The organism is Microbacterium esteraromaticum (assembly GCF_014084045.1).
Taxonomy (GTDB): Bacteria; Actinomycetota; Actinomycetes; order Actinomycetales; family Microbacteriaceae; genus Microbacterium; species Microbacterium esteraromaticum_D.
This window is the reverse complement of record NZ_CP043732.1, coordinates 1,301,215-1,357,595: the sequence shown is the minus strand read 5'-3', so window position 1 is coordinate 1,357,595 and position 56,381 is coordinate 1,301,215. Positions and strand designations below refer to the sequence as shown.

Sequence of the window (56,381 nt, the reverse complement as noted above, 5' to 3'; positions counted from 1 at the left end):
CTCGCCCAGTCGGGCTCGGACCGCGCGCAGCTCACCCCCGTGCTCGGCCTGCCCCTGCAGCAGCTCGTCGTCATGAGCCAGGGCGCCATGCCGCAGTCCGTCGTCGACGACCTGGTACGCGCAGCGAACGGCGGCGAGATCCCCACCGACGGTGAGAGCGCCGGCTGGACCGAGACCATCACCCCCGGCCGCTTCTGCGGCAAGACCGTGATCGTCACGGGCGCAGCATCCGGCATCGGCCGCGCCACGGCATCCCGCATCGCCCGCGAGGGCGGCCGCGTCATCGCCGCCGACATCTCCGCCGACAAGCTCGACGCCCTCACGGCCGACCTCTCCGGCCACGACGTCGTCGCCGTCGCGGGAGACCTCACCCAGCAGGCATCCATCGACGCCGTCATCGCCGCCGCCGGCGACCGCATCGACGCCCTCGCCAACGTCGCGGGCATCAACGACGACTTCTCTCCCGCAGGCGAGACCACCGACGCCGTCTGGGACCGCGTCATCGCCATCAACCTCACCGCTCCCTTCAAGCTCATGCGAGCGGTGCTGCCGATCATGGAGGCGGCCGGCCGCGGCGCCGTCGTCAACGTCTCGAGCGAAGCCGGCCTGCGCGGCAACGCATCCGGCAACGCCTACACAGCCAGCAAGCACGGCATCATCGGCGTCACGAAGTCGGCCGCGTTCATGTACGGACCGAAGGGCATCCGGGTCAACTCCGTGGCTCCCGGCGGCGTCGCCACGGGCATCCCGATGCCGCCGAACATGTCGGAGTACGGCTCGCGCCGCCTGGGACCGTTCCAGCAGGCGATCCCCACGGTCGCGACGGCGGAGCACCTCGCCGCGTCGATCACCTTCCTGCTCAGCGATGACGCCGTCAACATCAACGGCGCCATCCTCGCCTCTGACGGCGGATGGGCGGTGCAGTAGGCCCGCACCCGAACGTGACGACCGCAGCGGAGGGCTGCGCCTACTCCCGTCCGGCAGGGGACGGTCGTCTCCATATCTGGAAGACGATCGTCCCCACCACCGCGCTCACCGCCGCGACCACCACCGGCAGCACCTCCACCCCGAGCGCCATCGGGAACACCTGCCCCGCCGCCTGCGCCATCTCGCGCAGGTCGCCGTCGAGCACCCGCATCCCGAGCGCGTAGCTCACGGCCGTGAACACGGCCGGCAGCACCCAGAGCGCCAGCAGGCCGACCACCCATACGACGAGCCGCGACAGCGGACGCACTCCGCACCAGATCAGCGCGGCCGCGACGGTCACCGCAGGCACCCAGCGCAGCACCATCCCGACCTCCTGCGGGTAGCCGGTGATCGGGTTGAACGATGCGATCGCGAAGCCGATCCAGCTGCCCACAGGCACCGCCGACAGGGCTGCGGCGAGCGCGGGCAGCGCCACGGTACGGCGCGATGCCATCCAGCATCCGACCTGCGCCAGCAGCATCCCGACCAGCACACCGCCGAGCATCCCTCCGAAATAGAGCACCTCGCGCGCCCCGGCTGAGCCGTCGGCGATGCCCAGACCATTCCCCAGCACCGCGAAGCTCTGCACCGTCACGATCACCTGCACGAGCAGTACGCCGAGCGCCGCCGGCCAGGGGCGCGCCCGCAGCACCCGCACGACGAATCCGGCGACCACCCCGCCGAGCAGGAGCATGACGAAGATGCTCAACGCGTAGTACTGGCTCAGCGGCAGCAGCGAGAAGGGCATGTCCTCCGGCATCGTCCGCTCGTGCCACAGGTTCTGCAGCGGCAGTCGGCCGCCTCCGACCCACGAGGGAAAGAGGAGGACCACGGATGCCACCGTGCCGACGACCAGAGAGATCCGGGCCGGCCTCGGTGCCGCAGCGGTATCGACTTCAATGTCGGAATGCATGGGGGCAGTCAACCACCCGAGCCACGCTCAGGGCCTCGTCACGCCCGGGCGCTGCGAGAACGGAGCCTGGCCGATGAACCGGCCGACCGCACCCGGGTCGACGAACTCGCCCTCGTCGACCGACAGGTGCCCGCCGCTCACGACGTAGCGCGGCCAGCCGGCCAGCTCCATGCCGTCGAAGGGCGAGAAGTCGCTGTCCTGGTGAAGCTCAGCGGCGTTCACGACGCGTCGCTCCTCGGGGTCGAACAGCACGATGTCGGCGTCATTGCCGGCGACGACGGCACCCTTGCCGTGCAGGCCGTTCACTCGCGCGGGGTTCGCGGCGAACAGCGCCACGAAGTGCTCGAGGGGAGCCCCGCCCTCGACCACCATCGCGGTGTAGCTCGCGGGCATCCGCGTCTGCACGCCCGGCAGCCCGTGCGGCATGAAACGCACGTCGTCGCTGTGCTCACGCTTCTGCGCGAGGTCGTAGGCCGTGTGATCGCTCGACAGGGTGTCGACGAGCCCGCGCCGCACGCGTTCGCGCAGCCCCGCCATGTCGTCGGCGGTGCGGAACGGAGGACAGCAGGCGAACTTCTCGGGGGTGCGTCCCGAGTACACCGACTCGTCGTGCAGGAGGTAGTGAGGGCACACCTCTGAGAACGCATCCAGACCGCGCGTGCGCGCCTCGCGCACGGCATCCACCGCCGCCGGCGTCGACTGGTGCACGAAGTAGACCGGCGCGCCGGTGTACTCGGCGATCGCGATGATCTCACGCACCGAGGCATCTTCCGAGATCGCCGGGCGCGACTCGTGCAGGTGCTCGATGCCGATCTCTCCGCGCCCGGCGCAGCTGGTCGTGCGATCGTGGATGATGCCGTCGTGCTCGGAGTGGATGTACGCCAGGCCGTCGAGCCGCTTCAGCTCGTGCATGACCCGCACGATGGTGTCATCGTCGCTCATGGTCGAGCCGCGGTTGGTGGTGTACATCTTCACCGAGTGCACGCCGAGCTCGGCCATCTTCTCGAGCTGGGCAGAGGTGGTGTCGTCCCACGTGATGACAGATCCGTGCAGCGCCACATCGCACCGCGCACCGTTCTCGGCCACCAGGCGGATCTTGCGCTCGAGCGCGTCGATCGGCGTCTGGCTCGGATCTGACGGGATGCCGAAGTCGATGATCGTCGTCGTGCCGCCTCGCAGCGCCGCCGATGTCGTCGACGCGTAGGTATCGAGTGACAGGTACTTGCCGGTGAGCTGCTCGGCGTGGCAGTGCCCGTCGACGCCGCCCGGGATGGCGAGGAGTCCGCTCGCGTCGATCGTGCGCGCGGCGTCGGGCAGTGACGCATCGGGGGCGAGCAGGGCTTCGATGATGCCACCGCGGATGCCGATGGATGCTCGCACTGCACCGTCGGCATTCACGATCGTGGCGTTGGCGATGAGGAGGTCGAAGGTCATGGTGACTCCGTCGGTCTAGGTCTCCCGAGTCGTTCCTGATCGACCCTGATCAGGAGTTGGGATCCCAAGTGACGCTAGTCGACGCTGCCGCCCTCGTCAACACGTGCATCTTCGCCGAACAGGAGCTTCATCGTGTGTGCCCGGTAGGCGAGAACGTGCGCCTTCGCGAGCGCTGACGCCCACTCCGCATCGCCGGCGATCACGGCATCGGCGATCCTCGCATGGTCGTCGACGACGTACGACACATCGGCCACCTGCCGGAAGAGCCAGTGCAGTCGGCCGAGAACCGGGGCGAGCATCTGCTCGAGCGATGCGTTGCCGGAGAGCGCGACGAGCTCGTCGTGGAAGCGCGCATTGGCCTCGTGAGCGGCCTCGATGTCGCCGGCGTCGACGGCGGCGCGCGCCTCGGCGATCGTCTCGGCGAGCGTGCTGGGCGCGCCGGCGGCGATGCGCTTGGCTGCTTCACGAGTGGCGAGCGACTCGAGCGCCTCGCGGATCGCATACAGGTCTATGACCTGCTGGCGATTCAGCGCACTGACCACGAGCCCGCGCGAGCGGAGCGAATCGACGAGTCCCTCGCGTTGCAGCACGCGCAGCGCTTCCCGCACCGGATGCCGTGACACCCCGAACTGCTCGGCGAGCTCGCGCTCGACGAGCCGCTCCCCCTCACCCAGCCTGCCGTCGAAGATCTGCGCGCGGATCTCCTCCGCGACGATGTCGCGCATCGGCCGATCGTTCTGGTACAGCCGAGTGGACGCGTTCTTCACCACGAGCAAGACCCCCTGTCTGCCTCCAGGCTAACGGCTCGACGTCGTGCGCAGATCGTTGACAGGAATTTGGGATCCCGTTACTCTGCCGTCTACGGGATCCCAAATCAGCCTCCCGTCACCCGCACCGCTGCGGCACCACCCCTCCGCGTCGCGACGGAGCCCTATCCGATGCAAAGGATGGACGATGACGTCTAAGCCTTCCCCCCTCGTCAACGACCCCGAGCGCTCGCCCGAGGCGCCGGGTCACCGGTACAGCCCGCGCCTCTACAACGAAGACATCGCCCCGCGTGGCGACGAAGGGCACTGGCGCACCCTGAACCTGTTCGCCTGGTGGATGTCGGCCTGGCACAGCCTGGGCAACTACACCGCCGCCGTCGGCCTGCTCGTGCTCGGCCTGATGGGCTGGCAGCTGGCCGTGGGCCTGTGTCTGGGTGTGTACTTCATCTACGTCGCCAGCAACATCATGGGCGTCGCCGGTCAGAAGATCGGCGTGCCCTTCCCGGTCTTCGCCCGCGCCAGCTTCGGCGTCTTCGGCGCCAACCTGCCCGCTCTGCTGCGCGCGATCGTGGCAGTCGCCTGGTACGGCATCCAGACCTACCTCGCATCCGTCGTCGTGATGGTGCTCGTGCTGAAGATCTGGCCCGACGCCGAAGCGCTCACCGAGGGCGGGTTCCTCGGGCTCTCGCCCCTCGGCTGGTACTGCTTCCTGGGCATGTGGCTCGTGCAGCTCGCCGTGCTCTACAAGGGCATGGAGACCGTGCGCAGGCTCTCGGACTTCGCCGGTCCGACGATCTGGATCGGCATGTTCGCCCTGGCCATCTGGACCCTGCAGCGCGCCGACTGGCAGCTGAACTGGAACTACCACGTCGGCGACGCACCCCTCGAGTTCTGGCCCGCGGTCGGTGCCATCCTCGCGGCCGCGTTCCTGCTCACCTCCAACCTCAGCGGCCCGATCCTCAACTTCGCCGACTTCACCCGCCTCGCACCCAGCCGCAAGACGGTGATCAACGGCAACCGTCTCGGCCTGCTTGTCAACGGCATCGCCTTCTGCCTCGTCTCGGTCGTGATCGGCCTGGCGGCGCTCGAGGTCTACGGCAAGGCCATCGAAGACCCGACCGACCTGCTCGCCGACATCGACAACGTGACGCTGCTGCTGCTCTCGATCGTGCTCGTGGCGATCGCCACCGCCGGCGCGAACGTCGTGCTCAACTTCGTCTCGCCCGCATACGACTTCTGCAACATCGCACCGCACCGCATCAGCTTCCGCACCGGCGGCCTGATCACCGCGGTGCTGGCGGTCGTGATCACCCCATGGAACCTGTACTCGTCGCCCGCCGTCGTCAACCTGTTCCTCGGTGGCATCGGAGCGCTCATGGGACCGCTCGCCGGCATCATCGCCGCGGACTTCTACCTGATCCGCAAGAAGATGATCGACGCTGACGCCCTGTACAGCGACGACCCGAACGGCAAGTACTTCTACGGCCGGGGCACGAACATGAACTCGATCATCGCGTTCGCGATCTCGGGCGGCATCGCGATCTGCATCGCGCTGGTGCCGGAGTTCTCGGCGATCGCCCCGTTCGCGTGGCCCATCGGCGCCGCCCTCGGCGTCGCCAGCTGCCTCCTCGTGAACCGCCTGCGCCCGAACCTCGCCGCTCGGGTCGACGATCTGCGCACCGGCGCCTGAGACCACCGGGCGCCTGAAGCTGAGAAGAGGAAGACTCATGAAGGTTCGGATGTTCGTGAACGGACAGGCCATGTCGGGCGGATCCCTCAATGACGCCCTCGCCGAGGCATCCCTCGTCGGGCGGTTCAAGACCGCACCCCGGTATCGCTTCTTCAACGTCCGCGACGAGTTCCCCGGGCTGTACCCGGTCGACGAGGGCGGGTCGCACGTGCACGGCGAGGTCTACGAAGTCGACTACGCCGTGCTGCGGGAGAAGCTGCTGCCTCGTGAACCGAGAGAGCTCGAGCTGACCGTGATCGAGCTCGAAGACGGGAGCGGATCGCTGTGCATGAAGATGCGTGAGGAGTACCTGGACCACCCCGAGCACATCGACATCACCTCGCACGGAGACTGGCGGCTGGTGCAGCCGAACTGACTCCCCCCGCACCCAGGGGGCCTCGCAGTCGCACCCCACGACGGCGAGGCCCTCGTCGTATCTCCCGCGAGCGGATGCCCGATCGGGCCCCTCACGTCGCGCGGGGCCATCCGTTCCGTAACGCCGAGGAGCGCCCCACCCGGGCATCCGGTCGGCAGACTGGACACATGACCTCCCCGCGCATCGCCCTTCTGCACGTGTCCGATCGCCCCGAAGACATCTCCCGCGCGATCGGCATCGCGCACACCCTGCACGAGGCGCGGCCGGGGTACGGCATCCGGATCATCGTCAACGGACCCGCGGTGCGCGGCGCGACTCTCGATGCCGATCCGCTCGAGGTTCCCGGCTTCGCCTCGATCGAGATCTGCGAAGGAGGGCTCCGCGCGCGCGACATCCCCGTCGACGCGCTGCAGTCGGGCGTGACGACCACGGCATCCGCGGCCGTCGCACTCGCCGATGCGCAGTTCGACGGAGCCGCCTACAACCGCGTCTGAGCGCCCGCGCCCGTTGGGATGCAGAGGCCCAGGGTTTCGCGATCCAAATCGATTTGGTAATCTGGGATGCACCACTTCCGTGAGGAGCCCCATGCCTGATCTGACGTCGCTGCACCACCGCAAGACCCTCCTCCGGCCGGAGCGCATCCTGCTTCCGGCCGGTCCCGTGCGCGACCACGCCGTGCTGGTCGAGAACGGCGTCATCGCCGACGTCGGCCCCGTCGAGCAGTTCGTCGCATGGCAGGGCCCGACCGTCGATCTTCCTGGTCGAATGATCATTCCCGGCTTCATCGACGCGCATCATCACGTCACCCAGACCTTCGGGAAGGCGCTCGTGTTCGGCGAGCCGTCCGAGATCTTCCGTCGCGTGTGGGTTCCGATGGAGAGTCACATGGATGCCGACGCCATCGACGTCGCGACCCGCCTCGCCGCATGGGAATCCCTGCGCGGTGGCTTCACCACCGTCGCGGATGCCGGCACCCGCGCCACCGGCGACCTCGCCGTCGTGGCGGACGCCGTCTCGAGCATGGGCCTGCGCTGCGTGCTCGGCGCCATCTGCAACGACCTGCAGGGCGACACGCGCATCCCCCTCGACCGGATCGAAGCCGGCGCGCGCGAGCACCTCGCCCGCTGGGACGACGACGATCTGATCCACCCATCGCTCGCGATCTCGATCCCCGAGGCGGCGACCGATGACGCACTCGTCGCCGTGGCGCAGCTCTCCCGCGAGGCGGGGGTGCCGTTGCAGATGCACGTCAACGAGCACCTCGCCGCGATCGAGCGTTCGCTCGTCGCCACCGGCAAGCGCCCCATGGAGCGCTTGGCGAGCATCGGCGCACTCGGCCCCGAGCTGCTCGCCGCACATGCCACCATGCTCACCCCGCGGGAGATCCGCCTGCTGCGCGACGCCGGCGGCGCCATCAGCTACAACCCCGTCGCGAGCTCGTGGAAGGGCAACGCGGTCGCTCCGGCTCTGCTGATGCACGAGCTCGGCGTTCGCATGGGCCTCGGCACCGACGGCACCCGCAGCGACGCCTTCCGCCTGCTCGATGCTGCCGAGACCGCCCAGCGTCTCACCCACGCCCTCGCCACAGGCGACTCCTCCGCCGGCGGCGGCTGGACCTGGCTCGAGACCGGCCTGCAGGGCGGCGCCGACGCCGTCGGCCTGGCGGGCCGCGTCGGCGTGATCGCCCCCGGCGCCTACGCCGACCTGCTCGTGCTCGACCTGCGCGTGCCCGAGCTCGTCCCCTCGTGGGATCCGATGTGGGAGCTGGTGCGCCTCGGCAACCGCGACCTCATCGAATCGGTCATCGTGCACGGGCGCCTTCGCGTGCAGAAGGGTCAGCTCGTCGACGCCGACGGCGACGCCCTCCTCGACCGCGCCCGCGAGACCGCAGAGCGGGTGGTGCGCTCGTCTCCGATCGTGACCGTCGACGCTCGCGCCGCCGAGCACCGCGCGGCAGAGCACCGCGCGGCTCGAACGGGCGCCCGGGCATGACGCTCACCGCATTCATCATCATCGGCATCACCATCCTGGTGTGCGCGTTCATCCAGGGCGCCACCGGGATGGGCTTCGCGATGATCGCCGCCCCCGTCGTGACGCTGCTCGATCCGTCACTCATCCCCGTCGCCATCCTGCTGCTGATGATCCCCCTCAACGGCTACATCGGCTTCCGAGAACGCACGGCCATCGACTGGCGCGGCGTCAAATGGGTCAGCATAGGCAGATTCGCGGGCACCTTCCTCGGCCTGTGGATCCTGTTCGTCGTGAACCTGCAGCAGCTGTCGCTGCTGATCGGCTGGTCGACCGTTCTCGCCGCGGCCGTCGCGCTGGTGGCCCCTGCGTTCGACCCGAACCGCACCGGCCTGGTCGCCGTCGGCCTGATCACCGGGATCACCGAGACCTCCACGGGTGTCGGCGGCCCGCCGCTCGCTCTCGCGTTCCAGCACAAGGCGGCTCCCGTGCTGCGCTCGACCGTGGCCCTCTGCTTTCTCGTGGGCGAGGTCATCTCGGTGATCGTGCTCGCCGTGAGCGGCAAGTTCACCCTCGGCACCCTGATCGCGACAGCGGCTCTGCTGCCGTTCCTCGCCGTGGGCTCGTGGGCGAGCCGGTTCGTGCACCACCGCCTCGACGGCCCGCTGCTGCGCTACATCGTGCTCGGCTTCGCCGTGGTCTCGGGCGTCGTGGTCATCATCCAGGCGTGGTAGACGGCAGACTGGAGCCGTGACCGACACCCCACCGAGCCAGACCCCGTCTGCGCGCATCACGATCGCGGATGTCGCTCGCGAAGCGGGAGTGTCGCGAACCACCGTCTCGCACTCGTTCAGCGGCCTCGGACACGTCAACGACGAGACCCGCTCGCGAGTGCTCGAGACCGCAAAGCGGCTCGGCTACCGCCCCAGCGTGCGCGCACAGCGCCTGCGCTCCGGCAGGTCGCAGGCGATCGCCATCCTCTCGTCGATGCCCTCCGCCGTCTCGGCGGGCGTGTCGCGGCTCGGGTTCTTCACCGAGCTCGCCGTCGGCTGCGCCGAGACCGCGCTCGTCAACGGCTACACCCTGGTGCTGACCCCGCCCGATCAGGAGAACGTCCTCGATCGTCTCGACATCGACGGCGCCATCCTGCTCGAGCCGGTCGACTCCGACCAGCTGGCATCCGAACTCACCGCGAGGGGAATCCCGTTCGTCACGATCGGCGCCGCACTCGGCCCCGACAACGTCGATCTGCACCACGAAGACACGGCCCGGCTGCTGTTCGAGCACTTCGCGGAGCGGGGCGCCCGCGCCCCCGGCATCCTGATCGGCGCCAGCGGACGAGAATCGCAGCGCGTCTTCCACGAGCACTACCTCGCGCTCGCCGCCCGAGAGGGCTTCCCCCCTGTCGTCGCGATGGTCGATGAGCGCGACGGCGAGAGCGCCGGCGCCGCGGCCACGGAGCGAATGCTGGCCGAGCACCCCGAGATCGATGCCATCGGAGTTCCCGTCGACGCGTTCGCGACCGGCGCGGTGCATGCGGCACAGGCATCCGGCCGCATCGTCGGCGACGACCTTCTCATCGCGACCCGCTACGACGGCGTTCGCGCGCAGACGAGCGCGCCGCCGCTGACCGCCTTCGACCTGCACCTGAACCAGGTCTCGGCGGCCGCGGTGTCGCTGCTGCTGCAGAGGCTCGGCGCGGTTCCCCACGCCGAGCCTGCAGTCCCGCCGCTGCCGATGCTCCGCCCGCGGGCATCCACCGCGGGCTGAGCGCCGAACAGCTCAGATCCGGTAGTCGCCCGGGCGACGCTTGACCGTCTTGATGATGCGGGTGTTGACGCCGGGCTTGGGCTCGCCCGCGACCTCGGCCTTCGCGTCCTCCGACTCGTCGCGGCGACCCGTGTGGTTGAACAGCAGGTTCAGCATGACGCCGACCGCCGCGCTCATCGCGACGCCGCTGCCGAGCAGCGAGGCGACGGGCCCGGGCAGCTGCGCGTACATGCCGGGGATCAGCACGGGCAGCATCCCGATGCCGATCGCGAGGGTCGCGGTGATCAGATTGCCGTTCTGGTGGAAGTCGACCCGCGCGAGCATCTGGATGCCGAGTACGGCGATGATCGCGAAGACCACAACAGCGGTGCCGCCGACGACGGGAGCCGGGATGCCGCCGAGCAGGCGCGCCAGGGGGCTGAAGCCCATCACGATCAGGAGCACGCCGGCGATCGCCGTGACGTAGCGGCTGCGCACACCGCTGGCGCGCACGATGCCGACGTTCTCGCCACTGGTGACCATGGCGGGCGTGCCGAACAGGCCGCCGAACATGGTGACCACGCCATCGGCGCGGATGACGCGCGGCACGTCGCGCACGGGACGCACCTCGCGACCGACGATCTCGGAGTTGATGACCGTCTGTCCGGTCGCCTCCGCCATCGAGGCGAGGCTCCACACCAGCATCGGGATGGCGGCGACGAGGTTGAACTCGGGTGGGCCGAACGGCATCAGCGTCGGCACGGAGAACGCGGGGCCCTCGACGTGGTCGGCGAACGTCGTCATGCCGAAGAAGGCGGCGAAGATCGTGCCTCCGATCAGCCCGATGGCGACCGAGAGCTGCCGCAGGATGCCGGGGAGGAAGCGGTACCCGAGCACGGTCAGCACGATGGTGACGAGCGCGAGCAGCAGATTCATCGGGTCGCCGAAGTCGGGCTGACCGGGGCGTCCGGTGATCAGGGTGCCGGTGACGCCGATCAGGTTGATGCCGATGACGACGACCATGCTGCCGATGACGAGCGGCGGGAAGTACTTCAGCACCTTCACGAACACCGTCACCGCGAGGATGTAGAAGACACCGGTGAGGATGACCGCACCGACCGCGGTCTGCAGGTTCGTGCCCTGCGCGGTGGAGATGAACAGGATCGTCGCGGCGCCGCCGGGCAGCATGACGAACGGCAGCCGCACGCCGATGCCCCAGAGCCCGAGCGACTGCAGCAGCGAGCCGAGGCCGCTGAAGACGAACACCGCGGTGAGGATCGCCGCGGTGACCTCGTCGGACAGGTTCAGCGACTTGCCGATCAGGAAGACCGACGAGATCGGGGTCGCGATCATCACGAGGATGTGCTGGATGGCGAAGGGGATGAGCCTGCCCACCGGCCTGAACTCATCGACCGGGTGCACGGCACCCTCCACGACCTGCTCGGTCGCAGCCTCAGAACTCTCTGCCATTGCCCGCCTCCTCCTTGAAGCATCCAAATCGATTTGGTAAATCTGTCACGAGTCGGGCTCCGTGTCAACCCTCACTGCGGGGTAGACGACCCGCGTCGCGCCCTCAACCCCCTGTGCGGATGCCGAGGTCTGCGGAATCGTGGGGCATTCGCAGAGGAAGGTGCCACGCCATGACCCATACAGATGAGCACGAGAAGGTCGCCGAGCTGATCAAGGACTTCCGGTTCGCGATGTTCGTCACGCAGGACCCCGACAACGGCAAGCTGGTCGCGCACCCGCTCACCGTGCAGGAGGCCGAGTTCGACGGCGACCTGTGGTTCCTCGTCTCGAAGGTGGCGGGTCCCGTGGCGGATCTGGTCCCGGATGCCCCGGTGAACGTCTCGTTCAGCGGCGACTCGTCGTGGGTGTCGCTCTCGGGCACCGCCCGGCTGGTGGAGGACAGGCAGAGGATCCGCGACCTCTGGAACCCCATGGTCGAGGCGTGGTTCCCCGAAGGGCCCGACGACCCGGCCGTCGGCGTGCTGAGGTTCAGCGCCGAGTCAGCAGAGTACTGGGACAGCCCCGGCGGGAAGATCGCCACTGCGTTCAGCTTCGTGAAGTCTCGGTTGACGGGCGAGCGATACGACGGCGGCGAGAACGCCACGGTGGAGCTGTAGGGGTTCTGTGCTGTCGGCCGGCTTACTGGGGCAAGCGAACACGCTTCGCTCGGTGGGCAGTGCCGGTGTTCGGCTCAGCGCCGCAGCACCGCGCGAACGAGCTCCGCGTTGCCCGCCGCGGTGGCGCCGTCGAGCAGCGTGAACGTGTCTTCCAGACCGATCCGCGCGTGGAATTCGCGCGCGCTCGCGAGATCGAACGCTGGCCACGTCGAGCGCTCCTCGCCATGCAGCAGGATCGACACCTCCGGTTCGACTGCTCGTACCGGAGGTGTCGATCAGGGCATCCGCTCGATCGACGACCTGCTCTGCATACGTTCCACGTCAGGCGAGGGATAGCCGTTCGAAAGTTGACACGGGTTGCTTCGTTACACGTTCGTGATCCGGTCAGGCTCCCGATCGCCTCGAATACAGATTCGAATGTCGGTGGCCTTCTCGATACTGGAAGCATGACGTTCGCGACCGAGATCACCGACAGCGCAGCCGCGCTGATCGCGCTTCTCGGCGAGGTCGTCGAGCCGTGCGATCTCGCTTCGCATGTATCGCAGTTGAGCGACGCCGAGGCCGTCGCGGTGGCCGAGGCATCGGCGACGCTGATCCGCGAGGCCGAGCTCGCGCAGGTCGCAGCGGCGGGAGTCATCGCGACGCGCTCTGCACGGGATGCGGGGCAGTCTGGCCTCGCGCAGTCGCGCGGGCACCGCACCGCCGCATCCCTGCTGCAGGATCTCACCGGCTCGACCAAAGCCGATGCCGCCCGAAAGGTGCGGGTCGGCGAATCGCTGCTGACACCGCCTCTGCCGACGACAGATCAGCCGGATGCCGAGCGCCCGACTCCCGCGTGGGATGCACCGCTCACCTCAGCGCTGGTCGCAGGGCAGATCACCGCGGTGCAGCAGGACGCGATCCGGCTGGGGCTGGGGGATCCGCCGGTGGAGTCCGACGCGGTTCGGGATGCATGGGCGGAGGCCGCTGAGCAGCTGATCGCCGAGTGCTCGGCACGCTCGCTGGAGGAGCTGCGGAACTCGGCGCGGGCCATCCGCGACCGGCTCGACCCCGACGGAGCGCATCGACGGTTCCTCGAGAGGCACGAACGCCGCAGCTTCCGACTGTGGACGGACGCCGACGGCAACCGGCGCGGATCCTTCCTGTTCGACGACGAGGGCGGGCTGCTCGCCGAGACCGTGCTGGCCAGCGCGCTTCGACCGCGACGGGGCGGTCCTCGCTTCGTCGACTCGTCCGAGCGTGAGCGCGCCGACGAGCTGAGCCGCGACGAGCGCACCAACGACCAACTCGCCTACGACCTGTTCGTCGATGTGCTGCGCGCCGGAGCGCTCGCCGACGCCGAGACCGTGTTCGGGACTCGTCAGGCCGGGGTGCGACTGGTGCAGGTGGTGGACGGCGCGGGCACTGCCGCTGGTGCGGCGCACAGCGAAGACGGACTCGTCGCCCTACCGGCCGAGGCAGCCGATCAGCGCATCTGCGACAACGGATACGTGCCGGTCGCCGTCGACGCGTGCGGCAACCCTCTCGACGTCGGACGCGAGCACCGCCTTTTCACGCCGCGGCAGCGGATCGCCCTCGCCGTGCGCGACGGCGGATGCCGCTGGCCGGGATGCGACAGGCCGCCGTCGTACTGCGAAGCCCACCACATCGATCAGTGGCACCGTGACCAGGGCCGCACCGACATCGACCGCGGGATTCTTCTGTGCCGGTTCCACCACATGAACCTGCACCACCACGGCTGGCGACTGAGCAGGGCGGGCAAGGACGACTTCGTACTGCATCCGCCGGGCACGAGACCAGGGCGAGGTCCCACCCGGCTTCGACCTCGGGCGGCGCTCACAGCGGCGTGGACCGGGATCGACCCTCCGCCGCCGAGATTCCGCCCGACCGGGTGACGGTGCGGCCGACGGGATGACGGGCGACCGAAGGGACGACGGGCGACCGACGGGATGACGGTGCCGGCGATGAGTCGACGGTGCGGCCCGGACAGCAGGTGAGACGCCGACCGCTCACTCACTCCTGCGTCGCGGAGGCGCAATCCATCGTCAATGGCGACCTGGCGGCGGGCGACAGGCTTCGCGACGGAACCCCACGGCTCGCCGAGAAGGCACGAAGTCGCCCTCATCCCCCTCCGGCGTCCAGCGCCAGCCGAGACCTGTACTCCTACCTCCGCCAACGCGGGCAACCCGTTCCAGCGCACGCACATGCGCGACATGGAGTACGCATTCGAGCGCAATCTCAGCGAGGCCGCCGCCTGCCGACCCGGCTACACGGCATCCCCACCCACTGATCAGCGCAGCTGCGCCTTGATCACCGCCTTCGCCGAGCCGGCGGCGTAGTGAACGTCGCCCTCATACATGACAGTGATCTCGTTGTCACCCTGGGAGAGTCCATCGATCCTCACCGGAACCCACGCCTCGGCGGCCTCGATGCTCAACGTCCGCGAGCCGACCGACACCTTGACAGCTCCCGTCGCCGCGCGTTCGGCCACGCCGGCCACCCGCACCTCGATCGTCGTGCTCGAGGCGTCAACCTTCTTGGCTGCCTTCACCGAGACCTTCGGCGTCGCCTTCGACACGGTGAGCTCGAGCGTCGTAGCCGACGGTGCCGTCTTGCGATCGCCCTCGTACGTGACACCGAGCAGGTGCTCGCCCGGCGTCAGCGTGACGTTCTTGAGCTTCACGGTCGCCTTGCCGTTGCCGGCGTTCGCCCAACCGAGCAGCTCGCCGCCGAGGCGCACCTCGATCCGCCCATGCGCGGCCGGAGTGACCTTCACATCGATGCTGGCGTCGTCACCGAAGACGACCTCGTCAGCCGAGGCCGAGACGGTACTCGGGGCGCGGGAGTCGGGCGCGGGCGCCGCGGGCACGATCACCGTCAGGCGGCGCACCTCCTCCTGGTTGCCGGCGAAGTCGGTCGAGCGGTACTCGACCACGTGCTCGCCGGCACCGGCGACCGCGATCGGCGCCGTGTAGGCCGCCCACTCGCCGTCGTCGACGCGCACCGAGGTGCCGGCGACCCGAGAGGCCGCATCGTCGGCATCCACCGAGACACGCATCGCATCGCCGACGACCTCCGCCGAGGCGGTCGAGGTCGGCGCGACTGAGTCCACCCGGACGGTGGTCGAGCGGATCTCCTCGGCATTGCCGGCCGTGTCTGTGGTCCGGTACTGCACGACCGCCTCACCCTGGGCATCCACCGTCACCGGCTTGACGTAGTCGAGCCAGCGCCCACCGCCGATGCGGTACTGCACCGCGCCGACTCCACTGCCGCCTACATCGGTCGCGCTCAGCGTGAATGACGGCTTCGAGACGTACCAGCCGTGCTCGCCGTCGGGCTCGGCCGGCGTCCAACTGAGCGTCGTGGTGGGAGGGGTGGCGTCGCCGCTCTGCAGCTCGGCGACCGACACCGGAGCGCTCCAGTGCCACCAGCCCTTCTGCAGCCAGATCGGACCGAGCTTCTCGTTCCAGCGGATCAGCGCCCAGTGGCGGGTGTTCTCCGCGACCTGCACGGTGGCCGTCTCGATGGGGCCGCGCTCCTCGACATACTCCGTCGGAGCGTCCTTCACGAGGAACGGCTGCGATTCGCGCGGGGCGGCTCCGACCACGAACTGGAACCCGTCGATGCGCGGCGCGTACCGGTTGCTGAGCTCCATGGTGATCGGGCGCTCGGCCTCGTACGCGCCATCGCTCTGCGGCGTCGCGCTCAGTGTCACCCAGAAGTCCTGTGTGATCGAGATCGCCGTCGGATCGCACGCCGCCGCGCTCGCGACCTGGTGGGTCGCCAGCACCTGACCATACTCGTCGATGACACTCACCTCGGTCACCCCGGCGACGTTCCACGTCTGCGACGCCTCGCCGGTCGGGACGAACAGGTGCGCATCGATGCGACGCGAGTCGCAGGTGCGGTACTGCACGGTCACCGCGGGTGCGTAGTACCCGTTGTTGGTCAGGGTCACGTCGACCGTGCTCGCGCCGTCCGCAGACGGCTCGATCACGACCGAGCCCGGTTCCCAGGTGTCCGGTGTCGCCGACGTGGTCGTGAACGTCGGGCCGTCCACGCCCTCGGCGATCACCGGTGTGAGCTCGGCGTGCATCTCGACCGCCGCGGTGGGCACGGTCGGAGTGTTGGCGGCGAAGGCCGGCCCCGCGACCGACGTCACGCCTTCGGCCAGCACCTCGCCGGTCTCCGTCGCGATGAAGCGGTAACGCACATCGCCGTGCCCGGTGAAGAAGATCAGCGCCGTGGTGAACACCTGCGCGTTCAGTGCCGTGCGGGTATCGACATGGGCCTCCGAGATCGCCACGGGTGTGACGCGGAATGCGGCGCTGAGGTCCGCTCCCTCGCCGCGGACGTGCACGACGGCGTCGCCGAGCGGCACTTCATCGGTGATGACGAGAGTCCAGTCGATCGCGCCGGAGGCTCCTGCGCGCCCGGAGCGGACGACATCGCCGTCGCCGAACGACACCGAGTAGGTCGCTCCCGGAATGAGGCCGGCAGCGGTCAGCCGCAGGTCGGCGCCGCGCGCGACCCACTCGTCGGCTCCCGGGTCGACGGTCAGGGTCGGGATCCCCGGCTCCGCCGGCACGTCCTCACCGGCATCCACCTCGATCAGCGTCTGCCGTCCGGTGTCGCCGAACGAGACGACGCCCACGTACTGGCCGGGCGCGAGGTCGCTCCACGATGCGGTGACGGTCGGGCTGTCGCCCACGGCGCCCGCCACCGGGTTCGGGGTGACCTGCAGGCCGCCGTCAGTGGTCTCGGGGGACACGACATAGCTGGTCAGCTCGTAGTCGACGCCGGCGGACTGGCCGGGGCGGTACAGCTGCACGATCGCGACGTAGGTGCCGGGCTCGAGGTAGGTGAGATCCACGCGCTCGTCGGGCGAATCGGTGGCCGAGTATCCCGCGATCGAGGTCAGGTCGCCGTTGGCCTCGCGGCGCCACACCTGCAGGTCGAGGTCGCCGGTCTCGTCGAGCGTGTCGAGGTCGAACCGTGCGAACGACGCGCCCTCGGGGATGTCCACCGCATAGCGCTGGGTGCCCTCGGCCTCGGTGATCGTGCCCTCGGCGCGGTCGCCACGGGCGAGACCCGCGGTGGCGACCGGAATCGAGGCGTCCTCGCCGAGGCTCACCTGGAACTCGGCCGACCCGGTCGTGCCGATGCCCGCGGCCGATTCCGGCGCGTCGAACGCCGAAGGGCGCACGGCGAGCGCGCTGCGCACGCTCGACTCCCCGTCGCTCCACGTGAGCGTGCCGGTGCTGAACTGCTCGAGCGCGGCGTCGGTGCGCAGGAAGCTCACCGTGAACGTGCGCTGCTCGCCGGCCTCGGCGAAGGTGAGGGTCGACGGCTCGACGGTCGCAGTGACACCGGGCAGGCCGGTGACCGACGCGGTGAACGTGCCCGCGTGCGTTGCGGTGACGGTGCGGGTGATCGTCTGGCGGCCAGGCATGCTGCCGATGCCGATCGAGGGGAGATTCAGGTCGGAGCCGTCGATCGCCACGGCCGGTGCCGAGGTCGGCTGGCCGATTCCGGCGAGGTAGCCGTTCCAGTCGTCCACGTCGCTCAGGTACACCAGGCCGGGGTCGAGGAACCCCTTCGGCACGACCTGGCCGTTGCCCTGCGCGAACGGGTCGGCGACCGGGTCGCCCGCCGCGTCGACCGTGTCGGTCGCGGAGGTCATGATCGCCGACTTGATCTCAGCCGGCGTCGCGGCCGGCAGGGTGCCCTGGTAGAGCGCCGCGAGACCGGCGACGTGGGGGGATGCCATGGACGTGCCCGACATGTACCCCCACTTCGGCGTCGCGCCGTCGGCGTTCGCGTACGCCGCGAGGACGTTGACGCCCGGAGCCGCGATGTCGGGCTTGATGAGGTCGGAGCCGTCGACCTCGATCGGACCGCGCGACGAGAACCCTGCGATCTGCGGAGCCGGCGACACGGGGAGCTGCTCGGGGTTGCCGGCACGCAGGGTGACCGTTGCTCCCGTGGTCTGCGCGTAGGTGTGCAGCAGGTCTGCGGAGTCAGCGTCGACGTGAACGGTCGGCACGCTGTGCGCGTCGAAGTCGGTGGAGTCGGGGCTCGTGTTGACGAGCACCATGCCGATGCCGCCGGCGCGCTTCACCTCGGCCGACTTCGCCACGCGGTCGACGGTGCCGCGGTCGCAGAGCACGATCTTTCCTACGGCCTTGGCCGGGTCGAGCGTGTTCGGTCCGCACAGGCGCGGCGAAGAGGCGCCGGCCACGGCGAGGGAGGCCGCCTCGACGAAGGGGCCGGTGATCCCGGCATCCGGAACCGTGATCGAGGCGCCGAGCATGTTCTCGCCGCTGCCGAGCGAGACGGTCGCGACCGGCGTGGGGAAGGTGGACGCCGCGACCGTGGTGATCCACGGCGAGGCGTTCGACAGAGTCGTGGCGTCGGGCCCGTCGTTGCCGGCAGCGGCCGCGACGAACACGCCGGCGGATGCCGCGGCCATGAACGCCTGGTCGGTGACCTCGTTCGTCGAGGCGGCGCTGCCACCGCCGATCGAGTAATTGATCACGTCGACGCCGTCAGCGACGGCGGCGTCGATAGCAGACAGGAGGTCGGTGAAGGCGCATCCGTCGTCTCGGTCGGTCGTGGCATCCTCGCCCGACCAGCACACCTTGTACACAGCGATCTTGGCCGCCGGCGCGACGCCCGAGATGTGCGCCTGTCCGGCGTCGACGTCGAACGCACCCGCCGCCGTGCTCGCGGTGTGCGAGCCGTGCGAGCCGCCGTCGCGCGGCGACAGGTACTCGCCGATGCTCTCGTCTCCGATGCTGTCGGCGCCGAAACCGTCGACGAACCAGCGCGCGCCGATGATCTTGGTCGAGCACTCGTCGGCGCCGAACTGCGAGCCGGTCTGGCACACGCCGCGGAACTGCGATCCGTCGCTCTTGTCGAACACGATCGCGTCGCCGTCGCGGTAGGGCTCGGCGCCGGCGTCGGTGCCGAGCGGAGCCCCGGCGAACGACGGGTTCTCGGGGGCGATGCCGGTGTCGAGCACGCCGACGACGACGCCGGCGCCCGCGTTCTGCTCTCCGCCGATCCCCTGCCACACGCCGTCGGCACCCTCGAGACCGAGATACCCGGTCGATGTCGTGGCGTCCTGCACCTTCAGGAGCTCGCTCTTGACCACCCGCTGGACGCGCGGGTCGTTCGCGAGCGCGTTCGCCTGCTTGGCCGACAGGCGAGCGGCGAAGCCGTTGGTGGTGAGCTGGTACGTCGCGAACGGCTTCACGCCCGCGTCGTTCGCGACCGAACGCTGCGCGCCCTTGAGGTGATCGACGTACTTGCGCACGGCCGTGCTCTTCGGCGAGAACGGCTTCCGCCGCTCGGCCGACGCCTTCAGACCGGGGATGCCGCCGGTGTAGCGCGCCGCCGCCGGATCGCGCAGCACGACGACGTATTCGCCGGCCTTCAAGCCGTGCTTGGGCGCACCGGCTCCCTGCGACTTCTCGGCGCGCAGGCCGGATTCGTCTGGCGCCGCCACGGCGGGAGCTGCGACCGACGTCACCGCCGCGGACAGGACGAGGGATGCGGTCAGCAGCCAGGTGGACAGGACGCGTCGGCGACGACGCGCGGAGGACGGCTCGGCCATGAGGGTTCCTTCGGGCTCTCCGGCACGGGTGGAGCCGGTACCGGATGACGATATAGCCCGCGGCGCGGCATCCGGCGGTCAGTGGCCGCAGCCGGTCAGTGCACGGCGATGCCACCCCGTCGGCGCGCAGATGCGGACGCGGCGGCGACCGGGATCAGACCCAGCCTCGTCGCGCGGCTTCGACTCCCAGCTGGAACCTGTTCTGCACCCCGAGGTCAGCCATCAGCTCACTGCTGCGGCGGCGCAGTGAGCGCACCGAGAAGCCGAGCTGCGACGCGATGGCGTCGTCGGTCAGGCCCGCGCCGATCAGCGCGAGGATCGCCTGCTGCTCAGGCGTCGGACGCGATGCCCCGCCATCGGCTGCCGTGACCGTCGCGACGGCTGCGCCGAGCGCCTCGGCGATGTCGTCCGCGCCGGCGACCTCCTCCTGCGGCACCGCTCCGAGCGGGAGCGCGCGATCCCAGTACCGCTCGAAGGTCTCGGCAAGCAGCCCGATCAGCAGCGGCGACTCGGTGACCAGCGCCTCTACCCGGCTGCCGTGCAGATTGAGCCCGACGAGCGCGATCTCGCGATCGGCGATGACGAGTTTGATGGGAAGAGATGCGGCTATACGGGCGTGCTCACCGCGCCCCGCCAGCCGAACGGCCTCAGCCCATGCGCTCTCCCTCGCGAAGCTCTCGGGGGCGTACACCACCCGCCAGGTGACGCCCCTCGAGATCGTCGACACCTCGAGCGGCTCCATGCCCAGCGACACGTACGGCGGGCGATCGAAGGTGAGCAGCTCGCGGCCGGCCTGATGCTGCAGGCGCACGTACCAGTGCGCGATCTCGGTCGCGTCGGTGATCACCAGGGTGCGCGGCTCCGCGGGCGCCTTGCTGATCGAGCGCTGATACTGCTCGCTCAAGTCGGGAATCTGGCGCCGCAGATCGGCGACCTGGTCGCTGAGGCGATCCGCGACGGCACCGAGCGCGACCTGCGGGTCGACCGGGAGGTAGGCCCCGTCGCCGATCTCCGACAGCACGATCAGCCCTATGTCGTGCAGCGCGTCGAGGGCATCCGCCGCCCGCGTCTCGGCGATGCCGAGCGCGTCGGAGACGTCGGCCGGCTGCGTCGGACCGCGGTGCACGACGAAGACGTACACGCGCTCGAGTTCGGCCGACAGGCCGGGCACACCGAGCGAGGGCGAGTGCTCAGGCATCGCTCTGCGCCTCGAAGGTCATCTCTCCACTGTGCACCACCGTGCACCGGCTGCCAACCGATGCGCGACGACGTGTTCTTCCGGAGTTGTGCAGGTCGGGCGGTGGGGCACCGTGCGACTAAACTGGTGCTGCCCGCCGGCCCCCTTCTCTTGGAGTGCGCGTGACCACCCCGAACACCACCACCCACGTTCCCGACTCGGTCGAGAACGCCATCGCAACCCCTGAGAAGGAGCAGCCGTACGGCGCCCTCGGGCTCAAGGACGATGAGTACGCCCGCATCAAGGAGATCCTGGGCCGACGGCCCACCTCCGGCGAGCTCGCCATGTACTCGGTGATGTGGTCTGAGCACTGCTCCTACAAGTCCTCGAAGAACTACCTGCGCCGCTTCGGCCAGAAGGTCTCCGACGAGATGCGCGAGCGCCTCATGGTCGGCATGGGCCAGAACGCCGGCGTCGTCGACGTGGGCGAGGGCTGGGCCGTGACATTCAAGGCCGAGTCTCACAACCACCCCAGCTTCATCGAGCCCTTCCAGGGCGCCGCCACCGGCGTCGGCGGCATCGTCCGCGACATCATCTCGATGGGCGCCCGCCCTGTCGCGGTGATGGACGCCCTTCGCTTCGGCGCCATCGACCACCCCGACACCCCGCGCGTCGTGCACGGCGTCACCAGCGGCATCAGCTTCTACGGCAACTGCCTCGGCCTGCCCAACATCGGCGGCGAGACGGTCTTCGACTCCGTCTACCAGGCCAACCCGCTCGTCAACGCCCTCGCCGTCGGCGTGCTCCGCCACGAAGACCTCAAGCTCGCCAACGCGACGGGCGTCGGCAACAAGGTCGTCCTGTTCGGCGCCCGCACGGGCGGCGACGGCATCGGCGGCGCCAGCATCCTGGCATCCGACTCCTTCGACCAGGCCGGCCCGACCAAGCGACCCGCCGTGCAGGTGGGCGACCCGTTCGCCGAGAAGGTGCTCATCGAGTGCTGCCTCGAGCTGTACAAGCTCGAGCTCGTCGAGGCGATTCAAGACCTGGGCGCCGCCGGCATCTCGTGCGCGACGAGCGAGCTCGCCGCCAACGGCGACAGCGGCATGCACGTGTCGCTCGACAACGTGCTGCTGCGCGACCCGTCGCTCACCGCCGAAGAGATCCTGATGAGCGAGTCGCAGGAGCGCATGATGGCGATCGTCTCGCCTGCGAAGCTCGATGCCTTCCTCGAGGTCGTCGGCAAGTGGGAGGTCGAGACCAGCGTGCTCGGCGAGGTCACCGGCGACGGCCGCCTCGTCATCGACTGGCAGGGCGAGCGCATCGTCGACGTCGACCCCTCGACCGTCGCGGTCGACGGCCCCGTCTACGACCGCCCCGTCGCATACCCGGCGTGGATCGACGCACTCCAGGCGGATGCCGCCGAGAACCTCCCCCGGGCGAACGACGCCGACGTGCTGCGGGCGCAGTTCCTCGCCATGCTCGGCTCGCCGAACCTCGCCGACACCAGCTGGATCACCAACCAGTACGACTTCTACGTCGGCGGCAACACGGCACTCGCCTTCCCCGACGACGCCGGAATGGTGCGCGTCGACGAGGAGTCCGGCCTCGGCTTCGCCGTCTCGACCGACGCCAACGGCCGCTACTGCCAGCTCGACCCGTACGCCGGCGCTCAGCTCGCTCTCGCCGAGGCGTACCGCAACGTCGCCGTCACCGGCGCCACCCCGACGGCGATCACCGACTGCCTCAACTTCGGATCCCCCGAGAACCCCGAGGTCATGTGGCAGTTCGGGCAGACCGTCGACGGTCTGGCCGACGGATGCTACGAGCTGGGCACCCCCGTCACCGGCGGCAACGTGTCTTTCTACAACCAGACAGGCGACGTGCCGATCCACCCGACGCCCCTGGTCGGCGTGCTCGGCATCATCGACGACGTCTCGCGCCGCATCCCGTCGGGCTGGCAGGACGCCGGCGACAACATCTACCTCCTCGGCGTCACCTCGACCGAGCTGTCGGGATCGGCCTGGGCCGACGTCGTGCACGACCACCTCGGCGGCCTGCCGCCGAAGGTCGACCTCGCCGCCGAGCGTCGCCTGGCGGGCCTGCTCGGAGCAGCCCGCGAGGAATGGCTGATCTCGTCGGCACACGACCTCTCGGAGGGCGGCCTGGGCCAGGCCCTCGCCGAGGCCGTCATGCGCTTCGGCGTCGGCGCGCGCGTCTGGCTGACCGAGCTGATGGAGCGGGACGGGGTGGATGCCGCGACCGCGCTCTTCTCGGAGTCGACCGGCCGCGTGATCGTGACCGTGCCGCGCGAGGAGGACGTGAAGTTCCGCGGCCTCTGCGAGGGACGCGACTACCCGGTGCTGCGCATCGGGGTCACCGATACCGAACCCACCCTCGAGGTGCAGGACGTCTTCAGCGTCTCGGTCGACGAACTGCGCGAGACCTCGCGCGGCACGCTGCCCGCCGTCTTCGGACCGACCGTCACAGAGCCCGTCGCATGACCAAGGCCGACGAGGACTACGGCGATCTCGGTGAGCGCCGCAGCCGCCGCATCCGGATCGTCGCGTGGATCACGATCGGCGCGCTGATCCTGGGCGGCGGCACCGTCACCACCCTGACGCTGCTGTTCGGCTGATCTCTGCCCGGCTGACGTCGTGCCCGGCTGACGTCCTGCCCTGGACCTCTGCCCGGATGTGCTCTGTCCTGCTGGTCTCCTGTTCGGCTGATCTCCTGCCCGGCTGACGTCCTGCCCTGCTCATCTCTGCCCGGCTGCCCTCCGCCCGGCTGCCCTCCACCCGGCTGCCCTCTGCCCGGCTGCCCTCTGCCCGGCTGAGTTCTGCCCGGCTGCCGGCTGACCTCCCGCTCGGTCGAGGCCGAGCGCACCTCGACGACAGGCCAATATCGCAGTGCTGCACATTCCTACGACGATAAAACGCCTGATCACGCTCTCAGGTTAAGCAGAACGTGAAGTTGAGTTGCGAAAACGAACTTCACACTTATGTCGTCCATCGAGATAATCGTTCACGAAGGGTCCACCCAGACCTGACGCCCCCCGACGAGCGACGGAGCCGTCGCTGACGACGCTCCGTTTTCGTGACATCTCGAGCGATGGTGCCCCGCACCATGGAAGGACTTCGTCATGCCTGCTTCACAGCATCCCCGCCGGCACGAGAGCACCACCTCATACCGTTGGATCGGAGCCGTCGCATTCGGCGCCGCATCCGTCCTCGTCCTCGCCGGCTGCAGCGCCGCCGGTGACACGGCGGCCGAGGACGGCACTCAGACCCTCGTCTTCGGACTCTCCGCCGAGCCCGCCACCCCCATCACCGGGATGCAGCAAGGCGGCGCGGTCAACCAGCTGCTCACCATGGTGCATCGAGGTCTGATGACCTACGACGAGACCGGCGCGGTCGTGCCCGGCGTCGCCGAGTCCGTCGACACCAGCGACCCCACGAAGTACATCTTCACGCTGCGCCCCGACCTGACGTTCCACGACGACAGCCCGCTCACGGCTGAGAACGTGAAGAACTCCCTCGACTACTACCGCGACCCGGCCAACGGATCGCAGCTGGCCGCAGGGCTGAAGGACATCACCGACATCGCAGCCGACGGCGACACCGTGACCATCACCCTGGCGCAGCCGAACACGGCCTTCCTGCAGTACCTGGCGCTGCCCTTCGCCGCGATCGTGCCCGACGCGTCGCTCAACGCCGACACCCCGAACTGGGTCGGCGCCGGTCCTTTCGAGATGACGAACCTCGACCAGGGCATCGGCCTCACCGTCGAGAAGAACGACGACTACTACGAGGCCGACGAGGTGTCGCTCGACACCATCGAGGTGAAGTTCTACCCCGACGGCGAAGCGCGCACGAACGCACTGCTCAGCGGGGACGTCGACATGATCGAGTACGTGCCGTGGGAGAACTTCCAGCGCGTCTCGGATGCCGGCCTCACGGTCGATGCTCAGCAGGGCCCCTTCCAGTACGTCCAGTTCAATGTGACGGACGGACCGTTCTCCGACCCGAAGGTTCGACAGGCCGTCGCCTACGCCCTGAACCGCGAGAACGCGGTGACCGCGGCGTTCCAGAGCAACGGCGCCCCGCTCGACGGCATCGTGATCCCCGAAGACGACCCCGCATACGACCCGAAGGCGGCCGAGCTGTGGAGCTACGACCCGGAGAAGGCCAAGGAGCTGCTCGCCGACGCGGGCTACCCCGACGGCTTCTCGGCGACGTTGCTGTCGACCTCGCAGTACACCTTCCTGCAGGACAACGCGCTGTCGGTGCAGGAGGACCTCCGCGCGGTCGGCATCGACGTCACCCTCGACGCCCCCGACTGGTCGACGCGCGTCAGCAAGGGCAACGCCGGCGAGTACGACCTCGCCGTGTCGGGTGACGCCGGTGTGATCACCGACCCGTCGTACCTGCTCAACTGGGTGGTCGACAGCCGCAACTTCAATGTCGGCTGGGGCTACTCGAACGAGACGCTGCGCGGGCTGATCGAAGACGGGCTCCGCGCCGCCGACGATGACGCCGCCAAGAAGGAGATCTACGAGCAGATCGCCGACATCTGGGCCGAAGACGTGCCGTTCGCGTCGATCAACACCCGCGAGCAGGCCTACGCCTACAACGACAAGGTGAAGGGCTTCGAGACGCTGCCAGGGTTCCTGGTGTTCTACAGCTCGCTCAACCTGGCACACGCCTCGGTGGAGTGACTGCGCCGTGATCCTCTTCATCGCGAAGCGGCTGGGGATGGGGGTGGGACTGGTGCTGCTGGTCCTCACCCTCATCTTCTCCGCACTGCAACTCGTCCCCGGCGACCCCGCCGTGCTGCTGCTCAGCACAGGAGACGGCGGGGCGCCCAGCCCGGAGGCCGTCGCGGCCCTCCGCGAGCAGCTCGGCCTCAACCAGCCGCTGATCTCCCAGTACCTCTCGTTCCTCTCCGGTGTGTTCACCGGAGACCTGGGCGAATCCTTCCGCACCTCGCAGCCCGTGCTCGAGGCCATCGGCGCCCGACTGCCCCGCACGCTGCTGCTGGTCGCCTACGCCACCATCCTGTCGATCGTTATCGGCGTCACGATGGGCGCTCTCGCGGCGCGGCGCGGCGGATGGGTCGACACGCTGGTCACGGCGCTCAGCTCGATCGGCGTCGCGCTCCCCGTCTTCGTGTTCGGCGCCGTGCTGATCCTCGTCTTCTCGATCACGCTCGGCCTCTTCCCGGCGGGCGGCTACGTGGATCCGTCCAAGGACTTCCTCGGAGCCCTGAAGACACTCACGCTCCCCGCCATCTCGCTGGCGGTGGGCTTCGCGGCTCAGATCGCACGGATGACGAGGTCGGCCGTGCTCGAGGTGCAGACGCAGGACTGGGTTCGCACCGCGAAGTCGATCGGCCTCGCCCCGATGACGGTGTTCCGCCGGCACGTGCTGCGCAACTCCCTGACGCCGGTGGTCACGGTCGTCGGCATCGGGTTCGGCACGCTGCTCGGGTCGACCGTGCTCGTCGAGCGCGTCTTCAACTACCCCGGCCTGTCGAGCCTGCTCGTCGACGGCGTGACGACCCGCGACTACCCGGTCGTGCAGGGCGTCGTCATCGTGATCGCCATGCTCTTCATCGCGATCAACATCGTCGTCGACATCACCTACGGAATCCTCGACCCGCGAGTGAGGCGAGCATGAAACTCAGTCCCCGCCTGCGTCAGGCGATCACCCCGCTGCGCGCCGTGATGGTCGTGTACCTCGTCATCATCATCGTGCTCATGGCGTTCGCACCACTGCTCGCGCCGTACGACCCGATCGCGCAGAACGTGGCGATCCGCCTGCAGCCGATGTTCAGCCCCGGCCACCTGCTCGGAACCGATGAGCTCGGCCGCGACATCCTCTCGCGCATCATGTTCGGCGCCCAGGTGGAGCTGTTCATCGCCCTCGGCGCGACCGTGCTCGCCACCGTGCTCGGCACCCTGCTCGGCCTCCTCGGCGCCTACTTCAACGGCCTGACGGAGGTCGTCACGATGCGCCTCATCGTCGATGTCATCCTCGCCTTCCCGCCGATCGTGCTCGCACTGCTCGCGGTGACGCTGTACGGCCCCGGCCCCGTGACGCTCATCATCGCGATGGGTGTGCTGTTCGCCCCGATCTTCGCTCGCATCACCTATGGACAGGTGCTGTCGACGAAGCGCGAGGAGTATGTCGACGCGGCGCGCACCTTCGGGGCCCCGACCGTCGTCATCCTGTTCCGCACCGTGCTGGCGAACGTGTCGGCGCCGATCATCGTGCAGTTCTCACTCACGATGGCCGCAGCGATCCTCATGGAGTCCGGGCTCAGCTACCTCGGCCTCGGCGTGGTGCCGCCCACGCCGTCCTGGGGCTCGATGGTCGCGCAGGGCCAGCGGTACCTCACGACCGACCCGCACGTGCTGCTCGTGCCCGGTGCGGTCATCGTGCTGACGATCCTCGCGTTCGGCATCCTCGGCGACGCCCTGCGAGACCTCCTCGACCCGAAAGCGAAGAAGCGCTCATGAACGAACCTCTGCTGCAGGTCGACGGCCTGTCCGTCGAGTTCCAGACGCCGGACGGCTGGCGCCAGGTGACCTACGACGTGTCGTTCAGCGTCGACCGTCGCAAGACGCTCGCGCTCGTGGGCGAGTCGGGCTCGGGCAAGTCGGTCACCGCGATGTCGATCCTCGACCTCCTCCCGCCGAACGCGCGCCGCACCGGACGCATCCTCTTCGACGGCACCGACCTCGTGCCGCTCCGCGACAAGGGTCTGAGGCCTCTGAGGGGCTCGCGCATCGCGACCATCTTCCAGGAGCCGATGACCGCCCTGAACCCGGTCTACACGATCGGGCACCAGCTGATCGAGGCCCTGACGAGCCACCACGACATGGATCGCAAGGCAGCCCGCGAACGTGCCGTGCAGCTGCTGCGCGATGTGCACATGCCCGCGCCCGAGGAGAAGGTCGATCATTACCCGCACCAGCTCTCGGGTGGTCAGCGACAGCGCGCGATGATCGCGATGGCGATCTCGTCCGAGCCCGACCTGCTCATCGCCGACGAGCCGACCACCGCGCTCGACGTCACGGTGCAGGCCGAGATCCTCGATCTGATCGCCGAGCTCCAGGAGCGGATGGGCATGGCGGTGCTCATCATCACCCACGACATGGGCGTGGTCGCCGACGTCGCCGACGAGGTGGTCGTCATGAAGGACGGCCGTGTCGTGGAGGAGGCTGCGTCCGCGCAGCTGTTCACGAGCCCGCAGGAGCCGTACACGCAGGCGCTGCTGGCCGCCGTGCCGCACCTCGGCAAGGCGGATGACTTCCTCTCCGCCGCCCGCAACAAGCTGCGCATCGACGGCGTCACGGCCACAACGCCGCTGCCGGAGACCGTGCTGCGCTTGGAGGAGGCTGTGATCCGCTACCCGGGGCGCTGGCGGCGTCCTGGTTTCCAGGCGATCAACGGCATCGACCTCGAGGTCCAGCGCGGCGAGATCGTCGGGCTGGTCGGCGAATCAGGATCGGGCAAGTCGACGATCGGCAAAGCCGCGATCGGCCTGCTCCCGGTGACCGAGGGCACGCTCGAGGTGCGCGGCGAGCGCATCACCGGTCGCCCTGGTCGCGCGCTGCGCCAGCTGCGACGCCACGTCACGATGGTGTTCCAGGACCCTGCTTCCTCACTCAATCCGCGCCGCACGATCGGTCAGGCGATCTCGGACCCGCTCCTGTGGCAGGGAATCGTCCGCGATCCACGCGCGAGACGAGCACGGGCCAAGGAGCTGCTCGAGCGGGTGCAGCTGAACCCCGACTGGTCGGATCGCTACCCGCACGAGCTCTCGGGCGGACAGCGTCAGCGCATCGGGATCGCGCGCGCGATCGCGACGAATCCGGTGCTGATGATCGCCGACGAACCGACCTCGGCGCTCGACGTGTCGGTGCAGGCGCAGGTGCTCGACCTGTTCCTGGCCCTGCAGCGCGAGCTCGGGTTCTCGTGCCTGTTCATCAGCCACGACCTGTCGGTCGTCGAGACCCTGTCGAACCGGGTGGTCGTGCTCAGACACGGCGACGTCGTCGAGACGGGCCCGACGGAGGAGGTGCTGCATCACCCGCGCGACGAGTACACGCAGCGTCTGATCGCCGCCGCCCCTGTGCCCGACCCGCAGATCCAGCGCGTGCGGCGTGCAGAGCGCCTCGCCCTGAGGAGGGGCTAGGCATGGAGACACGGCGACTGGAGCTGTTCGTGACGCTGGTGGATGCCGGCGGGTTCAAGCAGGCCGCGGACAGCCTCTTCATCACGGCGCCCGCGCTCTCGCAGCAGATCTCGCGGCTCGAGAAGGACGTCGGCGTCGCGCTGGTGGACCGCACGACTCGACCCATCACTCCGACCGATGCCGGACGCGAGTTCTACTACCGATGCCGCCGAGTGCTCGAGGCGATGCAGCACATCACCCAGCTGCTCGACGACCAGCGCAGCCACGAGTTCGGCCGCGTGCGGGTGGGCATCGTGCCCGCCATGATGTTCAGCACGCCGGCACGCGCCGTGCGGCAGTTCATCCGCACGCATCCGACTGCGACGGTGCAGGTGCGCAGCATCCCGACCTCGCTGCTCATCGACGAACTCGAGCAGGGGTCGGTCGACGTCGCCATCCTGCTCACCGAACCCGACCTGAAGGATCTCTCGTCGACTGCGCTGTTCGCCGAGGAGTACCTCGTCGCGCTGCCCGATGACCATCCGCTCGCCGGCGTCGACGAGGTGGACTTCGCCATGCTGCGCAACGAGCGCATCCTGCAGGGTCCGCGCACGGCCAACCCGCGAGGGTACGACGCGGTCGTGACCGCCTGCATGCGCGCGGGTTTCTCGCCGCGCTCTCTCGAAGTCATGGGCTCGTACCTCGACCAGGCGGCGATGGTGTCTGCGGGCATGGGCGTGTGCTTCATCCCCGAGTCCCTGTCGGACATCCCGCAGCACGACGTCGTGTACCGCACGCTCGTGAACCCCTCGGTGGGACTCACCACCTCGATCTCCTGGTTCGACCGTCGTCTCGACGCTGTCGGACGGGCGTTCGTGCAGCACTGCATCACCGAGCTCTCCGTTCCGGAGAGCCTCACAACGAAAGAAGGAGCATCATGAAGTTCGCGATCGGCCAGATGGTCTCGGGCGCCGACAAGGCCGCCAACCTGGCGGAGATCACTCGCCTGACCGAGGAGGCGGCGGCTGCCGGCGCTCGCCTCGCGGTCTTCCCCGAGTTCGCCATGTTCGACGTCCCGACGCTCGACGCGGAGTTCGTCAAGCAGGGCGAGCCGCTCGACGGACCGTTCGTCACCGGCCTCGCCCAGCTCGCCCGCCGCACCGGCGTCTCCATCGTCGCCGGGATGCTCGAGGCGATCGACGGCGAGGACCGAGGGTACAACACGCTTGTGCTCGTCACCCCCGACGAGGGCCTCTCGCGCGTCTATCACAAGCTCCACCTGTACGACGCGTTCGGCTTCCTGGAATCGGATCACATCCGCCCTGGCGACATCGCCGGACCGGTGACCTTCACCGTCGACGACGTCACCGTCGGGATGCTCACCTGCTACGACCTGCGCTTCCCCGAGGCCGCTCGCGAGCATGCCGACGCCGGAGTGGACCTGCTCCTGTACCCCGCCGCGTGGATGCCGGGAGCCCGCAAGGAGGACCACTGGAACACCCTCGCGCGGGCCCGCGCGATCGAGAACACCCTCTACGTCGCCGCGGTGTCGCAGGGACCGTCCGTCGGCACCGGTGGCAGCATCATCGTCGATCCGATGGGCATCACCCTCGGCGAGATCGGCGAGAGCACGGGGATCGCCGTCGCGGACGCCCGCCCGGATCGAGTCGCGCAGGTGCGCGCCCTGAACCCGTCGCTGGCCAACCGTCGCTTCTCCGTCGTCGCATCCGCCTGACGCCGGCCACTCCAGAACACCGAAAGGAACATCATGACCCACACACTCAAGCAGGGCGCCTGGCTCTCGGACGGAAGCAGCGCGATCGGCGAGATCGTCGCGGGCCTTGGTTACGATTTCGTCGTGCTCGACATCGAGCACGGCTCATTCGATCTCGCCACCCTCGAGCGCTTCATCCCCCTGCTCAAGGGCCTCGGTCTCGAGGTGCTGTCGAAGGTGCTCGTCCCTGAGCGCGGCGCGATCCAGCAGGCCCTCGACTTCGGCTCCGACGGCGTGATCATCCCGCACATCGAAGGGCTCGAGCACGCCAAGCGCATCACCGACTTCGCGAAGTTCCCGCCTCTGGGCTCTCGCAGCCTCGCAGGCGGACGGACCATGAGCTACCGCGGCTACTCAGACGAATGGATCGCGGCTCAGGATCGCGACATCAAGGTCTTCCCGATGGTCGAGGACCCGCGCGCGCTTCGTGACATCGACGAGATCGCGGCGCTGCCCACGGTCGACGGCATCTTCATCGGCCCGGGGGATCTCGCGGCGATGAGCGGCCGCGGCGCGTACCGCCAGACCGAGGCGGACTTCGACGACTTCCGGAAGGTGATCGCCGCGGCGCGTGCGAACGGCAAGCCGTGGGTTCTGCCGGCATGGACCACCGTCGAGAAGGAGTTCGCGATCGCCGAGAACGCCGACTACGTGCTCCTGACAATGCAGCACGCTGCGATCTCGGAGGGGTACGGCAACGCACGCGACCTCATGGATCGCCTCCTCGCCGGCGCCTCGGTGCCGGCCTGACATCTGCCGAGCGCATCGACCGCAGGGCTCGCCTTCCCGAGGAGGGCCCTGCGGTCGATCGCGTCGCCGCGACGCACCCGGATGCGATCGCACCGGCCTCATGAACCGCTGGCCGGCGAGTGTGTCAACCCTCTCGACCCTCCCGCGAACCGGCACGATCGTGGACTCCCACCGAACCGAGGAGTCAGCATGAGCGACAGCACGCCACAGAACCAGCCGGCCGAGAACGAGAACGAGCCCACCGGGCAGGAGCTGCTCGCGAACGGCCTCGACGACGGCACCGGCGACCCGAACGACGACCGCGCCTACCTCATGGACACGGCGCCGGCGCAGGTCGACGACGAGGCCGTGCGCGAGCACGCCGCCGAGGAGGACGCTGCTGACGAGAGGGACGCCGGGGAGTAGCATCCCGGGCATGACCATCCGCTTCGAGAACGTCGGCATCGCCGTGCGCGACCTCGACGAGGCCATCTCGTTCTTCACCGCTCTCGGCCTCACCCTCGTCGGGCGCGACGAGGTCAGCGGCGACTGGGCCGACACGGCAGTCGGGCTCGACGGCAACCACGCGAGGATCGCGATGCTGCAGACGCCGGAGGGCGACGGCCGGATCGAGCTGTTCGAGTACGTGCATCCGGACGCGATCGAGACCGACCCCACCCTGCCGAACGAGATAGGCATGCACCGGGTCGCGTTCTCGGTCGACGATCTCGACCAGGCGCTGGCGATCGCCGCGCAGCACGGATGCCACCCGCTGCGCGGCGTCGCCGAGTACCAGGGGGTCTACCGGCTCACCTATCTGCGTGGACCGAGCGGCATCCTCGTGATGCTGGCCGAAGACCTCACCCGCACCAGGGAGGCATCATGAGCGTCCGCGTCGCCGACGTCGGCCCCGACGAGAACCTCGAGGGGTACCTGATCGGGTCGCCGGTCAGCATCATCCGCGAGTTCGACTCCCGCCCGGGGTCGGGGCCGCGCCTGCACAGGCATCCGTACGCCGAGACCTTCGTCATCCACCGCGGACGGGCGCTGTTCACCGTGGGTGACGAACAGCTGGTCGGCGTCGGCGGGCAGATCCTCGTCGTGCCGGCCCTCGTCTGGCACCGCTTCGAGGTGCTCGAGGGCGGCACCTACGAGGCGACGCATGTCCACGCCAACGACCGGTTCGTCACCGAGTGGGCCGAGTCGTAGACATCCGCCGATCCGCTCACCGGACACACGTCGGCAGGAAACACGGATGTCGGTCGAGAGTGGAGCTATCGACCGACATCCGTCTTCTGCGCCGACATGTGTGCGTGCTGACGGATCCCTGACGCTCGCGCGCTCTCAGGACGCCGTGTCCGACTGGCCGCTGTCGCTCGACTCCGACTTGCGGCCACCGGCCTCGAGGACGTCACCGGCGGGCAGCTCCTTGTGGCCGCCGAACTGCAGTCGCATAGCCGAGAGCACCTGGTTGGCGAACTTGTCCTCATCGCGCGACGCGAACCGCTCGAACAGCGACGCGGCGAGCACGGGCACCGGCACACCGACGTCGACCGCGGCCTTGACCGTCCAGCGGCCCTCGCCCGAGTCCGAGACGCGACCGGCCAGACCGTCGAGCGTGGGGTTCTCGTTCAGCGCGGTCGCGGTCAGGTCGAGCAGCCACGACGAGATCACCGATCCGCGGCGCCACAGCTCGGTGACCTTCGCGGTGTCGATCGGGAACTGGTAGAACTCCGGCTCTTCGAGCGGGGCGACCTCGGCCGAGTGCTCGGCCTCGCGCACGCCGGCATCTGCGTTCTCGATCAGGTTGAGGCCCTCGGCGATCGCGGCCATGATGCCGTACTCGATGCCGTTGTGCACCATCTTCACGAAGTGCCCCGCACCGGCGGGGCCGCAGTGCAGGTACCCCTGCTCCTCGGGGGCCAGGTCGCCGGTGCGGCCCGGCGTGCGCTCGATCTCGCCGACTCCGGGCGCGATGGTCTTCAGCAGCGGCTCGATGTGCTGCACCGCGGCATCCGACCCGCCGACCATCAGGCAGTACCCGCGCTCGAGACCGAAAACGCCGCCGCTCGTGCCGACGTCGACGTACTCGAGGCCGCGCTCGCGCATCGCGACGGCGCGGCGCACGTCGTCGCGGTAGTTCGAGTTGCCGCCGTCGATGATGATGTCGCCCTCGTCGAGCAGGTCGGCGACCTGGTCGACGATCCTGCCGGTGAGGCCGGCGGGGACCATCAGCCAGATGACGCGCGGTGCCTCGAGCTTCGAGACGAAGTCGTTCAGGTCGCTCGCGCCGACCGCACCGTCGGCGACGAGCGCCTCGACGGCCTCCTGGTTGACGTCGTAGCCGACGCATTCGTGTCCGTCGCGCATCAGACGGCGCACGATGTTGGCGCCCATTCGTCCGAGTCCGATCATTCCCAGCTGCATCATGTCTCCCGTCGATTCGGCGTTCCCATCGTCACGCACGGCCGGACGGCCTGGCAACCCCTGCGCCCGCGTGCTCCGTGGGCGCTAGGGTGTGCGGATGGTCAGTCGTGAGTCGCTCGCCGCGCAGCGGACGGATGCGGCCGCGCGCGCCGCGCATGCGGCATCCGCCCTCGCTTCGCTCGTGCACGACCGTCAGGGCTCGAACGACGACGACGAGCACGACCCGGAGGGCGTCACCCTGTCGTCGGAGTGGTCGCGCCTGTCGGCGCTGGCCGATGCAGCGGCCGACGAGGTGCGTCAGTACGACGAGGCTCTCGAGCGGTGGGATGCCGGTGCGTACGGCGTCTGCGCTTCGTGCGGCCGCCCGATTCCGGAGGCGCGGCTGGAGGTGCGGCCGTTCGCGCGCCTGTGCGTGCCGTGCGCGGAGAAGGCCGGCTGACGGTGTGAAGGCCGGCTGACGCGCGCCGGGTCGGGGGGCACCGCCCTCTCGGATGCGGCTCAGAATCGGCCGTCGCGCACGGCCCATTTCGTCGGCTTGGATGAAAGCGGCAGACCTCGCTGGATCCACTGCGCCTGCCACTGCACCAGCTGCGCTGCCGACACATCGGGGTAGCCGAACAGCCGCATGCACTTCGTCGAGTCGCTCAGCAGAGCGCTGCTCTCGGGCTGCCCCTCGAGCACGGGCTCTGCGTGCAGCAGCAGTCCGAACTCGCGCGCCAGCTTCTCGACACTCAGCAGCTCGGGCCCGGCGAGGTTGACGATGAAGGGCTCGGGTGCAGCGTGACCGAGGCTGCGGAGCACCACCTCGTTCGCGTATCCCTGCCATACGACATTGACGTTGGCGGTGGCCAGAGAGACCGGCTCCCCGGACGCGACTGCCTGGCCGATGTCGGCGAGCACGCCGTATCTCAGGTCGACCGCGTAGTTCAGACGAACGATCGCGACCGACGTTCCCCGCTCTCGAGCAGCGAACTCGAACACCCGCTCCCGCCCGAGACACGACTGGGCGTACTCCCCGATCGGGGCCGGAGTCGTCGTCTCATCCGCGCCGCCGGTGGTGGGCGCCACGAACGGGTAGACGTTCCCCGTAGAGAACACCACGATCGTCGCGCCCCGGTACCGACGGGCGATCCGGTCGGGCAATGCGGCGTTGACCTCCCATGCCCATGAGGCATTGGTCGCCGCCCCGAACTTCGCGCCGACCATGAAGATCACGTCATCGGCATCCGGAAGGGCGGAGAGGTCGTCGCTGTCGACGAGGTCGAAGGGGATCACCGTGACCCCCGCCGCCTCGAGCCGATCGCGAGACTGCCCATCACCGAACCGCGATACGGCGTAGACCCTGTCACCGGTCCGACCCGCGGCGTCCATCGCGCGACGGGCGAGGATGGCGAGAGTGGGCCCCATCTTGCCTCCCGCCCCCAGCAGCACCAGGTCTCCGCTGCGCCGCCTCATGTCGTCGATGAGCGACGAGCGCGGCTCGGTCAGCGCATCCTCCAGCTCCTGCTCCGACGTGAAACCATCTGCCCGGATCGATTCGCCGCTCATCCCGCTCCCTTGCTCTGAGAAATCGATTCAATTATGCCACAGTACTGTGATAATTCAATCACCAATCGCACATCACCCCCTCAATCGGGCCGTATCGCGGCGTCTCGACCCCGCGGCGCCGTTTGGCCATTGTGTTACGTTTACTCCACCGTCGATCAGCTGGGAGGGCACATGAACGATTCCGATCGCCTCTCGCTGCCGGCCCGCACAGCCGTGCATCTGCGCGACTCCGGCTCCGCGACCGTGACCGACCTCGCCCGCGCCCTCGACATCTCCCGCACCTCCGTCGAGAGCTCGCTCGCTCAGCTCTCTGCGATGGGGATCGTGACCGAGACGGCATCGCCGGCCGGACCGCGCACCGCCGGGCGCCCCGCGCGAACCTATGAGTTCCGGTCAGGAGCCGGAGTGGTCGCCGGCATCGACGTCGGCACTCACAGCGTGCGCGTTCTGCTCGCCGACCTCTCCGGAACCGTGCTCTCGAGGCACAGCTTCCCCGGCGTGGACACCGCATCGACCGGCGCCGAGCAGATCGACGCCGTCATCAGCCACCTGCGCACCGCTCTCGCCGCAGACGGAGTGGATCCGGCGGCTCTGCGTGCGATCGGCGTCTCCCTCCCCGGCATCGTCGACGTCAGTGGCCGGGTTCTGACCTCCGTGATCATCCCCGGGTGGGCGAGCATCGATCTGCCCGCGCAGTTCCAGAGTGCGTTCGGCTGCCCGCTGGCGATCGACAACGGCGTGCGTCTCGCCGCTCTGGCAGAACACCACCTCGGTGCGGCGCGCCTCGTCGACGACGTCCTCTACGTCTCGGTCGGCACACGCGTCGCGGCGGGAGCGATCCTCGGCGGACTAGCTCGACGCGGATCGCACAACGTGGCCGGCGACATCGGACGTCTCGCCGTCAGCCAGAGCGATCCCACGACGGGTGAGATCGTCTGGCGCACCGCTCCCACCGGCGAAGAGGTCGCCCAGCGGGCCGCATCCGGCGATCTGGACGCGCGCGACGAGATCGAGCAGCTCATCGACGACCTCGGTCGCAGCATCGCGCTGCTCACCATGGCCCTCGACCCCGCCATCGTCGTCGTCGGCGGCGGCATGTCCCTCGCACGCGATGCGTTCCGCGAGCCGCTGGCCCGTGCAGTCGCACGACACACCGCCCTTCCGTTCGAACTCCCCATCGTGAGCGCCGCGCTGGGCGCGGACGCGGCCGCCTACGGGGCGGTCGTGTTCGCCTTCGACCGATGCGCAGACGCGATCCACGGCGGCGTCGCGCTGCCGCGCCCGCGGATCGTTCCGCTCGCAGCAGGCTGAGCGAGTCGTCGCGCGAGAGCGGGCGTCCGCGAGAGCGGGCCGTCCGCGAGAGCGGGCGTCAGCCGTCCGCCACAGCCGCCAAGACCAGCTCCGCCGCCTGAAGGGTCTGCAGGGCGCCGTCGAGTCCTACACGCAGCTGCTCTCCGCCACGGATCGCTCGCATGAGTCCGAGGTACTGCGTCCGCAGGGCGGCATCGGCATCCACCGAATCCCAGCGGAACTCCCGGGTGCCACCTCGATCGTCGATGTGGACGAGCCCCGCCTGGGTGTCCTCGACCCAGGCGGTTCCTCGATCGCCGGTAAGGGTGAGCCTCATGCGCGGCCCACCTCTGGCGACCAGACTCGCCTCGAGAACGCCCAGGCTCCCGCCGGAAAAGCGCAGCGCCGCCGCGAGACTCTCCTCCACGTCGACGCCCGGGACGCGTGACGTCACCCGGAACCCGTGCGCCTCGTCCGGCACGCCGAGGAACCAGATCAGCAGGTCGAGGGCATGCCATCCGTGGTTCAGCAGGTTCCCTCCGCCCTCCGCCGATCTGCCGCGCCAGCCCGCGTCGGTGAAGTACGCATCGTCACGCCATACAGACGTGTCGAGATGGGCCGTGCCGACCCTCCCGAGCATCCCCTGACGAAGAGCCTCCTTCACGGCGGCTCCGCCCTCCTGAAAACGGCGTTGGCTGACGACGTCGACGAGCAGCCCCCGCCGATCCGCTTCCTCAGCCAGCGTCGCGCACTCGGCGACCGACCGCGCGAGAGGCTTCTCGAGCAGCACGTGCGCGCCCCCACGCAGGGCCTGGAGCGCGACGTCGACATGCGCCGCGGTGGGCACGATGACAGTGGCGATGTCGGGCTGCACCGCGACGCATGCCTGCTCGACGCCCGTGAAGGCCGTCGACTCGAACTCGGCGGCCAGCTGGCCCGCGCGCTGGGCGTCGCGATCGACGACCGCGACCAGCTCGAGCTCCGCGATGCCACGGATGGCGTTGGCGTGGGCGCGAGCATATGCCCCCGCACCGATGAGCACGACCTTCACGGGTCGACTCTCCTTTCCGACGATGCGCGATCGTCCCTTGACGTCAGTCGAGCACCGTCGAGTAATCGACGCCGTTGACCGTGAGGATGGAGGGTGCGAGAACGGCGACGCCGTTCACCTTGCGGAACAGCTGGTCACGAGCGACGATATCGGTCCCCACCTGCAGCAGGTCGCCATCCGGAGTCGTGACCGCGGATGAGTGCACGGTCGCCGACTGCTGCTGCGAGATCTTCGCCGACGCGGTCTCGGCCGCGAAGGTCTGAGCGTCGGCGAGCGAGGCGCATGCTCCGGTCCGCGCATAGAGGGTGACCGCTGCACGCTCCGCGAGCAGAGTGGTGCGGCTCGGCGAGGTGAACTGGGTTATCGCGAACCGCGCCATCCCGATATCCGACCCTGCCTGGTCGACCACGAAGGCGGCCTGCGGCGTCTGTCCGTCGATCCCGTCGGCGCGGAGCACGCGCACGGCGATGCAGCTGTCTCCCTCCCACAGAGTGACCGTCGAGGTGAGAGATGCGGGCGTCGAACCCAGCACCGTGGTGTCGACCACGCCACCATCGAGCAGAACTGCTTCGGATCCAGCCGGGATCATCACGTTCGTCTCGAACGACGAGGTCCGCGTTCCAGCCGGACGCAGATCCAGCTGGGTGAGCAGATCACCGCCCTTCTGTGCGGTCACCGGGTGCAGGATCGCGTGCAGGGGCGCAGATCCCGGGTAGGTCTTGCCATAGGGGTCTGTTCCTGCGGCCGGCACGATGCTCACCGTTCCGACCGCCGGATCGCTGCCGACCGCGCTGATGCTGATCGCCTTGTCATACGGCGTGGGTGCGCCCATACCGGGGATCACATTCGTGAAGCTCTCACTCGTGCTCCCCATCGCACGTCCGTCCTGAATGTAGGCGTAGCGGTCGAGGAAGCGATTCGGGTCGGTCTTCGCCTCGACGATCTTGGGAGAGGTGGTCGCCAGCGCACGATGTGCGGTACCCGGGTGATAGACCTCGCCGCCACGATAGGAGACGAGCACCTGGTAGTTGAAGACCGAGTACGAGTCGAGCGGTCGCGTGCGCCAGTCCTCGACCCGGAGGAAGTACGCAGGACCGCTGGAATGCGTCCAGTCGTACTCGCGGGATGACGATCCGGCCATCGTCTCGGAGGCGGGGAGGAAGTTCGCCGCGATGTCGTACCAGAAGAAGTCCAGCGCCTTGCGGAACTCGTCACGCAGCACGGGGTCCTGCACGTACCCGTGACCCATCATCAGCGCACCCAGGTCGATCCCGTAGTAGACCGTCGAACCGTACTCGCGGATGCCCCACTCCCGCGTGTACTGCAGCCAGTCCCGCCAGCGCTCGACCCCCGCCTGGTACAGCGCGGCATCACCCGCACCCTGACCGACGAGGATCATCTGCACATCGCGCAGGAGACGGGCGTTGGTGTAACCGAGCTGGGCGTGAGGCGCCTCGAGCGTCGAGCGGGAGGCGAGGACGAACCGGTCGCGGATCACCTGCTGCTGCGCCGGGGTGAACTGGGTGAAGTACTGAGGCGCGTTCAGGATGCCGGCGCCGAGAAGCAGCGAGAACGACGTCGCGTTGATCTCGGGCGTGCCGTTGGGCCCTACGACGACCTCCACCCCTGTTCCCGTCTGCGACGCTGTCCAGGCGGACGGGGCGTCATCGTCGATGGACGAGCCGCTGAGCGCCATGGAGTCGAGCGACACCTGCACGGCGAAGTTGGTGACCCCTCTCTTCTCGAGAAGTCGGAAGGAGACGGTCGTGCTGGCCGCGCCGGATGTCTGCGCTGAGACGTCGACGCTCACGTGCTCCCACGCGGTCGTACCGCCCGACACGTCGCGTTCCCAGACCACCTGTCCGCCGACCAGCGCCTGGAACACGTGGTAGTTGGCCTGCACCGCCGTGACCGAATCCCTGACATCGAACGTGAGCACATGGGGCCCCGCCTCGAGCTCGGCCGTGCGCGCGACCTGCGATGCCGCTCCCGCCGACGTCGGTGTGCTCGGCGCGACGGTGAACTGGTGGCACTCCACGCCGTACCAGCAATCGCCCCAGATGTCGTTCGGCAGCGAACCGTACGCCTCGTGCGAGGGGTCCATGATCTGATGGTCGAGCACCAGCTGCAGCGCCTCCCACGCCGCCACCGGGTCGGAGTGCTCGGCGAGCTCATGGGCGACGACGCTCATCATCCGTCGTGCAGTCACCTGTGGTGTCCGCTCGTACATGGAGGCCTGGAAGTCGTCCACCTCGGCTACCACGCCCTGAGCGATCTCTCCCAGACGGTCCTGCCACGTCACGGTCGTCGCACCGCTGGGGGAAGCGGCCGCCGAAGCGATCGTCCCTGTCGCGAGCGCAGCGGTCAGTACTGCCGCGCTGAGCGCGGTCCATCGTCGAAACGTCATCGTCTCTCCTTCGTGGGCTGTAGATGCGGGGGAACGTGCTCAGCCCTTGAGACCGCTGAAGGCGATGCCCTCGATGACGCGGCGCTGCAAGAGGATGAACACGATGAGGATGGGGATGGTCGCCATGACGCTGCCGGCCATGATGACGGGGTAGTCGGTGATCTGGTCGCCTTGCAGCGTGGCGAGACCTACGGTCAGCGTCATGGTCTCCTGCCGGGTGTTCACGATCAGCGGCCACATGAGGTCGTTCCAGGAGTAGAGCACGGCGAGCACGGCGAGCGTGACCAGTGCTGGGCTCGCCAGGGGCAGCGTGACGTGCCAGAACGATCGCCATGGATTGCAGCCGTCGAGTTCTGCTGCCTCGTCAAGCTCCATCGGCAGGGTCAGGAAGTACTGGCGCAGCAGGAAGGTGCCGAACGCGTTGAACATTCCCGGGACGATCAGCGCCTGGAGGGTGTTCAGCCAGCCGAGGCTCGACATGATCTGGAACTGCGGCAGGAGGAACAGCTCACCCGGCACCATGAGCACCGAGAGGAACACGATGAAGATCAGGTCCCTGCCGGGGAATCGCAGACGCGCGAACGCATAGGCGGCGAGCGCGCAGAACACGAGCTGCGCGATGGTCCTGCCCAGTGTCATCAGCACGGTGTTGACGAACATCTGCCCGAAGGGCAGCACGTCGAACACCTCGGCGTAGTTGGCGAGATCCCAGACCTCGGGAAGCATCGTCGGGGGCACGAGGATCGATTCGCCGTAGGTCTTCACGCTGGTCAGCGCCTGCCATGCGAACGGGAACACCATCAGCAGCGCCCCTGCGGCGAGCACGAGGTGGCTGACCGTCGACACCGCGACGTCTCTGGGTCGACGGGGCGCGGTCGCGACACGATCACGCATAGTGGACCACCTTCTTCTGGACGGCGAACTGCGCGAGCGTCAGCAGCATGATCAGCACGAGGAGCACGACGGCGATGGCGGCGCCGTACCCCTTGTCGTTGAGCTCGAACGTGCGCTCGAAGAACAGATAGACGATCGTCTTCGCCTGCGGCAGGGCTGGATTCATCCGCCCGATCATGATGAAGACGAGGTCGAAGATCTGAATCGAGCGCATGACCGTGATGACTGTCAGGAAGAACGTCGTGGGGCTCACGAGAGGAACGGTGACCGAGATGAACTGGCGCAGCCCGCCTGCGCCGTCCAGCGCGGCCGCCTCATAGATCTCCGGTGGGATGCTGCGCAGCCCGGCCGAGAGGATGACGACGTTGTAGCCGATCACCGACCAGATCCCCACGATGACCATCGCGAACATCACGGTGTCGCCGTTGCTGATCCAGTTGGTGCCGCTGAGCCCGATGCCGCTGAGCGCGGCGTTGAGCACGCCGAACTCGCCGTTGTAGATCCAGCGCCACATGATCGCGATGGCGACGGGCATGGTCACCATCGGCACGAAGTACAGCACCTGATAGACCGATCGTCCTCTCAGCCCCGGCCTGTTGAGCATGGCGGCGATCACGATGCTCAGCGGCACCGAGACCAGCACTCCGAGGGTGTAGAGCCCGCTGTTGCCGAGGGTGCGGTAGAACTCCTCGTCGGCCATCAGCCGGAGGTAGTTCTCCCAGCCGACCCACTCCTGACCGCCGAACGGCTTCCACTCGGTGAAGCTGAAGGCGATGCTCTGGACCACCGGCCAGAGGTAGAAGATCCCCAGGCCGAGCCCGAGCGGGGCGATCATCAGGTACCCCCAGAGAACATGTCCGGGGCGATAGCGACGAGGTCTGCGCAGGCGTGACACGTCTTCTCCGTTCTCAGAGAGTGGGGCCGGGTCGGGTTGCCCGACCCCACCGCGATAGCACTACCGCTCTTCAGCGAGGACTGCGTCGATGTCGCTCGTGAGCTGAGCGAGACCAGCGTCGAGAGGCACCTCGCCACCGAGGATCTTCGTCATCGCGTCGACCTCGAGACTCGTCCACTTCGGCGTGTTGAGGGTGGCGGGCAGCGCGAACGCGGCTCCCAGGGACTCCTCGTAGAGCTCGGTGAGCGCGAAGGGCGAGCCCTCGGCCCAGTCCCGCCACTTGTCTCCGAAGGCCGGGGCCTTGTCCTGCACGTCGATGCGGATCTGCGCCGCCTGCTCCGAGGCGGTGAACGCGGCGAACCTGGCGGCCATCTCGAGGTTGGGCGACTTCGCGTTCACGGCCGACACCAGCGAGTTCACGCTGACGCCTTCTCTGGCGCCGGCCGGCAGGGGCGCCACATCGACGATGGATGCGAGCGCAGCATCGTCGGTGTACGGACCGACGTTCCACGTGCCGCTGTAGTACATCGCGAGCTTGCCGCTCGGGAACAGCTGGTGTGCGGGCGTCTCGGCCAGCTGCGCCACGCCGGGAGAGTGTCCCGCTTCGATGAACTGGCGCCAGAACTCGATGCCAGCCTTCGCCTCGGCCGTGTCCCAGTTGCTGCTGCTGCCGTCGGCCGAGAGCGCCTCGGTGCCCGCCTGATACACGGTGTTGTAGTAGTTGGACTGCGAATCGACGCTCGCCGCGATGCCGAAGACGCCGTTCGCCGGGTCGGTGAGTGCCGCAGCGGCGGTCTTCACGTCGTCCCACGTCCATTCGGCCGTCGGGTAGGCGAGACCGGCGGCATCGAAGAGCTGCTTGTTGTACCAGAGGCCGATCGTGTCGAGGTCCTGGGGCAGTCCGTACTGCGCGCCATCCCAGGTGTACTTCTCGACGATCGACTCCGGATACTCGCCCAGGTCGATGGACTCCGCCTCGATCACGTCGTCCAGCGGGGCCAGCACGCCATTGCTGGCGTACAGGGGCAGGTTGAGGTGATTCATCCAGAACACGTCAGGTGCCGAATCGCCCTGGAGCGAGGTCTGCAGCTTCGTCCAGTACTCGCTGATCGGCGTGAGCTCGATCTCGATCGTGACTCCGGGGTTGGCCTTCTCGAAAGCGTCTGCCATGGCGCGGAACGTCGGCTCCTGGTTGACGTTCCACATCCCGTACCGCAGCACGATCTCATCGGAGCCGTTCGGGTCTCCGCCCTTGACCGTGCCTCCGGCGCAGGCCGTGAGCGCGAAGAGCGCTCCGATCCCCGCGATGGCGCTCAGCCGGTGAATGCCCTTCATGTCTTCCTCCATCGGTCGGCACGCCGCTCCAGTGCGGCGTCGCGTGTTACTTCAGCCATTCGTGTCTGTGGGCCTGGATGAACTCGTCGTCCCCGGCCCACGGGTAGCGTGCGAAAGCGTCATCGATCAGCGCCTGCTGCCCCGGCGACAGGACTTCTTCCGGGTCAAGGCAGAGCATGCTCGGCAGAAGGCCCTGCCTGTGCAGGATGGCGTTCACGCCGGCGATGCATCCTCGGAAGTCGTGCGCGACATCGAAGACCGCTGCGTTCACAGCGGTCAGCTGCGGTGCCGAGCGGATGACGGCCCGCGCCGCAGCCGCGTCGCCCCGGCGCGCTGCGTGCACGGTGTCGAGCATCTTCACGGCGGCGCGCGTTCCCACGGCCCACTGGCCCAGGAGCCCTCCGTCGAACCAGCGGGTGCCGCGCGGCGTCTCGAACGGCGTGAAGAGGTCGCCGAGGATGTTGTCGTCGTTGCCGGTGTAGAGCGCGACATCGTCTGCCCGGTCGGAGTTCAGCACGGCTTCGACCACGTCGAGCGTGCGGTAGCGATCGAAGGGGGCGACCTTGACCGCCACGACGTTCTCGATCTCGACGAACGAGCGCCAGAAGCCGGCCGAGAGCCGGGGGCCCCCGATCGCCTCCTGCAGGTAGAAGCCGATGACAGGCAGGATCTCGGCGACGGCGCGGGCCCGCTCGAGCATCTCCTGATCGGTGAGCTGCCGGTGACGCGGCGGAGACAACAGCACGGCCTCATAGCCCAGTGCGGCGGCGAGCTCGGCCTCGGCGACCGCTTGAGCTCGATCACCGGCGACCCCTGCCACACGCAGCATCGACGGATTCTCGTGCAGCACCTCGGCCGAGACAGCGAGCACAGGCTCGAGGAGTCCGAACTCCGGCAGACGGATCTCGAACTGGGTGGTGTGCACTCCCACCGCGATGCCTCCCGCACCCGCGGCTGCGTAGTACCGGGCGACGGCGCGCTGGTGGCGGGGCGCGAAACGCCGGTGGTCGTCGAGGGCGAGCGGCATCGCGGGGATCACCATCCCCTCGCGGAGGAGTCCCACGATCTCCGCGCGGCTCCGGGCAGAGCGCACGCGCTCGTGATCCCGTCGTTCGGTTTCGACTGCCACAGTCCAGCACCACTTCCGTTCGCTCGAGTCGGGGCTGACCGACTGAGTTATAACACTTAGGTTTGATAATTACCGAATGATCCCGACATGTCAACCCACCGATGGAATATTCTCGTTGGAGTATTCATCAGCCCATCTCGCGGTCATGCTGCACCACCCCGACGACCGCCTCTGTCGGAAAGGACACCGATGACCACCGACCTCACCCGCCTGCGCGAACTGCTGCACGACGAGACACCGCTGAACTGGGTGCTCACGGGCGACTCGATCACGCACGGGCTGATCCACACTCAAGGCGAGCGCAACTACGTCGACCACCTGCACGAGCTCATCCGGGGAGATCTGGCCAGGGTGCGCGACGTCGTGATCAACACCGCGATCAGCGGCTGGCGGATCGTGCAGCTGCTCGAGGACTTCGACCGTCGCGTCGCCACCTGGCGCCCGCACGTGGTCACCCTCATGGTCGGCACGAACGACTGCTCGACGGGCGGGGTGTTCCCGATCATAGAGCCCGCCGATTTCGCGGCCTCGCTCACCGAGTTCGTCACACGCGTGCGCGAGACCGGCGCTGTCCCCGTGCTGATGACCCAGCCCGCGGTCGACGTGACGAATGCGCCGGAGCGCGCACGGATCGCCGACTTCGCACAGGCCTTGCGCGACGTCGCCGATCACCACGAGACGATCCTGGTCGACAACTTCGCGCGCTTCGCCGAGCTCGGAACGGGGCGCACCGGCGGCATCCCGTGGGGCCTGATGAACGACCCGTTCCACCCCAATGCCACCGGGCATGCGGTCATCGCCGCGGAGGTCGCGAGCGTTCTCGACCTGCGTCCGCTGCCCACGCAGAATCGCGTGCGCGCCGACCTCGCGAACCGCATCGCACGGGTCTGACGAAGGCGCCCTCGCCGCACGGGCGCCCGCCCGCCTGGGAGGAGAACGCACGCACGGGAGGACTCCTGAGCAGAAGGAGTCCTCCCGTGGGCGCGAACTCCTCCCGAGCAGGTCGGGTGGCCGAGCGTCAGGCGAGCGTGAGGAACAGCTTCTCGAGCTCCTGCACGCTGGGCGCGCCCTCGTCGGCGTCCTCGGTGATGCAGTGCTTCAGTGCCGTGCCGATCACCGCGAACCCGGCGCGGTCGATCGCCTTGCCCACGGCCGCAAGCTGGATCACGACGTCGCGGCAGTCGGCATCCGTCTCCATCGCGTCGATCACCGCGCTGAGCTGACCTCGGGCGCGCTTGAGCCGATTCACGACCTTGCGGATCTCCTCATCGGGTGCGGTGCTCATGCGGACTCCTTCTCAAGAGCGCGGTCTGCGGCGAGCATCCTGGTCCCCGCCGCCCACGTCAGGTATCCGCCGTCGAGATTGCGCGCGTCGCGGCCGTGCTGGCGCAGCAGACGCACGGCGGTGTGCCCACGCTGACCGACCTGGCAGTGCACGATCAGCTCCCCGGCGGGCAGGCCGCCGAGGCCCTCACGCAGCTCGTCGACCGAGATGTTCACGCTCCCCGGGATCGCGCCCGCCTCGTGCTCCGCGGCGCTGCGCACGTCGAGCACGGTGGCCCCGGCGGCGACAGCCGCCTCGAGCTCATGCCACTGGATCGATCCGGTCAGCCCGGACGCCGCGTTGTCGGCGATGTAGCCGAGCATGTTCACCGGGTCCTTCGCCGATCCGAACTGCGGCGCGTAGGCGAGCTCGAGCCTGCTCAGCTGCGACGCCGTGAGCCCTGCCTGCATCGCGGTCGCGATCACATCGATGCGCTTGTCGACGCCGCGGCGTCCGATCACCTGCGCGCCGAGGATCAGGTCGGACGAAGGATCGACGAGCAGCTTCATCGTCAGCCGCTCGGCCCCCGGGTAGTAGCCGGCGTGATCGGAGGGATGCGCGTGGATCACTCGGTGGGGGCGATCGGCATCCCGAAGCCGCTTCTCGCTCCATCCCGTCATCGCGACGGCGAGGTCGAAGACTCCGACGATCGCCGTGCCGAGCGCGGGCATCCCGTCGGCCGGAGGGCCGTCGAGCAGGCCGGCGTCGACGGCGATCGCGTCGGCCGCCATGCGCCCATGCCGGTTCGCGAGGCCCGCCATGGTGACGAGCGTCGGCTCGGCCGACACGGCGTCGACCTTCTCGACGGCGTCACCGACGGCGAAGATGCGCGGGTCGCTGGTGCGCTGCATCGCGTCGACCGCGATGCCGCCGGTCGGTCCTGTGGCGAGTCCGGCGCCGACGGCGAGGGATGCCGCAGGGCGCACCCCCCTGGCATCGATGACGATGTCGGCGACGAGCGTCGTGCCGTCGTCGAGGTGCACGCCCTCGGCATCCAGCGACTCGACCGACGTGCGCAGTCGCAGGTCGACGCCCCGGGCGCGGAGCTCGCCGACGACGACCTCCGCCATCTCGACGTCCAGGGGGCTGAGCGGATGCGTTCCGTGCTGCACGAGCATGACCTCGAGGCCCCTCCGCACGAGGTTCTCGACCGCCTCGAGGCCGATGAACCCGCCGCCGACGACGACCGCCCGGCCGGCGTCGGGCAGGGTGGCGAGCGCATCGGTGATGCGATCGACGTCGTCGATCGTGCGCAGGGTCGAGACGACCGGCGCGCCCTGCTGCTGCTCGAAGGCGGCGCGCGGCGCGGCGCCCGTGGCGATCACGACGTGGTCGTACGGCTCGTCGACGACCGTGCCGGTCGCCACATCCCGGATGCTGACGGTGCGGGCATCCCGATCGATCCCCACCGCCTCGGCGCCGGTGCGCACGTCCAGGGCGAACCGCGACCGCAGCGAGGCGGGCGTCTGAAGCAGCAGCGACTCGCGCTCGGCGATCACCCCGCCGACGTAGTACGGCAGCCCGCAGTTGGCGAAGCTGACGTGGTCGCCCTGCTCGACGACGATGATCTCGGCGTGCTCGTCGAGCCGCCGCAGGCGGGTCGCAGCCGACATCCCGCCGGCCACTCCTCCGATGATGATGACGCGCACGTGGTCAGCCCTTTCCGAGCAGCCGGGCGAAGAAACCGGACCGCCTCTCGTGCCCGCGGCACCTCTCGCCTGACGGGATGCCCGCCATCACGCTGTCGACATGCTGGCCGCAGCCCGCCCAGGTCGTCTTGCCGCACTGGCGGCACGTCACTGCTCGGCACATGGTGGTCTCCTCGTTCGGGTGCGGGACCAGCTTAGGAGATACCCCCGGGGGTATCTGTGTGCAGCCTGAGCCGGCCACGCTCGCCTCGGCGCCTGTTGGGGAGGAGAACTCCCCAACAGGAGGAAGCATTCAGCGCAGGGCGTCCGTCTGAACATGAGAACTCCTCCCCAGCGGGCTTCGCCTTCGGCCGGGCCCGCCACCGAACTAGGCTGATCGCATCATGGACCAGTTCTGGAACGGCGTCGGGGAGTTCGTCGGCAGCTTCTGGTGGCTCGCCTTCCCCCTGATGGGCGTCGCCGGCGGCATCGGCAAGTCGTGGGAGCGCGCCTCGAAGCGCCGCCACGAGCGACGCCTCGAGACCCTGCGCCTGAAGGGCGAGATCAAAGCCGCGCAGCTCGCCGCGCGCGGCGGCACACCCCTGCAGGCGAGGCAGAATGCACGCCAGGCCGCGGCCGACGAGCGCAACGCGACCCGCGAGCTGCTCGAGAAGCTCTTTGCCGAGCACGACGAGATCACGGCCCGCTGGCTCGACTACGAGCTCGATGTGGCCAAACTCATCGCCTTCCCCGCCATGAGCGACGGCCGTCAGCCGCTGACCGCCGCCTTCCTGCGTGCGAAGAAGACGGCCGACACCCTGCGGCCGGCGTCGGCGGATGCCCAGCTCAGCGAATCCGAGATCGCCGAGTACCTCGACGCGGTCGGCAGCTACGCCGTCGCATTCGACGTCGCCGAGCGTGACGCCCGCCGCCTGCGCGACGCGAACTTCAGCGAGGTCGAGCGCAAGCGCCTCGACCGCGCCCGGCACCTGCTCACCGTCGCCCTCGACGACGCCGCCACACAGGCCGAGCGCAACCTGGCCTACAAGCGGGTGCGCGAGGAGCTCGACGGCCTGATCCTGCTCTCCGACGAGGCTGTCGACGTGCTCGAGCAGAAGGTCGCTGGACAGCTCGGCCCGGCGCAGGGCTCCGGCTCCGCCGCGCCCCGCGCGAGCACGGCATCCGGCTCTGCGGCGCCCGTCGCCGAGCCCCGGCCGGAGCCGATGCCGCTGCATCGGGACGAGCCGCGGACATGAAGGTCGAGAACGTCACCGGCCCGATCGCAGGACACGCCGAGGGTCCGGTCTGGGCGGCTGCGTGGAGTGGGCTCCGGTGGGTGGATGCCGCCGCCGGCGACCTGCTCACGCTGCGCGACGACGGCGTGACCCGCCAGCACGTCGACGACGAGTTCGTCGCCTTCGTGCGCCCGCGGCGCTCGGGCGGCTGCGTGGCCGCCGGCGCCCGCACCCTGTATCTCGCCGACGAGGCCGACGGAGAGCCCCGCGCGGTCGCACGACTGGGCGACGACCCCGGAGTGCGGATGAACGACGGATGCTGCGACCCCGACGGACGACTGCTCGCGGGCTCCATGGCGTACGACGAGAGGCCGGGCGGCGGGTCGCTGCAGCGAATCGCCGCAGACCTCTCGATCAGCACCGTGCTGCCGTCGGTGACCATCTCGAACGGCATCGCGTTCACGTCCGAGGGCTCTCACGCGTACTACGCCGACACGGCGACCGGCCGGATCGACGTGTTCGACGTCTCGGATGGCGACCTCGTGAACCGACGGCCGTTCGTCTCGGTCCCCTCCGAGGTCGGCGCACCAGACGGACTGTGCGTCGCGGCCGACGGCAGCGTGTGGGTGGCGCTGTGGGGCGGATCCGCCGTGCACGGCTACGACGGATCGGGGGGTCTGATCGAGAGCATCCGGCTGCCGGTGCCGCAGGTGAGCGCCTGCACGTTCGGCGGGCCGGGTCTGAGCACGCTGTTCATCACGACGTCGGCACAGGGCCTCGACCCCGACCACGGCACCGACGCCGGATCGCTGTTCGCGGCCGACCTCGGCATCCGGGGCCTCCCGCCCCTCCCCTTCGCGGGCTGACCGCCCGTTCCTCGTCTTCGCCGACACCCCTGGTTCTCGCCGACACCCCCAGGTGGGGACGGCCATACCTGGGGGTGTCGGCGATACCTGGGGGTGTCGGCGATACCTGGGGGTGTCGCCGGCGGGTGAGGGTCGTAGGCTCGGGCGCATGGAGAACACGCTGCGGGTCGGCATCGTCGGAGCGGGTGGCATCGCGCCGCCGCACATCGAGGGCTGGCTCGCGCTGGGCGCTCAGGTGAGCATCCTGCGCCGTACGGATGCCGAGGCGCTGGCCGACCGCTACGGCATCCGGATCGTCGGGGGTCTCGACGAGCTGATCGGTGCGGTCGACGTCGTCGACATCATCAGCCCCACCTCGACGCACCTCGGCATCGCCCGCGCGGCCTTCGCCCGCGGTCGGCACGTCGTGTGCGAGAAGCCGCTCGCAGTGAGCACCGCCGATGCGCGATCGCTCATCGACGCCGCGGATGAGGCCGGAGTCAGGCTCTTCCCCGCGCACGTCGTGCGGTACTTCGAGGGCTATCGCGACCTGCACGCGCGCATCGGCACGGTCGGCAGGCTCACCGAGCTGACCTTCCGCCGCACGGTCGCCGCTCCCGACTCGGCGTGGTTCTATGCCGAGGATGCCGGCGGCGGGGTCATCCGCGACCTGATGATCCACGACATCGACCAGGCGCTGTGGCTGGCGGGATCCGTCGTCGAGGTGTCGGCCACGCAGGATCCCCCGCGGTCGGCGGCCGGGTGTCGCCGCCGGTCTCGGCGCACGTCGCGCTCACGCACGCGAACGGTGCGATCAGCCACCTGCGCGCCGACTGGCTCGAGCCGGGCACGCCGTTCCGGTCGACGGTCGAGGTCGCCGGTTCCGATGGCATCCTGCGTCACGACACCGACGTCGACCCGATCGGGCCAGAGCCGTACCGTGCGCAGCTTGCCGACTTCGCCGACGCGATCCGCACCGGCCGCGACGCGCGCGTGACGGCCGAAGACGGGCTGGCCGCGGTCGCCCTGGTGGATGCCGCCTATGCATCCCTCGCGGGAAGGCGTCCCGTCACGTTCTGACCGCGCCTCACCCCTGCAGGGGTGAGGAATCGCGCAGGCCCAGCGGGCGCACGAGCACATGTCTGCGGTCGCGCACTCAGACGGCGCTCTCGGTCCAGCCCTCGTCCGGAGGAGAAAGCACGGATGGGAGGAGCTTTCGCGGGGAAAGCTCCTCCCATCCGTGCGAAGTCCGCCGCAGGTGGTGCAGCGGAGAACGCGATCAGATCACTTGATCACGTCGGGGTACTCCTTCAGCCACGCCTTCACGGCCTCGCGCTCCTTGCCCTCGCCGTACTCGTTGACGACGAGGTCTTCGAGCGCACCGTACTGCTCGTCGTCCAGCTGGATGCTCTCGATGAGCTCGGCCGCCTCGGGGAACTCCTCGGCGAAGCCCTTGGTGCCAAGGAAGTGCAGGCCCTCCGACTCGCCCATCAGGCCGTTCGGGTCTTCCAGGTCCTTCACGGGGAACGCGTCGTTGGCCCAGAACGGACGCCACAGCGTGACGACGATGTCCTCCTGCGCATCGGTCGCCTTCTTCAGCTCGGTGAGCATGGCGGCCGTCGACGAGGTGATCAGCTCGTACTCGCTGTTCAGACCTGTCTCGCCGAGCATCTTGGTGGTCTGCTTGGTGAGACCCGCGCCCGGCTCGATGCCGATGATCTTGCCGTCGTAGTCGGCGCCCTTGCCCTTGAGGTCGTCGATCGAGGTGAGCGACGAGTACTCGGGCACCGCGATGGTCAGCTTCGCGTTCTCGTAGTACGTGCCGAGGTCTTCGATGTCGTCGCCGTACTCGTCCATGTACTCGGCGTGGGTGAGCTCGGGCCAGGCCGACGGGTAGATGTCGACGTCGCCCTGCGCGAGACCGGTGTACAGCGGGCCGGCGTCGGTGAGGGTCTTCATCTCGACGTCGTAGCCGAGCTCCTCGAGCTTGTTCTCGAGCAGGTACGCGGTGCTGAGACCGTCGGTCCACGACGGCAGGAAGCCGAGCGTGATGGTTCCCTTGTCGCCCGTGGAGCCCTCGGCGTCGCCGCCGCCGGTGCCGCCGGTGCCTCCGGCGCCGCCGGGAGCGCAGCCGGTGAGTGCGAGCGAGCCGATGGCCCCGATGGCCAGGAGTGCTGTGATCTTCTTCTTCACGATGTTCTCTCTCTGTTGCGTATAGGTGATTGCGGGTGTTGCGGGATGCGGGTCTCAGGCGGGCTGCAGTGCGGCATCCGGAGCCGGGACGGATGCCGCGGCTCGGCGCTGCGCGTCGCGGCGACGAGCCATGATGCCGAGCAGCGACGCATGGTTCTCGGCCGGGGTTCCGAGTGCTGCGGTGACGCGGTCGAGGAAGACCGCGATCAGCACGACCCCGAGCCCGGCCTCGACGCCCTTGGCGATGTTGATGGTCGAGATCGCCTCGACGACCATCTTTCCGAGGCCGTCGGCGCCCGCCATGCCGGCGATGACCGCCATCGACAGGGCGAGCATGATCACCTGGTTGATGCCGGCCATGATGGTCGGCATCGCGAGCGGCAGCTGGATGCCGCGCAGGATCTGCCCCGGCTTCGCGCCGAACGCGTGACCCGCTTCGACCGTCTCGCTGTCGACGCCGCGGATGCCGAGCTCGGTGAGCCGGACGCCGGGAGGCAGCGCGAAGATGATGGTCGCGACCATGCCGGGCACCACGCCGATGCCGAAGAACACGATGGCGGGGATCAGGTAGACGAACGCCGGCATCGTCTGCATGAAGTCGAGCACGGGCTTGAGCAGGGTGCGAACGGTCGCGTTGCGCGCCGACCAGATGCCCAGCGGCACCGCGATCAGCACGGCGACGACGGTCGCGACGAGCACGAGAGACATGGTCTGCATGGCAGGCACCCAGAGATCCATGCCGACGATGAGCAGCAGCGAGACGGCCGTGCCGATCGCGAGCTGCCACGAGCGCACCAGCCACGCGATGAGGGCTGCGATCGCGATGATCGCGGCGAAGTGCACCGACAGCAGTCCCATGGTGAGGCCGTTGACCAGCCAGCCGAAGACGAAGGCGACGCCGTCGAGCAGTCCGTCGAGGTTGTCCTTGACCCAGTCGACGAAGGCGGCGACCCAGGTTCCGATCGGGATGCGGAAGTCCATCAGCGCACCTCCTCGGTGTCGGCGGCACCGGCTGTGCCGGCGGTGGTCGAGTCCTCCGCGGCCGCCTCGGTGACGGCACTCGCCTCGGCGAGCACCTCATCGATCACGGCCTGCGGCATGGGGTTCAGCGGCAGGGTCAGCTCGCCGGTCGCGCCGGGCCCTGGGCCGAGGGCTGCGAGCAGGGTGACGCGCGGGATCACACCGGTGAGGCGCCCCTCGGCATCCGTCACCGCGAGCGGCAGGGGCGACTCGACCGACGGGATGAACAGGTTCATCAGCACCTCGTTCTCGTCGACCACCTGCGGCACGGGCTTGAGGATGGATGCCAGAGACGACTCGCCCTTGCGGACCAGCTTGACGGCGTCGCGGTCGGTGACGATGCCGACGAGCTTGCGGTCGCGGCCGACGACGTAGGTCGCCGACATGTAGGCATCCCGCATCTGGCGAAGCGCCGTGCGGGGGCCGGCCGACTCGGCGACGACGGGTCGCGGGCGCTCCATGACGTTCGAGGCCGTGAGCACGCGGGCGCGGTCGACGTCCTGCACGAACTGCTCGACATAGTCGTTGGCGGGGTCGGTGAGGATGTCTTCGGGCGTGCCGATCTGCACGATGCGGCCGTCGCGCATCACGGCGATGCGGTCGCCGAGGAACATCGCCTCGTTCAGGTCGTGCGTGATGAACACGATGGTCTTCTGCAGCTTGGCCTGCAGCTCGACCAGCTGCTCCTGCATCTCACGGCGGATCAGCGGGTCGAGGGCGCTGAATGCCTCGTCCATGAGCAGGATGTCGGTGTCTGCAGCGAGCGCCCTGGCGATGCCGACGCGCTGCTGCATGCCGCCGGAGAGCTCGCTGGGCAGCTTGTCGCCCCAGCCCTCCAGGCCCACGAGGGCCAGGATCTCGTCGGCCTTGCGCAGTCGCTCCGTCCTGCCGACTCCCTTCAGCTCGAGCGGGTACGCGACGTTGGCGGCGACCGTGCGGTGCGGCAGCAGTGCGAAGTGCTGGAACACCATCGACACGCGGTCGCGACGGATGTCGCGCAGCCGCGACGCCGGAATGCCCGTGATCGCGTCGCCGCCGATCGTGATGCTTCCCGCGGTCGCGTCGTGCAGGCCGTTGAGCATGCGGATGATGGTCGACTTGCCGGATCCGGACAGGCCCATGATGACGAAGATCTCACCGCGGTTGACGGTGAAGCTCGCGTCGATCACGGCGGCGGTGCCGACGTCCTGCACCTCGGTGCGGGTCTCACCGGCTTTCAGACGCTTGACGGCCTGCTGCGGATTCCGGCCGAAGACCTTGTAGATGTTGCGCGCTTCAAGAGCGGTTTCGGACACGTTTCCCCCGTTGCCCACCGACTTCTTCGGGTCTCGGCGGGCCGCTTCGGTTACGCCCGGGTGACGTTCTCAAGGCCGTTTCGACAACGCTGCACTGGCGGCACAGACGAGGATTTCGGATCCCCGCGATAGAACATCGACCGTACGCTCACGCCTCTTCGTGTACAGCTCGAGTCGAAAGAAGGACGAGACCGCGGACTGGTCATGGTGGCCTCCCGGCCACCTGTCCACGCTAACGAATGGCTGATCCGGTGGCAAATCTGCTTTCGCGAATCCCGCTCTCACCGGGGGTTCTGCGAATCGTCAGCCGCGGCGGATGCTGCGCGTCACGGTGAATTTCGGGGTGCGGGCGACCTGCTCGGTCGGCCCTACATCGCGGCTCAGCACACCCCGGTGATCGAGGTGCGAGTTGAACACCGTCCACACCTCCCCGCCCGGTCTCAGCAGCCTCGCGGCGGCGTGGATGAGCCGGTGCCCCGCGCCCTCGTGCACGGCCGCGCCGAGATGGAACGGCGGGTTGAGCAGCACGAGGTCGGCCGATCCGTCGGGCAGCTCCGCGCCGGCGTCGTCGAGGGTGACGGTGATCCGGCCTGCGAGCCCGTTCGCGACGACGGTCGCCTGGGCCGAGCGCGCCGCGGAGGCCGATCTGTCGGTGGCGGTGACCACCGCATCCGGATGCCGCTGCGCGAACGCCACGGCGAGCGCGCCGGTGCCGCAGCCCAGGTCGACGACCTGCAGCCCGTCGCCCGAGGGCGGGTCGCCCTTCGTCTCGTCGCTGCGCTCCTCGCTCAGGAACCGGGTCGCCATGACGTCGATGAGCACGCGCGTGCCGATGTCGAGACGCGCGCCGGCGAACGCCGCGCCGTATGCGCTCAGGGTGAAGCCGTCGTGCTGCCGGCTCACCGGGAAAGGGGGCCGATCGGGCACGGGTCGGGCTGCGGATGCCACGACGAGCCTCGATTTGCGCTCGGCGCGCTGCGGCTGCACCTCGCCGAAGAAGCGCCCGAGCACCTCGTTCTGAGCGAGCGTCATGTGCTTCACGCGCCCGCCGGCGATGAGCGTGGCGTCGGGCGCCGCCCACCGGGCGACGGCGTCGGCGATCTCCTCGAGTTCGGCGAGCCCCTTGGGAAGCTGCAGCAGCACGAGGCGCGCACCGGCGAGCAGCGAGCTGTCGAGTTCGTGGGCCGCGGGCAGCGGCAGGTCGAGCGTCCGCGCGTTGGCGACGAGCGCACGCCGCCCGGTGATGAGGTCTTGGTGCACGCGGATGCCGTGCATCCCTGCTTCCGTCAGGGCGAGCGCGATCGCTCCGTACTCATCGCCGATCACGACGATCTCATCACCGGCGACCTCGGCCGCGAGCGCCCTCTGCACGAGCAGCTCGTCGGTGGCGTCCCACGCCTGCAGATTCGGTGCCTCGACGTCGGGAAAGCGCCGCAGGGCGCGGAAGTCGAACACCATCCGCTCACACTATCGCCGCGCGCCTTGACAGCGACTGAACGTACGTTTAGTGTGCTGTACATGCGTTCAGCATCCGATGATCTCACCGCCAGAGCCCGCATCCGCGAGGCCGCGATCCGCGCGTTCGCGCGCGACGGCTTCGACGCGACCAGCATGCGAGCGATCGCGAAGGACGCGGGCGTCAGCGCCGCGCTGATCGTGCACCACTTCGGCGACAAGAGCTCGCTGCGCGCCGCGTGCGACGACTACGTGCTCGCGGCGTTCCTCGACGACAAGCACGAGCTGATCGAGGCTCCGACGGCCGACCGCATCCGCGCGGCCCTGAACGACGTCGAGCGCTACGGCCCCTACGTCGACTACCTCGGTCGCATGCTGAGCGACAGCTCGCCGGCGGCGGACCGCCTGTTCGACGAGATCATCGAGGTCACCCGCAGCGTGCTCGACGAGCAGCGCGCAGCCGGCCTGCTCGTCGAGATGAGCGACCCCGAGATGACCACGCTGCTGGTGGCGATGATGGGCCTCGCGCCGGTGATGATGCGCACGCAGATCGGCCGTGTGCTGGGCCAGGACCAGCTGAGCCCGGCCGGGATGCTGCGCACCACCCTGCCCACCCTCGAACTGCTCACCCACGGCATCTACTCGAGCACGGCCTTCCTCGACGGCGCACGCCAGGCCGTGGCATCCGCAGCCGAGCAGTTCACCGAGACCCGCACCCCGAAGCCCACCGAAGGAGGGGCCTCATGACCTCCGTCATCGACATCTCCGCGCTGCACAAGCGATACGGTCGCCGCACCGCTGTGCACGACCTCGACCTGCACGTGCGGCCGGGCACGATCTACGGCCTCATCGGGCCGAACGGCGCAGGCAAGACCACGACTCTGCGCACCCTCGTCGACATCA

General features: G+C 68.9%; 52 protein-coding genes (2 of these 52 only partly in view). 30 read left to right on the top strand and 22 right to left on the bottom strand.

Going from position 1 to position 56,381, the window contains the following annotated elements:
* On the top strand, positions 1-927 hold the 3' portion of the coding sequence (locus tag FVO59_RS06490) for an SDR family NAD(P)-dependent oxidoreductase (protein ID WP_182255845.1). 75 nt of this gene lie to the left of the window's left edge; the window shows 927 of its 1,002 coding nt (coding positions 76-1,002); its start codon lies beyond the left edge, outside the window; the stop codon is at positions 925-927.
* Between the two features lie 40 nt (positions 928-967).
* Here FVO59_RS06490 and FVO59_RS06485 read toward each other — a convergent pair whose 3' ends face one another.
* The 3 genes from FVO59_RS06485 to FVO59_RS06475 form a co-directional block, all read right to left on the bottom strand.
* Complete coding sequence (locus FVO59_RS06485) at positions 968-1,879, bottom strand: hypothetical protein (protein ID WP_182255843.1); 912 nt, start codon at positions 1,877-1,879, stop codon at positions 968-970.
* Between the two features lie 27 nt (positions 1,880-1,906).
* Positions 1,907-3,313, bottom strand: coding sequence for a dihydroorotase (locus FVO59_RS06480; RefSeq protein WP_182255841.1), 1,407 nt, complete (start codon positions 3,311-3,313; stop codon positions 1,907-1,909).
* A 74-nt stretch (positions 3,314-3,387) separates the two neighbouring features.
* Positions 3,388-4,038, bottom strand: a complete 651-nt coding sequence (locus tag FVO59_RS06475) for a GntR family transcriptional regulator (RefSeq protein WP_182255839.1) — start codon at positions 4,036-4,038, stop codon at positions 3,388-3,390.
* A gap of 229 nt (positions 4,039-4,267) precedes the next feature.
* Between FVO59_RS06475 and FVO59_RS06470 the strand changes: the two genes are divergently transcribed.
* From FVO59_RS06470 to FVO59_RS06445, 6 genes are all read left to right on the top strand, one after another.
* Positions 4,268-5,770, top strand: a complete 1,503-nt coding sequence (locus FVO59_RS06470) for an NCS1 family nucleobase:cation symporter-1 (protein ID WP_182255837.1) — start codon at positions 4,268-4,270, stop codon at positions 5,768-5,770.
* A gap of 37 nt (positions 5,771-5,807) precedes the next feature.
* Positions 5,808-6,185 carry an allophanate hydrolase-related protein gene (locus FVO59_RS06465; RefSeq protein ID WP_220465707.1) on the top strand — a complete coding sequence of 126 codons (378 nt, stop codon included), beginning with the start codon at positions 5,808-5,810 and terminating at the stop codon, positions 6,183-6,185.
* A 167-nt stretch (positions 6,186-6,352) separates the two neighbouring features.
* Positions 6,353-6,679, top strand: a complete 327-nt coding sequence (locus tag FVO59_RS06460) for a hypothetical protein (protein ID WP_182255835.1) — start codon at positions 6,353-6,355, stop codon at positions 6,677-6,679.
* Positions 6,680-6,770: 91 nt separating this feature from the next.
* A complete protein-coding gene (locus FVO59_RS06455; RefSeq protein WP_182255832.1) occupies positions 6,771-8,177 on the top strand; it encodes an amidohydrolase family protein in 1,407 nt (468 codons plus the stop codon).
* A complete protein-coding gene (locus FVO59_RS06450; protein ID WP_182255830.1) occupies positions 8,174-8,887 on the top strand; it encodes a sulfite exporter TauE/SafE family protein in 714 nt (237 codons plus the stop codon). The genes FVO59_RS06455 and FVO59_RS06450 overlap by 4 nt, the downstream gene beginning before the upstream one ends.
* A 16-nt stretch (positions 8,888-8,903) precedes the next feature.
* A complete protein-coding gene (locus FVO59_RS06445) occupies positions 8,904-9,923 on the top strand; it encodes a LacI family DNA-binding transcriptional regulator (protein ID WP_220465706.1) in 1,020 nt (339 codons plus the stop codon).
* Positions 9,924-9,935: 12 nt separating this feature from the next.
* On the opposite strand, the gene FVO59_RS06440 is transcribed toward FVO59_RS06445, so the two are convergent.
* A complete protein-coding gene (locus FVO59_RS06440) occupies positions 9,936-11,372 on the bottom strand; it encodes a uracil-xanthine permease family protein (protein WP_182255828.1) in 1,437 nt (478 codons plus the stop codon).
* Positions 11,373-11,542: 170 nt separating this feature from the next.
* On the opposite strand from FVO59_RS06440, the gene FVO59_RS06435 reads away from it, so the two are divergent.
* Complete coding sequence (locus FVO59_RS06435; protein ID WP_182255826.1) at positions 11,543-12,028, top strand: pyridoxamine 5'-phosphate oxidase family protein; 486 nt, start codon at positions 11,543-11,545, stop codon at positions 12,026-12,028.
* 74 nt (positions 12,029-12,102) lie between these two features.
* Here the strand turns inward: FVO59_RS06435 and FVO59_RS06430 are convergent, their stop codons facing one another.
* Positions 12,103-12,270, bottom strand: coding sequence for a 3-keto-5-aminohexanoate cleavage protein (locus FVO59_RS06430; protein ID WP_182255824.1), 168 nt, complete (start codon positions 12,268-12,270; stop codon positions 12,103-12,105).
* A 204-nt stretch (positions 12,271-12,474) separates the two neighbouring features.
* Here FVO59_RS06430 and FVO59_RS06425 point away from each other — a divergent pair, with 204 nt between their 5' ends.
* Positions 12,475-13,923, top strand: a complete 1,449-nt coding sequence (locus FVO59_RS06425; protein ID WP_182255822.1) for an HNH endonuclease signature motif containing protein — start codon at positions 12,475-12,477, stop codon at positions 13,921-13,923.
* A gap of 395 nt (positions 13,924-14,318) precedes the next feature.
* Here FVO59_RS06425 and FVO59_RS06420 read toward each other — a convergent pair whose 3' ends face one another.
* The gene (locus FVO59_RS06420; RefSeq protein ID WP_182255820.1) at positions 14,319-19,646 is read right to left on the bottom strand and encodes a S8 family serine peptidase; all 5,328 of its coding nucleotides are present in this window, start codon (positions 19,644-19,646) and stop codon (positions 14,319-14,321) included.
* A gap of 154 nt (positions 19,647-19,800) precedes the next feature.
* Positions 19,801-20,844 (bottom strand): hypothetical protein, encoded by a 1,044-nt coding sequence (locus tag FVO59_RS06415; RefSeq protein WP_182255818.1) that lies wholly within the window; start codon positions 20,842-20,844, stop codon positions 19,801-19,803.
* Positions 20,845-21,005: 161 nt separating this feature from the next.
* On the opposite strand from FVO59_RS06415, the gene purL reads away from it, so the two are divergent.
* The 12 genes from purL (at position 21,006) to FVO59_RS06355 (ending at position 32,716) form a co-directional block, all read left to right on the top strand.
* The gene (gene purL / locus FVO59_RS06410; protein ID WP_182255816.1) at positions 21,006-23,327 is read left to right on the top strand and encodes a phosphoribosylformylglycinamidine synthase subunit PurL; all 2,322 of its coding nucleotides are present in this window, start codon (positions 21,006-21,008) and stop codon (positions 23,325-23,327) included.
* The gene (locus tag FVO59_RS06405; protein ID WP_182255814.1) at positions 23,324-23,461 is read left to right on the top strand and encodes a hypothetical protein; all 138 of its coding nucleotides are present in this window, start codon (positions 23,324-23,326) and stop codon (positions 23,459-23,461) included. Before purL ends, FVO59_RS06405 begins: the two co-directional genes overlap by 4 nt.
* Before the next feature lie 504 nt (positions 23,462-23,965).
* Positions 23,966-25,540, top strand: a complete 1,575-nt coding sequence (locus FVO59_RS06400) for an ABC transporter substrate-binding protein (protein WP_182255812.1) — start codon at positions 23,966-23,968, stop codon at positions 25,538-25,540.
* A 7-nt stretch (positions 25,541-25,547) separates the two neighbouring features.
* Positions 25,548-26,501 (top strand): ABC transporter permease, encoded by a 954-nt coding sequence (locus tag FVO59_RS06395; RefSeq protein WP_220465705.1) that lies wholly within the window; start codon positions 25,548-25,550, stop codon positions 26,499-26,501.
* Positions 26,498-27,343 carry an ABC transporter permease gene (locus FVO59_RS06390; RefSeq protein WP_182255810.1) on the top strand — a complete coding sequence of 282 codons (846 nt, stop codon included), beginning with the start codon at positions 26,498-26,500 and terminating at the stop codon, positions 27,341-27,343. Before FVO59_RS06395 ends, FVO59_RS06390 begins: the two co-directional genes overlap by 4 nt.
* Positions 27,340-29,025, top strand: a complete 1,686-nt coding sequence (locus FVO59_RS06385; RefSeq protein WP_182255808.1) for an ABC transporter ATP-binding protein — start codon at positions 27,340-27,342, stop codon at positions 29,023-29,025. The genes FVO59_RS06390 and FVO59_RS06385 overlap by 4 nt, the downstream gene beginning before the upstream one ends.
* Before the next feature lie 2 nt (positions 29,026-29,027).
* On the top strand, positions 29,028-29,945 hold the full coding sequence (locus tag FVO59_RS06380) for a LysR family transcriptional regulator (RefSeq protein ID WP_182255806.1): 918 nt from the start codon (positions 29,028-29,030) through the stop codon (positions 29,943-29,945).
* Positions 29,942-30,739 (top strand): carbon-nitrogen hydrolase family protein, encoded by a 798-nt coding sequence (locus tag FVO59_RS06375; RefSeq protein ID WP_182255804.1) that lies wholly within the window; start codon positions 29,942-29,944, stop codon positions 30,737-30,739. Before FVO59_RS06380 ends, FVO59_RS06375 begins: the two co-directional genes overlap by 4 nt.
* Positions 30,740-30,772: 33 nt before the next feature.
* On the top strand, positions 30,773-31,528 hold the full coding sequence (locus FVO59_RS06370) for an HpcH/HpaI aldolase family protein (protein WP_182255802.1): 756 nt from the start codon (positions 30,773-30,775) through the stop codon (positions 31,526-31,528).
* Positions 31,529-31,717: 189 nt separating this feature from the next.
* Entirely contained in the window at positions 31,718-31,933 is a 216-nt protein-coding gene (locus FVO59_RS06365; protein WP_182255800.1) for a hypothetical protein, read from the top strand.
* A gap of 10 nt (positions 31,934-31,943) precedes the next feature.
* Positions 31,944-32,393, top strand: coding sequence for a VOC family protein (locus FVO59_RS06360; RefSeq protein ID WP_182255798.1), 450 nt, complete (start codon positions 31,944-31,946; stop codon positions 32,391-32,393).
* Complete coding sequence (locus FVO59_RS06355) at positions 32,390-32,716, top strand: cupin domain-containing protein (protein WP_182255796.1); 327 nt, start codon at positions 32,390-32,392, stop codon at positions 32,714-32,716. The genes FVO59_RS06360 and FVO59_RS06355 overlap by 4 nt, the downstream gene beginning before the upstream one ends.
* 135 nt (positions 32,717-32,851) lie before the next feature.
* On the opposite strand, the gene gnd is transcribed toward FVO59_RS06355, so the two are convergent.
* Positions 32,852-33,937 carry a phosphogluconate dehydrogenase (NAD(+)-dependent, decarboxylating) gene (gnd, locus tag FVO59_RS06350; protein WP_259363477.1) on the bottom strand — a complete coding sequence of 362 codons (1,086 nt, stop codon included), beginning with the start codon at positions 33,935-33,937 and terminating at the stop codon, positions 32,852-32,854.
* A gap of 94 nt (positions 33,938-34,031) precedes the next feature.
* Here gnd and FVO59_RS06345 point away from each other — a divergent pair, with 94 nt between their 5' ends.
* Positions 34,032-34,373 carry a TraR/DksA family transcriptional regulator gene (locus tag FVO59_RS06345; RefSeq protein ID WP_182255794.1) on the top strand — a complete coding sequence of 114 codons (342 nt, stop codon included), beginning with the start codon at positions 34,032-34,034 and terminating at the stop codon, positions 34,371-34,373.
* Between the two features lie 59 nt (positions 34,374-34,432).
* Here the strand turns inward: FVO59_RS06345 and FVO59_RS06340 are convergent, their stop codons facing one another.
* Entirely contained in the window at positions 34,433-35,482 is a 1,050-nt protein-coding gene (locus tag FVO59_RS06340) for an NAD-dependent epimerase/dehydratase family protein (RefSeq protein ID WP_182255792.1), read from the bottom strand.
* Between the two features lie 171 nt (positions 35,483-35,653).
* Between FVO59_RS06340 and FVO59_RS06335 the strand changes: the two genes are divergently transcribed.
* Positions 35,654-36,793, top strand: coding sequence for an ROK family transcriptional regulator (locus FVO59_RS06335; protein WP_182255790.1), 1,140 nt, complete (start codon positions 35,654-35,656; stop codon positions 36,791-36,793).
* Between the two features lie 58 nt (positions 36,794-36,851).
* Here the strand turns inward: FVO59_RS06335 and FVO59_RS06330 are convergent, their stop codons facing one another.
* The 6 genes from FVO59_RS06330 to FVO59_RS06305 form a co-directional block, all read right to left on the bottom strand.
* On the bottom strand, positions 36,852-37,823 hold the full coding sequence (locus tag FVO59_RS06330; RefSeq protein WP_182255788.1) for a Gfo/Idh/MocA family protein: 972 nt from the start codon (positions 37,821-37,823) through the stop codon (positions 36,852-36,854).
* 43 nt (positions 37,824-37,866) lie between these two features.
* Positions 37,867-40,230: a DUF8769 domain-containing protein gene (locus tag FVO59_RS06325; RefSeq protein WP_182255786.1), complete on the bottom strand. Its 2,364-nt coding sequence runs from the start codon at positions 40,228-40,230 to the stop codon at positions 37,867-37,869.
* A 39-nt stretch (positions 40,231-40,269) separates the two neighbouring features.
* The gene (locus FVO59_RS06320) at positions 40,270-41,124 is read right to left on the bottom strand and encodes a carbohydrate ABC transporter permease (protein WP_182255784.1); all 855 of its coding nucleotides are present in this window, start codon (positions 41,122-41,124) and stop codon (positions 40,270-40,272) included.
* Entirely contained in the window at positions 41,117-41,959 is an 843-nt protein-coding gene (locus FVO59_RS06315) for a carbohydrate ABC transporter permease (RefSeq protein ID WP_182255782.1), read from the bottom strand. The genes FVO59_RS06320 and FVO59_RS06315 overlap by 8 nt, the downstream gene beginning before the upstream one ends.
* A 120-nt stretch (positions 41,960-42,079) precedes the next feature.
* The gene (locus FVO59_RS06310; RefSeq protein WP_182255780.1) at positions 42,080-43,354 is read right to left on the bottom strand and encodes an ABC transporter substrate-binding protein; all 1,275 of its coding nucleotides are present in this window, start codon (positions 43,352-43,354) and stop codon (positions 42,080-42,082) included.
* 46 nt (positions 43,355-43,400) lie between these two features.
* Complete coding sequence (locus FVO59_RS06305; protein WP_220465704.1) at positions 43,401-44,417, bottom strand: dihydrodipicolinate synthase family protein; 1,017 nt, start codon at positions 44,415-44,417, stop codon at positions 43,401-43,403.
* A 255-nt stretch (positions 44,418-44,672) separates the two neighbouring features.
* Here FVO59_RS06305 and FVO59_RS06300 point away from each other — a divergent pair, with 255 nt between their 5' ends.
* On the top strand, positions 44,673-45,374 hold the full coding sequence (locus FVO59_RS06300; RefSeq protein WP_182255778.1) for an SGNH/GDSL hydrolase family protein: 702 nt from the start codon (positions 44,673-44,675) through the stop codon (positions 45,372-45,374).
* 127 nt (positions 45,375-45,501) lie between these two features.
* On the opposite strand, the gene FVO59_RS06295 is transcribed toward FVO59_RS06300, so the two are convergent.
* The 3 genes from FVO59_RS06295 to FVO59_RS16795 are packed head-to-tail and all read right to left on the bottom strand — an operon-like array spanning position 45,502 to position 47,619.
* A complete protein-coding gene (locus FVO59_RS06295; protein WP_182255776.1) occupies positions 45,502-45,768 on the bottom strand; it encodes a metal-sensitive transcriptional regulator in 267 nt (88 codons plus the stop codon).
* Positions 45,765-47,456 (bottom strand): FAD-dependent oxidoreductase, encoded by a 1,692-nt coding sequence (locus FVO59_RS06290; protein ID WP_182255773.1) that lies wholly within the window; start codon positions 47,454-47,456, stop codon positions 45,765-45,767. Before FVO59_RS06290 ends, FVO59_RS06295 begins: the two co-directional genes overlap by 4 nt.
* A gap of 4 nt (positions 47,457-47,460) precedes the next feature.
* On the bottom strand, positions 47,461-47,619 hold the full coding sequence (locus FVO59_RS16795; RefSeq protein WP_524538373.1) for a DUF8730 family Cys-rich protein: 159 nt from the start codon (positions 47,617-47,619) through the stop codon (positions 47,461-47,463).
* 220 nt (positions 47,620-47,839) lie between these two features.
* Here FVO59_RS16795 and FVO59_RS06285 point away from each other — a divergent pair, with 220 nt between their 5' ends.
* The 4 genes from FVO59_RS06285 (at position 47,840) to FVO59_RS16405 (ending at position 50,595) form a co-directional block, all read left to right on the top strand.
* Positions 47,840-48,691, top strand: a complete 852-nt coding sequence (locus tag FVO59_RS06285; RefSeq protein ID WP_182255771.1) for a hypothetical protein — start codon at positions 47,840-47,842, stop codon at positions 48,689-48,691.
* The gene (locus FVO59_RS06280) at positions 48,688-49,536 is read left to right on the top strand and encodes an SMP-30/gluconolactonase/LRE family protein (RefSeq protein WP_182255769.1); all 849 of its coding nucleotides are present in this window, start codon (positions 48,688-48,690) and stop codon (positions 49,534-49,536) included. The genes FVO59_RS06285 and FVO59_RS06280 overlap by 4 nt, the downstream gene beginning before the upstream one ends.
* A gap of 148 nt (positions 49,537-49,684) precedes the next feature.
* Complete coding sequence (locus FVO59_RS06275; RefSeq protein WP_259363475.1) at positions 49,685-50,512, top strand: Gfo/Idh/MocA family protein; 828 nt, start codon at positions 49,685-49,687, stop codon at positions 50,510-50,512.
* On the top strand, positions 50,509-50,595 hold the full coding sequence (locus FVO59_RS16405) for a hypothetical protein (protein WP_259363522.1): 87 nt from the start codon (positions 50,509-50,511) through the stop codon (positions 50,593-50,595). Before FVO59_RS06275 ends, FVO59_RS16405 begins: the two co-directional genes overlap by 4 nt.
* Positions 50,596-50,799: 204 nt before the next feature.
* On the opposite strand, the gene FVO59_RS06270 is transcribed toward FVO59_RS16405, so the two are convergent.
* The 4 genes from FVO59_RS06270 to FVO59_RS06255 form a co-directional block, all read right to left on the bottom strand.
* Positions 50,800-51,711 carry a glycine betaine ABC transporter substrate-binding protein gene (locus FVO59_RS06270; protein WP_182256545.1) on the bottom strand — a complete coding sequence of 304 codons (912 nt, stop codon included), beginning with the start codon at positions 51,709-51,711 and terminating at the stop codon, positions 50,800-50,802.
* Between the two features lie 51 nt (positions 51,712-51,762).
* Positions 51,763-52,689 carry an ABC transporter permease gene (locus FVO59_RS06265; RefSeq protein ID WP_182255767.1) on the bottom strand — a complete coding sequence of 309 codons (927 nt, stop codon included), beginning with the start codon at positions 52,687-52,689 and terminating at the stop codon, positions 51,763-51,765.
* On the bottom strand, positions 52,689-54,023 hold the full coding sequence (locus FVO59_RS06260) for a quaternary amine ABC transporter ATP-binding protein (protein ID WP_182255765.1): 1,335 nt from the start codon (positions 54,021-54,023) through the stop codon (positions 52,689-52,691). Before FVO59_RS06260 ends, FVO59_RS06265 begins: the two co-directional genes overlap by 1 nt.
* Positions 54,024-54,326: 303 nt before the next feature.
* Complete coding sequence (locus FVO59_RS06255) at positions 54,327-55,481, bottom strand: class I SAM-dependent methyltransferase (RefSeq protein WP_182255762.1); 1,155 nt, start codon at positions 55,479-55,481, stop codon at positions 54,327-54,329.
* A 60-nt stretch (positions 55,482-55,541) separates the two neighbouring features.
* Between FVO59_RS06255 and FVO59_RS06250 the strand changes: the two genes are divergently transcribed.
* Together FVO59_RS06250 and FVO59_RS06245 are read left to right on the top strand one after the other, a co-directional pair.
* Positions 55,542-56,225, top strand: coding sequence for a TetR/AcrR family transcriptional regulator (locus FVO59_RS06250; RefSeq protein ID WP_182255760.1), 684 nt, complete (start codon positions 55,542-55,544; stop codon positions 56,223-56,225).
* Positions 56,222-56,381, top strand: partial view of an ABC transporter ATP-binding protein gene (locus tag FVO59_RS06245; protein WP_182255758.1) — the beginning only. The gene runs 875 nt beyond the window's last position; only the first 160 of its 1,035 coding nucleotides appear in the window; it begins with the start codon at positions 56,222-56,224; the stop codon falls past the right edge of the window. Before FVO59_RS06250 ends, FVO59_RS06245 begins: the two co-directional genes overlap by 4 nt.

What these genes read in the sequence shown, in the direction of transcription:
- FVO59_RS06485 (WP_182255843.1), bottom strand. Translation starts at nt 1,879, where the DNA reads ATGCATTCCGACATTGAAGTCGATACCGCTGCGGCACCGAGGCCGGCC.
- FVO59_RS06480 (WP_182255841.1), bottom strand. Translation starts at nt 3,313, where the DNA reads ATGACCTTCGACCTCCTCATCGCCAACGCCACGATCGTGAATGCCGAC.
- FVO59_RS06475 (WP_182255839.1), bottom strand. Translation starts at nt 4,038, where the DNA reads ATGCGCGACATCGTCGCGGAGGAGATCCGCGCGCAGATCTTCGACGGC.
- FVO59_RS06470 (WP_182255837.1), top strand. Translation starts at nt 4,268, where the DNA reads ATGACGTCTAAGCCTTCCCCCCTCGTCAACGACCCCGAGCGCTCGCCC.
- FVO59_RS06465 (WP_220465707.1), top strand. Translation starts at nt 5,808, where the DNA reads ATGAAGGTTCGGATGTTCGTGAACGGACAGGCCATGTCGGGCGGATCC.
- FVO59_RS06460 (WP_182255835.1), top strand. Translation starts at nt 6,353, where the DNA reads ATGACCTCCCCGCGCATCGCCCTTCTGCACGTGTCCGATCGCCCCGAA.
- FVO59_RS06455 (WP_182255832.1), top strand. Translation starts at nt 6,771, where the DNA reads ATGCCTGATCTGACGTCGCTGCACCACCGCAAGACCCTCCTCCGGCCG.
- FVO59_RS06450 (WP_182255830.1), top strand. Translation starts at nt 8,174, where the DNA reads ATGACGCTCACCGCATTCATCATCATCGGCATCACCATCCTGGTGTGC.
- FVO59_RS06440 (WP_182255828.1), bottom strand. Translation starts at nt 11,372, where the DNA reads ATGGCAGAGAGTTCTGAGGCTGCGACCGAGCAGGTCGTGGAGGGTGCC.
- FVO59_RS06435 (WP_182255826.1), top strand. Translation starts at nt 11,543, where the DNA reads ATGACCCATACAGATGAGCACGAGAAGGTCGCCGAGCTGATCAAGGAC.
- FVO59_RS06425 (WP_182255822.1), top strand. Translation starts at nt 12,475, where the DNA reads ATGACGTTCGCGACCGAGATCACCGACAGCGCAGCCGCGCTGATCGCG.
- FVO59_RS06420 (WP_182255820.1), bottom strand. Translation starts at nt 19,646, where the DNA reads ATGGCCGAGCCGTCCTCCGCGCGTCGTCGCCGACGCGTCCTGTCCACC.
- FVO59_RS06415 (WP_182255818.1), bottom strand. Translation starts at nt 20,844, where the DNA reads ATGCCTGAGCACTCGCCCTCGCTCGGTGTGCCCGGCCTGTCGGCCGAA.
- FVO59_RS06405 (WP_182255814.1), top strand. Translation starts at nt 23,324, where the DNA reads ATGACCAAGGCCGACGAGGACTACGGCGATCTCGGTGAGCGCCGCAGC.
- FVO59_RS06400 (WP_182255812.1), top strand. Translation starts at nt 23,966, where the DNA reads ATGCCTGCTTCACAGCATCCCCGCCGGCACGAGAGCACCACCTCATAC.
- FVO59_RS06390 (WP_182255810.1), top strand. Translation starts at nt 26,498, where the DNA reads ATGAAACTCAGTCCCCGCCTGCGTCAGGCGATCACCCCGCTGCGCGCC.
- FVO59_RS06385 (WP_182255808.1), top strand. Translation starts at nt 27,340, where the DNA reads ATGAACGAACCTCTGCTGCAGGTCGACGGCCTGTCCGTCGAGTTCCAG.
- FVO59_RS06380 (WP_182255806.1), top strand. Translation starts at nt 29,028, where the DNA reads ATGGAGACACGGCGACTGGAGCTGTTCGTGACGCTGGTGGATGCCGGC.
- FVO59_RS06375 (WP_182255804.1), top strand. Translation starts at nt 29,942, where the DNA reads ATGAAGTTCGCGATCGGCCAGATGGTCTCGGGCGCCGACAAGGCCGCC.
- FVO59_RS06370 (WP_182255802.1), top strand. Translation starts at nt 30,773, where the DNA reads ATGACCCACACACTCAAGCAGGGCGCCTGGCTCTCGGACGGAAGCAGC.
- FVO59_RS06365 (WP_182255800.1), top strand. Translation starts at nt 31,718, where the DNA reads ATGAGCGACAGCACGCCACAGAACCAGCCGGCCGAGAACGAGAACGAG.
- FVO59_RS06360 (WP_182255798.1), top strand. Translation starts at nt 31,944, where the DNA reads ATGACCATCCGCTTCGAGAACGTCGGCATCGCCGTGCGCGACCTCGAC.
- FVO59_RS06355 (WP_182255796.1), top strand. Translation starts at nt 32,390, where the DNA reads ATGAGCGTCCGCGTCGCCGACGTCGGCCCCGACGAGAACCTCGAGGGG.
- gnd (WP_259363477.1), bottom strand. Translation starts at nt 33,937, where the DNA reads ATGATGCAGCTGGGAATGATCGGACTCGGACGAATGGGCGCCAACATC.
- FVO59_RS06345 (WP_182255794.1), top strand. Translation starts at nt 34,032, where the DNA reads ATGGTCAGTCGTGAGTCGCTCGCCGCGCAGCGGACGGATGCGGCCGCG.
- FVO59_RS06340 (WP_182255792.1), bottom strand. Translation starts at nt 35,482, where the DNA reads ATGAGCGGCGAATCGATCCGGGCAGATGGTTTCACGTCGGAGCAGGAG.
- FVO59_RS06335 (WP_182255790.1), top strand. Translation starts at nt 35,654, where the DNA reads ATGAACGATTCCGATCGCCTCTCGCTGCCGGCCCGCACAGCCGTGCAT.
- FVO59_RS06325 (WP_182255786.1), bottom strand. Translation starts at nt 40,230, where the DNA reads ATGACGTTTCGACGATGGACCGCGCTCAGCGCGGCAGTACTGACCGCT.
- FVO59_RS06320 (WP_182255784.1), bottom strand. Translation starts at nt 41,124, where the DNA reads ATGCGTGATCGTGTCGCGACCGCGCCCCGTCGACCCAGAGACGTCGCG.
- FVO59_RS06315 (WP_182255782.1), bottom strand. Translation starts at nt 41,959, where the DNA reads ATGATCGCCCCGCTCGGGCTCGGCCTGGGGATCTTCTACCTCTGGCCG.
- FVO59_RS06310 (WP_182255780.1), bottom strand. Translation starts at nt 43,354, where the DNA reads ATGAAGGGCATTCACCGGCTGAGCGCCATCGCGGGGATCGGAGCGCTC.
- FVO59_RS06300 (WP_182255778.1), top strand. Translation starts at nt 44,673, where the DNA reads ATGACCACCGACCTCACCCGCCTGCGCGAACTGCTGCACGACGAGACA.
- FVO59_RS06295 (WP_182255776.1), bottom strand. Translation starts at nt 45,768, where the DNA reads ATGAGCACCGCACCCGATGAGGAGATCCGCAAGGTCGTGAATCGGCTC.
- FVO59_RS16795 (WP_524538373.1), bottom strand. Translation starts at nt 47,619, where the DNA reads ATGTGCCGAGCAGTGACGTGCCGCCAGTGCGGCAAGACGACCTGGGCG.
- FVO59_RS06285 (WP_182255771.1), top strand. Translation starts at nt 47,840, where the DNA reads ATGGACCAGTTCTGGAACGGCGTCGGGGAGTTCGTCGGCAGCTTCTGG.
- FVO59_RS06280 (WP_182255769.1), top strand. Translation starts at nt 48,688, where the DNA reads ATGAAGGTCGAGAACGTCACCGGCCCGATCGCAGGACACGCCGAGGGT.
- FVO59_RS06275 (WP_259363475.1), top strand. Translation starts at nt 49,685, where the DNA reads ATGGAGAACACGCTGCGGGTCGGCATCGTCGGAGCGGGTGGCATCGCG.
- FVO59_RS06265 (WP_182255767.1), bottom strand. Translation starts at nt 52,689, where the DNA reads ATGGACTTCCGCATCCCGATCGGAACCTGGGTCGCCGCCTTCGTCGAC.
- FVO59_RS06255 (WP_182255762.1), bottom strand. Translation starts at nt 55,481, where the DNA reads ATGGTGTTCGACTTCCGCGCCCTGCGGCGCTTTCCCGACGTCGAGGCA.
- FVO59_RS06250 (WP_182255760.1), top strand. Translation starts at nt 55,542, where the DNA reads ATGCGTTCAGCATCCGATGATCTCACCGCCAGAGCCCGCATCCGCGAG.